Source organism: Halostagnicola bangensis (genome assembly GCF_054653435.1).
This window is the reverse complement of sequence record NZ_BAAIGG010000003.1, coordinates 57672-115342: the sequence shown is the minus strand read 5'-3', so window position 1 is coordinate 115342 and position 57671 is coordinate 57672. Positions and strand designations below refer to the sequence as shown.

The window sequence follows — 57671 nt, the reverse complement described above, 5'->3', positions numbered from 1 at the left end:
TACTCCTCTCTCGAGCGGGTGCTTGTTCGTTTCAGTCGTCGTCCAGCGTGAACGTCTCGGCACCGAAAAAGGGTCGAAGATGTCCGATTTAGTCTTCGATCGTGATCCGCGGATCGATCACTGTGTAGAAGATATCGACGATAAGGTTGCCGAAGATGATCCAGATCGCGACGATGATGAAGAGGAATTGGATTACTGGCGTATCCCGCGAGAGGACGGAGTCGAACAGGAGCGTTCCGATACCCGGCCAGTTGAAGACGGTTTCGATGAGGACGAGTCCGCTGATCGCGGTCGCCGTCTGTGCCGGCAAAAGCGTGATAACCGGGAGCGAGGAGTGCTTCATGAGGTGTTTGAATCGAGTTTTACTCGGCAGTCCCGCGATGCGCTGGAAATACGTGTACTCCTGTCCTTTGACGTCGATGACGCTCCCGCGCATGATCAGCGCCGGATAGTACAGGAACGTCAGCACGATCGTCGTGAACGGAAGCACGTAGTGACTCCAGAAGTCGGTCGTGAGGTAGATCTCGTAGTGCGACTCGACCTCGGCGTACGTCTCGTACCCCGCCATACCGCCGACGGGGAACCACCCTAACGCCGAGGAGAATATGAGCAAGAGTAGGATGCCGATGAAGAAGTTCGGGGTCGTTCCGGCGAGCGTCGGCGGGAGGATCCCGTATCGCTCGAAGGCCGTTCCCGACTTCGTTCCCAGCAATGCGCCGTAGATCGAACCGATGGTGAACGCGACGATGATCGCGGGGATAACCAGGATCAGCGAGTTCATCAGCGGGGCGCGAACGTAGCTCAAGACCGGCTCGTTCGAGACGTGGGAGGTACCGGGGTCTCCCGTTACCATATTTGCCATGTAATGGTAGTATTGCATGTACAGCGGCTCGTTCAGCCCCCACGATTCTCGAATCTCTTCTAATTCGCTGGACGACGCACCGCCGCCGGCCAACGTCGTCGCGTAGTCCCCCGGCATGAGCCGGAACGCGATGAACAGGAAGGACACGACACCGAATATCAAAAGCACCGTCACGAAGAGTCGACGGATGTAGTACTGGATCTTACTCATGACTCCGACACCCCCGTTTTGTTGATTCCGATCGGAGAATTATCGACGGGTTGCTCGTCGTACAGGTGACAGGCGACCTGATGGTTGGTCTCTTCTTCGTGGACTTCGAACGCCGGTTGCTGATCGCAAACGTCCATTTGCTCCGGACAGCGATCCTTGAACCGACACCCGCTCGGCAGGTTTTGTGGATCGCCCGGCGTTCCGTCGAGTTCGGTCCAGCTTCGATCGTGGAACGGATCGGGAATCGGTATCGCGTTGATCAGCGCCTGCGTATACGGGTGCTTCGGATCGGAAAGGATCTTCCGCGTCGGCGCGCTTTCGACGATCCGCCCAAGGTACATGACGTTTACCTTGTCACAGACGTACGACACCGTCGATAAGTCGTGAGAGACGTAAAACATCGCGACGTCGTACTTCTCGGTGAGATCGCTCAAGAGCTTCAGGATCGACGCCTGGGTTGAAACGTCGAGCATCGACACCGGCTCGTCGGCGAGCACGACATCCGGCTCGAGAATCAACGCTCGAGCGATCGAGACGCGTTGTTTTTCGCCCCCGGACAGCTGCGATTCGCGGCGATCGATGTACTCTTCGGCCGGCGTGAGCCGAACCGTCTCGAGCATATCGAGCAGTTCCTCCTCGTCGGTCTCGATGCCGTGTATCTTGAACGGTTCTTTGAGCGTTTCTCGAACGGTAAAATGGGGATTCATCGTGTTAAACGGATCCTGAAAGATTACCTGTATGTTCCGACGAAGTTCCTTCCAGTCCGCTTTGCTGAACTCCGATATCGGCTGTCCTCTGTACAGGATTTCGCCCGCCGTCGGCTCGTGTTCCCCCATAAGCGTCAACAGGAGCGTCGACTTCCCGCATCCGCTCTCTCCGATGATACCGTGGACCTGGTTCTCCGCTAACTCAAGGTCGACGCCGTCGACGGCACGAACCGGCTCTTGAGCGCCCCCTCCGAAGAACGTTTGGCGCAGAGTTTCCGCGATATTCGTCGACTGTTCGAAGTGCTTTTCGACGTTTCGAAGTTCCAGTATCGGCTCGGTCTCGTTGTTAGTCGTCATCTTCGTATCCCTCGTTTTCGATAGCGTTCGCCTGTGGTCTCCCGGTCGTGTTCAGATGCTCGCTCGCTAGCGATTCCATCTCATCGCTTCGGAAACACGAAACACCGTGGCTGTCGTTCCCGTTTAATGATTCGATCGGCGGGAGCGATTCTTGGCATTCGTGTTCGGCCCACGGACACCTGCTCGCGAACGTACAGTAGTCGACCTCCTCGCGTAATGCCGGCGGGCTCCCCTCGATAACCTCGAGTTCGCGGTCGGGGTGTCGAGCGTCGGGGAACGACTGTTGTAAGAGTATCGTGTAGGGATGTCTCGGCGTGGAGAATATCTCCTTCGTGGTTCCTTTCTCCGCAATCTGGCCCCCGTGCATCACCGCCATCGAATCGCAGGTTTCGAAGACGACCGCGATGTCGTGTGTGATGAGAAGCAACGCGAGGTCCCGCTCGTTTCGCAGTCCGTCGATGTGCTTGAGGAACTGATCCTGCATGATCACGTCCAGCGCCGTCGTTGGCTCGTCGGCGATGATCAGAGACGGATTCAACAGCAGCGACATCGCGATTATCGCGCGCTGTTTCATCCCGCCTGAGAACTGGTGTGGGTAGTCGGTGACTCTCGACCCCGGAAGACCGACGATATCGAACAGTTCCTTGAGCCGATCCACCGACTTTTCGGCCGACCAGTCGGTGTGGACGTTCGCGATTTCGATCGCTTGGTCGCTCAGCTTTGCGAGCGGGTTGAGGCTGTTCATCGCCGCCTGTGGAATCACTGAGATCTCTTTCCAGCGGATTTCCTCGTTGTACTCTTTTTCGGAGAGATCTTGGATTTCCCGGCCCTTGTATCGAATCGTTCCCGCGGAGATCTCCCCGTTCGAATCGAGCCCCTTAATGACCGATTTTGCGAGCGTACTCTTTCCACAGCCGCTTTCGCCCACGAGTCCGAAGTACTCGTTCGCACCGATCTCGAACGACGCATTGGTTACGGCGTGGACGTCTTCGCTATCCATCCGATACGTGATGTCTACGTTTTCGACTTCGAGTAGTGGTTCTGTCATTGTCTTAGGAAACCTGGTTAACTTGCTCTTCGTTTACTCGCTCGTAGCTCCGTCCGAGAAGGAAAATTGCGAGCACCGTAAAGGAAATCATCGCTCCCGGCGGAATCGACCACCACCACGCCTCGGTCATGCTCCCGGATGAGTACGCGTTTCGGAGCATCACACCCCACGATGGAACGTACGGATCCATGAAGCCCAGGAACGCGAGACCGGCACTGATTAGAATGGTTATCCCGGTTCCGAGAGCCAAGAAAAGCACCACCATCCCCATCATATTCGGCAGAATGTGGCGCGTGATAACGTATCGATCGCTCGCGCCCAGCATCTTTGCGGCCTTGATGTGTTCGCGCTCTTTGATCTGTAATACCTGCGATCGGAACACGCGAGCGTTCCCCCGCCACAGTAATAACCCGATGATGAGGACTGAACTCCAGAACCCCATTCCGAAGTAGGCGACGAGCACGATCGCGGTCGGGATGATCGGAATACCGTACGCGAAGTCAGTTAATCGCATGAGTAAGCTATCGACTCGTCCACCGTAGTATCCCGACACCATCCCAACGGTGAGCCCGATACCGACGATAATCAGCCCGCCGACCAGGCCCGTGAGCAGGGTCGAGCTTGCACCGAAAAGTAATCGGGAGAAAACGTCCTCTCCGGACGTAGTCGTACCGAGCGGGTGTGCCATCGACGGTGATTCTAGTCTGGCGATTTCTCCGTCCGGAGTGCGATGGACCGTCGTGTGTTCGTACGGCATCAAGAATTGATCGAATACGCTGATGAATACGAGCATCGCCAGAAAGACGATACAGGCTATCGTTATCCGATCTGAAAGGTACTTTGAAAGTCCATCCCTGAAGCTTTCTACAAAGTCGTTCTCCAGTAATGAATTGAGGCGGGCTTCTACGTCAGTGGATTCACTCATGTTGAGCCAATTGTTAAAATGTCACACAGCGAAACTACATAAACGTTTCCCTCAAACGTCGATATCATTATCTATATGAAAATTGATACTGACCCCGTTTTGGCCCCCGTGCTAGTACCGAACCCAATTGACCCGTCCGCTTCTTCGTGTTGCCGTGTTTCGGGGGTTTGTTGAAGGATCTACAAAATTTGTGCCAAACAAGTTACTCGAGACACGAGTATTCGTCGGGATGATCGGCCGGTTCGTCACCCTGCGGCCAGCGCGGGTCCGTGTCGATGTCGTCTGGATACACTAACCGGTCATCATCGTCCCAGGTCCAACCCGCTTCTTCAAGGATTTCTCGCGCTCGTTCGGTGTCTCCGCTCGGCGACTGAGCGATCTGGGTTAGCCCTTCCGCGTCATCGGGGTAGAACGGATGTTGCTCTCCCCACGGGGCCGAGTGCAAGTGTATCTCACCGTTGCCTCTCGACAGGAGCTCCCTGAGATACTCCCGGTCGATGGCTTCCGAGAGCGCGAGACGGAACTCTCTGAACTGTGTCACCGGGAAGCTGTGTTGTGGTGTCAGCTCCCAATCGCCGAACCCTGGCACCCCGTCGATCTCGATGGAATCGTCGTCTTCGATATTTGCCACGAGGTCGCTCCCGAGACTGAATATTGCGTCGAGGTCGCCGTCTTCTAACTCTCGAACGGCACCGGTCTGATCTTCGAACGATCGCATGACCAGTTCGCCCTCGGTATCGATCCAGTGGTCGTCGTACGGCTCGAGGTGCAAGATTTCGTCTCGCTGCCAGTTGACCACCTGGTACGCGCCGGAGCCGACGATCGGGTCCAGGTCGACGTTGTCCGGGTTCTCTTCTGCTCCGCCGTCCAGCCAGACGTCTTTTGGCACGATACCCCACGTCGTCGCCGTTCCGCGAAGGAAGGGGGCGTGCGGTTCGACGAAGTTGAACTCGACGGTGTGATCGTCGATGATGTCGATCGATTCGTAGGGGACTTCGCTGGCTTCCTGGAAGTGAGCCGTGTTCTCGTTGACGAACTCGAATGTCCACTGGACGTCCTCGGCGGTGATGGGATCGCCGTTGTGGAACGTGGCATCCTCGCGGAGATCGAACGTGAACGTAGTCGCGTCGTCCTCGATCTCCCAATCCGTCGCGAGGAAGGGCTGGAGCTCGTTGTTCTTGTCGAAGTACACCAGCGGCGAGTAGACGACGGTCCCCCAGACCGTCGTCGGTGTGTTCACCATGTAAGTGGACGACTGCATCGCCGTACTCGTCAGGTTCGTCTGGATCGTGTCGCCGTCTGCAGGGCTCATCTCCATGAAGAGGTCCGTATTTCGATCGGCAACCCCCTGGTCGCCGGTATCGTCGGGAATGTCCACCCCGTCCGGCCGGTATGCAGATTGAACGTACATCGAGAAGAGATTGATCGTGCCGATATCCTCCGAAAAGGTGCTCACTGCATCTTGGATCATCGATTCGCGCTCGTCAGGATCCGAGATGGTGACTTGCTCGTTGACGAGATCTGTGTATTCGCAGCTTGCGTACTGGCTTACGTTTCCTAACCCGTTTGCGCCCGCCCGCTGGGCCTGGAACTGTCGAAGGACATTGTGCGGCTCGAGAAACTGCGGCATGTCCGGGGTGACGTCGAGGTGGAGGTGCCGGGACCGATCGTCGCTGTAGATCTCGTCCCACATGGTGTTTATCTCTTTCGTCGAGACATTTGCCGGGACCCCTAGCTCGTCCTCGAGCACCTCGGCGAGGTGAAGGTGGGCTTGTTCGATCGAGGATTCACCCGTAACGCCTGTCATCGAATCGATTTGCAACGTAGGCACCGGTTCACCCGGTTCGTGTTCTTCGGTACTTCCCCCCAAGCACCCTGCCAGAGCCGCCCCAGCCGCCGCCGAAAGCGCCCCCAGGTATGTTCGTCTATCGGTACTCCACTCGTGAGTCGTGTCTTTGTCACTCATTATAATCCACTTGCCCTCCGCGTAGGACCCTTGTCATTTGTGCGTGTGTGGCACACCCATGTGTTATTCGTCACTATATATATAAGTTGCTCATTGCGTGATGAAACGTGACAAACGTGTTCCGTAAGAGTTGCCGTCACAGCACCGGGTCAAGCCGGAGAAATCGCTGTTCTATCGCGAGGAATGGGTCGAATCGTACTCTCGTTGATCGCCGTTCTTGTGATAGGTCGTCCAAATCGGTGGGAATCCGTCCGTCCGGAGTTCAAATCCCCGTTCGTCGCAGTAATCGTGTTCGTGAGTGCGTTTCGATTGCTAGTACTCGACGACACCTCTCATTCTGTCCATCACTGCTAGTATTCGGCGACACCTCTCATTTCGCCAATCACTGCTAGTATTCGGTGACACTCTCGTTCCGCCTATCACTGATTTGGTACTGTCAAATTGATGTGGCCCGTTCAGTCCCACGGACGGTAACGTACATTAACCGGTTGAATCCTTTCTAAAAGCGGATTTGCTACACTCGGTCAGCGGCGGGGTGCGTGATTTCTCGATCCGCGTTACCATACTACGTGATATTTCATCAGGCCACTAGAGAAGACGTAGAATGCGCCATAACGTTCGTTATAATTGCAGTTCTTCAACTCGAACTCCGCTTTCACTTCGTCTTCAAAGACACCGCTCGACGATATAATTACAACCGTATGTGTGTATAAAATGGTTCCTCTCAGGACGCTTCTTTTTGACGCTGACAAAATCGGATTGTACTAACGCCGATGGAACGGTCCGTTCTCGGGAGTACTCGGACCGACGACCGGTCCCAACGTCCCTCCGCTTCGGGGAGCATCTCCGTTTACCAGTTCCGTCACCCGGTAGCGGATTCGATTACGGTGCTCTTCCGGTGTGTCGTTTCGCGATCCAATTGCGCTCCCGGAAAGTGAGCGATCCCGGTTGTTCGTCTCTTCTGGATGTGGTGATCACGGGCGACAATACTTCCACCGGCGCTCTTGAACGAACGCCTTCCTCCTCGAGCTATCGTCGGCACCGTTCTTCCTCTTCTATCATGGTGGTTGTTCACACTTCAGTTTGAGAGGTTCAAAGAACGTGCGGTCTTTATTATTGTCTCGAGCATTGTGGATACGCGTGTAAACGCCATTGTGATACCGTGTCGCCTTCCGTCGAGAGACAGAGTACCGGCTTCGAGGCGGGCCGCCGATGTTCGGACCGGCAATTCGATGTTCGAACCGCCGATCGTCCGTTTCCGCGACCGAGTTGCGGGAGCGACGAAGTCTCGTGGCGCGAACGAGGTTCAGTTCCCCTTCACACTTATAGTCTTGCACTGATAATGATGGAGTATGATTCACGCTACAGGTCCGCTGTTGAGTTTGGATGTCAGTGAACGAACGGCAACAGAAACGAATATCGACTCGCTGCTCGAGACGCACGTCGGCGGCCGCGCCGCGGCGACTGCGCTCGCCCACGAGCGGATCCCCTTCGACGCAGATCCGTTCGGTCCGAAAAACAGGGCGTATCTGTCGACCGGTCCGCTCCAACAGTCGCAGATGTCTTTTACGGGTCGGATGAATATGACCGGCCTCTCGCCGTTGACCGACGGACTGGTTTCGAGCAACGCGGGCGGGTATCTCTCCCGCAACTTCGTCAGTACGGGCATCAGTGTCCTCGAGGTGACGGGCGAGAGCGACGAACTACTCGCGATTCACGTGACCGACGACAGCGTCACGTTCGAAGAAGTGCCGGAACTCGAGGGGGCGACCGTTCCCGAGGTTTCGGAGTACGTCGAAACCAACCACGACCTCGGACCCGAACACTGTATTACAATTGGACCGGCCGGCGAGAACCTCGTTCGATTCGCCTCGGTGATGACGTTCGACTCCCGGACGTTCGGCCGCGGCGGGCTCGGCGCGATACTCGGCTCGAAAAACGTCAAGTGCGTCACCTTTTCGGGAGATGTCGAGCCGCCGATCGAGATTCCGGACCCGCCGGAGACGGACGTCCATCGCGAGGCCGCACAGTCGGACGATCCGATGCGCCGACAGGGAACCGCTGGCGGAACGGAGTTTATCAACGACAACTTCTCGCTCCCGACGCGGTACTTCGAGGAGTACGAATTCGAGCACGCGGCGGATATCGGCGGGAACGCCGTCGAAGAGAAAAAGTACAAGAAGGGGGCGTGCTCGGCGTGTGCGTACGCCTGTAAACTCCCGACGCGCGACGAAGAGACCGGCCTCGAGACGGAGGGGCCGGAGTTCGAAACGATCTACGCGTTCGGTTCGAGTCAGGGCGTCGACGACATCGTCGACGTCATGAAGGGGAACGAACTATGCGATTCACTTGGGATGGACACCGTCTCCGCTGGCGTGACGGTCGCTGCGTATCTGGCGAGCGAAGACGAGTTCGGAAACGCCGCCCTGGCACAGGAGGTAACGGAGAAGATCGCTTATCGCGAGGGCATCGGAGACTCCCTTGCGGAAGGCGTTGCGCGCTGTCACGATGAACTGGGCGTCGAAGACTTCACGGTCAAGGGGATGGAGTTCGCCGCCCACGACGGCCGCGTCCTTCACGGACAGGGGCTCTCTTATGCCGTCGCGAACCGCGGTGCCGATCACATGTACGCCGGTATGTTGTCGCTCGAGTACAGCGGCCAGATCGACCCGGAGGGGACGCTCGGAAAAGCGGAGACGCTCGTTCGAGAGGAAAACTCGGCCGCGTTCCGGGATACCGGGATCGTTTGTGCCTTCGGAAGCGAGTACGTCACCGAAGAGCGTCTCGAGACGCTGTTCGACGCGCCCTACGAGGAACTCCTCGAGATCGGGGCCCGAACCGTCGAACTCGAGCGCCACTTCAACAACCGTCGCGGCATCGATCGCTCGGACGACGAACTCCCCTACGAAATCCCGGATCTCGAGGCGGCGATCGCGGAGTACTACGACGCTCGCGGGCTGAACGACGACGGCACCGTCCCCGACTCGACGGTCGAAACCGCCGCCTCCAGCGCCGTCCCGACGAACTGATCGTCGAGGACGGGCGCGAATCCGATTTTCGGCGTTTCGTTCGCAGAAAGATCTAATAGCGTCATCTTCGAAGTCGACGTATGAACGTGGAAGTTCGGGCCTTCGGACCGGTTCGCGAGGCCATTGGCACGAAATCCTACGACTGTACGCTCGAGTCGGACGCGACCGTCGGCGACCTGTTAGCGACGTTACGTTCGGAGTTCGACGGCGCGCGAGCCGTCCTCGACGGTCGATCCGAGAGCGGTGAGCTATCCGCGATCGTCACCGTCAACAAACAAAGCGTCCGGACGCTCGAGGGGGACGACACGGCGTTGTCCGACGGTGATGTCGTGCGTCTCTCGCCGCCTATTCACGGCGGGTGAAAATCGGTATTCGACAGTCGCACGGCGACCCCGCTCCGTTATGAGCTCGAGTCCGTCTCGACGTGCGATCGCGCCGCCCGGACGGCGGTAACGCCGTCACCAACCGCGGCGACGACTTCCAGCGGGCTATCCCTTCGCACGTCCCCGGCCGCGTAAATGCCTTCGACGGACGTCTCCATACCCGGGCCGACGATCACGCTGCCGTCGTCGTCGAGCTCGACGGTCTCATCGAGGAACGACGTGTTCGGAACTGCGCCGACGTTGACGTTCAATCCGCCCACCGGCTCGGTTCGCGTCTCGTCGGTTTCGTGATCTCGCAGTCGGATCGAGCTGACGACGCCGTCTTCGCCCCGTATCTCCGTCACCGACGTCCCGGTCAGAACCTCAAGCTGTTCGTTCGCTCGAGCGTCCGCCGCGAGTGACTCGTCGGCGGTCAGCGCTTCCGCCGCTTCGACCAAAAGCACCTCCGAGGCGTGGTTCGTCAGGAACAGCGCGTCGATAACGGCGTGATTTCGGCCGCCGACGACGGCGATTCGCTTGTCGGCGTAGAGCGGCCCGTCGCAGGTCGCACAGTCGAACACGCCTCGTCCCCAGTAGTCCGATTCCCCGGCGACCTCGAGTCGCTCCGGACTGCTTCCGGTCGCGATGACGACCGCCGCGGCCTGAAACTGTCCGTGTTCCGTGTGAAGTTCGTGGGGCCGTCCGGGATCGATGCGTTCGACGGCGTCCATCTCGACATCGGGTTCGTATGATTCGGCGGTGTTGACGAGCCGAGATCGAAGCTCCGTTCCGGCTATCCCGTCCGGGAATCCCGGGTAGGACCGAATCTCGTGTCGATTTACGAGCTCCCCGCCGATCGATTCGTCCTCGAAGAACAACACCTCGTATCCTCTGCGTCCCGCGTAAGCGCCCGCGCTGAGCCCGGCCGGTCCGGTGCCGATAATCGCGATATCGTAAACCATTGTCTAGCGGTAGTTGCTATCTACCCGGTAAAAAACGTTCCCCCTGGCTTCGGGGGTCAACCGAGTTTTGTGAGCGTCGAGTTATGATCGCCGATTGTCCTCTTGTGATCCCCCATTCCCGTATTGTAATCGCCGTGCTGTCGCGCCATCGCCTCGGCCACAGCCTGTCCACTTTTCTCTGACACAATTTCTTAAGTGTGTGGTCCGCAATGTGGAACTCGAGAAGGCCAATGACAGAAGATACCACTCGAGGAGGCGACAGCGAACCAACCAAGTACGCCGATACGAACCGAGCGACGCGGTGTGACGGCGGCCGCACCGCGGCGACGGAATCACGCGACGTGTGGGAATCGCCGGTCGAAGGAGTTGCGACCGGAATTAGCAAGGAGACCGACGTTCCGATCCCGATGCGCGACGGTTTGGAGTTGGCCGGCAACGTGTACCGGCCCGAAGAGCCCGGTGAGGAGTTCGGCGAGGTCCCCGGCGAGTACCCGGTGATCATGGAGTTTACCGGCTGGGGGAAAGACATCTACTGGGGACAAGCCCAAGAGCTGTTCGGCGAGCGATGGCCGGGAACGGGAGTCGGCTACGAACCGTGGAGCCCGCCGGTCGCACATTCGTGTACGTTCGAATCGGAGAATCCCAACTTCTGGGTCCCGCACGGATACGTCAACATCGTCGTCGACGGCCGAGGGTTCGGCCGCTCGCCGGGGGAGTTTACGGGATTCGAAGCGTGGGGTCGAGACATGTACGACGCGATCGAGTGGGCGGCGCGCCAACCGTGGAGCAACGGAAAGGTCGGCATGAGCGGCGTTTCGATCCTCTCGATCCTCCAGTACTACGCGGCCGAGGCGAACCCACCCCACCTCGAGGCGATCTGTCCCTGGCAAGGCGCCCCGGACGATCTGTACAGACACGGAGGTATCGGGCCCGTGACGTCGCCGACGTCGACCGATGACTTTCCCGTTCCGAACGATCCCGCCTGGCCCGCGCCGGACGAGACGAACCCGCCGACGCCCGATCCCAGATCCGAGGACGAGCTATTTGCAGAAATCACCCAACCCGCCCTCATCTGCGGCTCCTGGTCGAGTCATGGCCTCTTTAGCCGGGGCGATTTCAGGGCGTTTCGAAACATCGATTCCGAGCACAAGTGGCTCTACAATCACGGCCGGGAGAAGTGGGCAACGTTCTACGAAACGGAGGCCCAGGCCTTCCGAAAGCGGTTCTTCGATCACTTCTTGAAGGGAAACGATTCGAGAATTTTAGACGAGAAGCCGGTCAGGGCTGAAGTTCGCGACTCGCTTCGGAGTTGGTCCGTTCGGACGGCGGACGACTTCCCGCTGCCCGAGACGCAATATCGGACGCTGCATCTCGATGCGACCGACCGATCGCTGACCGACCGAGGAACTCCCAACCGGGCGAGCGCGGTCAGCTACGACGCGACGACGACCGACAGTGTCGCGTTCGAGCACACGTTCGAGGAAGAGACCGCGCTGGTCGGGTATCAGGGGTTGAAGCTGTGGGTTGCTCCCGAAGACGCCGCGGACGCCGACCTCTTCGTTACCGTCCGGAAGCTCGATCGGGACGGCGACGAAGTAAAATTCCACGGGTACTCCGCGCCGCTGGCGCATCCGGTCGCGCTCGGCTTCCTTCGACTGTCACACCGGACCCTGAACGCGGCGAAATCGACTCGGTGGGAACCGTTCCTCGAGCGAGACGCGGATCCCGAGCCGGTCGATCCGGGCGACCCCGTGGCGTGTCAGATCCCGATCCGGCCGTCGGGAACCCGTTACCGGGAGGGGGAGACGTTGCAAGTCGAAGTTTCCGGAACGCTGTTCGGACATGAGGATATGACGGAGACCTACCCCGCCAGGAAGCGAGGGGAAACGGCGCTCGGACTCGAAACGATCAACGAAGGGGAGCACACGATTCACACCGGTGGAGAGTACGATTCCCGGCTCGTGATACCCGAGGTGCCGCCGGAGCCACCAACTCGATGACGGGGAAAGCGACGAGAAAGCCGAGACGCGAATCGCGTGAGGGTGTGTAGCGCAAACACTAATAACGGTCCCCCCGAATTTCTGGATGATGCTGAATTACAGTAGCGTCCACGCAATTTTCCTACCCGCGGGTACCCACGCACTATCGGAATCCGACGTGTGGTCAGCGCGCGAGAACGGCGGAGGGAGGAACCGATGACCCAGACCGCGGCAATCGTCGGCGGCGGCCACACTCGCTGGGGCGACCGACAGGCGACGTGGAAGGACCTCGCCCAGGAGGCCGGGAAAGCGGCCTTCGACGACGTTCCCGGTATCACGCCGGACGACGTCGAGGGGCTGTTCGTCGGCGCGGTCCAGCCCGAACGGTTCGCCTTCCAATCGCACGTCGCACCGCTCGTCGCGGAACTGCTCGGCGTCGACGTCGACTCGATGATCGCCCGAACGGAACTCGCCTGCGCGAGCGGACAGGCCGCGCTCCGGTACGCCTGGCTCGCTATCGCCGCCGGGCAACTGGACGTCGCGCTCGTCGTCGGCGTCGAAAAGATGAACCTCCCGGACGACCGCACAGAGGAGATGCAATCGAGCATGACGAACGTCGTCGACAGGGAGTTCGACGGCGTCAACGGACTCAACGCGCCGTCGTACTTTTCGCTCATCGCCCAGCGACACATGCACGAGTACGGCACGACTCGAGAACAGCTCGCGGCGGTAAGCGAGAAAAACAAAACCCACGCGGCGAACAATCCCTACGCGCAGTTTCAGAAGGCGGTCGATGTCGATGACGTGCTCGAGTCCTATCCGATCGCACCGCCGCTCAATCTGCTCGACTGCAGCGGGATCACGGACGGCGCGGCGGCGCTCTTGCTCGTGAGTGAACAGAAGGCCCGCGAACTCACGGATACGGCCGCGTACGTGACGGGAAGCGGACAATCGTGCATGGCGAGTAATTCGATCAACAACCTCCCGTCGCTGTCGGCGTGGCCGCAGGCGACCGTCGCAGCCGAAAAGGCGTACGAACAGGCGGGTATCGAGGACCCCGTAGACGAACTCGACGTCGCCGAGATACACGATTGTTTCTCCATCAGCGAGATCATCGAGTACGAGGATCTCGGATGGGTCGAAAAAGGCGAGGGTGGGCGCTTTATCGAGGAGGGTCGAAGCGCCCTCGACGGCGACATCGCCGTCAACCCTCGCGGCGGCCTCCTCGGCTGTGGCCACCCGCTCGGTGCGACCGGCATTTCGCAGGCGTTGGAAATCTACCGCCAGTTCACCGGCGATGTCCCGTCCGAAAGGCAGGTCCCGGACAGTCCAGAGACTGGCCTCATTCACAATCTCAGCGGCAGCGCGTCGGTTCACAGCGTCATGACGCTCGCGAGGGATCCACAATGACCGACGATCCGACGCCGCCGCGGGACACCGTTAGCGTCCCGGAGCGGATCGACTTTCCGCGATTGCTCGATTTCTACAACCTCCAGTCCGAGGAGGAGACGCGCATTCACGAGTTCTACGACCGACTTCAAGAGGGGTCCTTGTCGACGACACGGTGTGAAGACTGCGACGCGCTCCACTTCCCGCCGCGCGTCGTCTGCCCGGAGTGTACCAGTGATGACCTCTCTTACGAGTCGCTCCCACACGACGGAACGCTGTTCGCGTTCTCCGTCGTCCGCGGAAGTGCGCCGATCGGCATGACGGACGATGTCCCGTTCGTTATGGGTATCGTCGATCTCGAGGGCGTCGACGTTCGGCTCTCGGCTCGTATCGACGGAGCCGCATACGACGACCTTTCGATCGGCGATCGGGTGACGCTAAAAATCGTGGATATCGACGGTCCGCGCGACGAGGACCGCGTGTTTTATCGGTTCGAACCCGTCGGACACGAACCGGAGTAACGACGGTCGATACGTCGTCGCGATTCGTGTGATCGATGTCGGCGCGGCCGTTCTCCTTTTTCCGACGTTTCGACTGGGAGGCGTGATTGTCGGACGGGCATCGAGCCTATGGATGGCATTGTGTGAAACGACGCGGACTGCGTACCAGTCGCAACGGCTCGAGAAGCCGAAGTCGGCGTCGACCAACGCGTTCGCGAGCGGACGCCCAACCGTATCGACGGTCGCAACGGCTCGAGAAGCCGAAGTCGGCGTCGACCTCGAACACCCTTACTGATCTTGCAAGAAATCGGGCCACTCCTCGGGCGGCTTCTCGAGGTAGTCGGGTCGTTCGTTGAGATTCCCGCCGCCCTCGATTTCGAGAACCGTCCCGGTGATGTAATCGGAGAGGTCGGACACGAGGAACAGGACGCCGTCCGCGATGTCGTCGGACGTGACGCCGCGACCGAGCGGGCCGCTCGGACCGCCGCCGGGACAGATCGCGTTCACCCGAACGTCCGGCCCGAGGTCTCGAGACGTGTGCTTCGAGAGGCCGATGAGGCCCCACTTCGAAGCGGTATAACTTGGATTGCCGTGGACGGTGACGTTTCGACCTGCCATCGAGGAGATGTTGACGATGCGCCCTTGCCCGTGTTTTTGCATCTCCGACGCGACGGCCTTCGTGCAGTTGAACGGACCCGAGAGGTTCAGGCCAACACCGTCGGCCCACGTGTCGAAATCGAGTTCGGTAAAGTGGTCGGTCGTGCTCCCGCCGGCGTTATTGACGAGGATCTCCACGCTTCCGAACCGGTCGACCGTGGCCTCGACGAGCGCCTCTGCGGACGCCGGATCGGTCACGTCGCAGTCGACGACCTCCACCTCGATATCGTAGTTTCGAAGTTCTTCGGCCGTCTCCTCAGCTTTCTCGACCTGGACGTCGGCGATCACGATGTTGCTTCGGGCCTCGCCGAGGCGTTTGGCGATTCCGCGTCCGAACCCCTGTGCTCCACCGGTGACGATTGCAGTCTCATCTGTCAGATCGATATTGATCATGTGTTCCGCTCACTTGCGACAAGGATAAGCATACCGAATTCTCTCGGGCGTTGGCACCGTTCTCCGCTGGGTCGTTGCACTACGCGTCTTCTTTCGCTGGCTCGAGAACGGTGTATTCCGACGGGTCGCGGCTGTTCGACGGCGGAGAGTACCGCGGGCTAGCGCTGTTCGCTCGGCCGTTGTGCGTGCGTCATTGGAGTCAGTTGCGAACTTCGATAAGGTTCGTCTTGTACTCGTCCGTCGGGAGGTCGTCGACATCGACGACCGTGGGATCGACACGGACTTTGAGCTGACCGCGAACGGTGTCGACGACGTCGTTGATGAGGTCCGATTCGGGCCGTGTGGTGTTCGGCTCGGACGCGATTTCGATCGAAATCGGATCCTCGAAGTGGACTTTGTTTTCGTCGGGGACGATTATTCGAACTCGAGGTGCGACGCCTTCAACCTCGGAAATGACGTCACGAACCGCCGACGGGAAGACGTTCATGCCCTTGTAAATGAGCATGTCGTCGGTTCGGCCGATGCACTGAATCTTCGGCGACGTTCGACCGCAATCGCAGTCGGTCCCCGTCACGCGGGCGTAATCACCCGACCGGAATCGAACCAGCGGCGTCGCTTCCCGGCGCAGGTGGGTGTACACGAGTTCGCCTTCGTTCCCACTTTCGAAGGGTTTGGTCTCGCCCGTTTCCGGATCGATCAGTTCGACGTGCGCGTGGCCTTGACCGTGGAAGTGCATCCCCGATTCTTCCTCGCACTCGGCCCACATACAACCGATGACGTCTCCCAGTCCCATCGCCTCGCGGACCAGGTTCGCGTCCCAGATGTCGTAGAACTCGGATCGGATCTCCGGGTTAGAAATTCCGGGCCCACCGCCGCCGATAACCTTCGTCATGGGCAGATCCTCCGGCGAAACGCCGCACACTTCCTCCGCCTGTTCGGAGAGGTATTGGACGTGTGAGGTGGTCGTCCACAAGACGTCCGGATGGATATCGGTCGCGACGGAAAGCAGTCGGTCGGTGCTTTCCCCGCCCGCGGGGACGACGTTCGCACCCAGTTTCGTTAGCGACTCGAAATACGGCGTTCCGCCGGTGATCATCGTTTGTCCCGCCCCGAACAACACCGTGTCCGACGGCCGGACCCCCACCGTGTAAAATGCGCGCTCTTGGACCGTGTTCCAGTCGCGTCGATCTTTCGACGTGAGCCCGAAGTAAGTGGGTTTGCCCGTCGTTCCGGACGACGAAATGACGCGGTTGAGCGCCGAGGTAGGAGCGGTTTGGTGTTCGCCAAGGGGTTTGGCCGGCGTTTGGCTCGCTTGACAGTCTCGCTCGTCCTGTTTCGTCATGAACGGAAGCTCGGCGAACTCCTCGAGCGTACCGATAGCCGTAGGATCGACGTCCCACTCCTCGAAGAGACGGCGGTAGTATGCTGATTGTTCCATGAGATATTCAAGCTGACTGGGAAGGAGACGCTCGTGTTCAGCGAGTACTTCTTCCCATGGCTGAATCTCAATCGGGTCGTAAACATCAACCATGATTTGGTAAGTCACTGCCTAGCTAATTCAGTCTATCGGTTCGTCTCTTCGAAACTAGTCGGATACAAACTCCAAGAATTGGTCAGCGTCGTCGGTTACCGCCTGCCTGTCGGACTGAAGTCGAAATGACGACCCTTCGTCGGATCTCGCCCATCGAAAGTCCTCGAAGCCGGCTGAACCGAACTGACCTAAGATTTCGATGGGAGAAGAACGAGAGGAAGTGAGCGCATTATTTTGACCCTCACAAAAGAATATATACCTTCATTCTATATTATTATCCATGTCGGATGAAAGCCGCCGAATCCAATCGGTCGATCGGTCGTTTCAGATACTTCGCCAAATCAACGAAACCGGCTGTAGTAGTGTCTCGGAAATTTCCGAAGACGTCGGCCTCTCACCGGGGACCGTCCACACGCATCTGGCAACCCTCAAATCGAATGGGTTCGTCAAGCAAGAGGGAGAAAAATACAAGTTAGGAATGGAGTTCATCCCCTTCAGCGAGCGGGTGCGAGGCCAGACCGACCTCTTCCGAGCCGGCAAGATGGAGATTGAGAAGTTAGCTCACGAGTACGACGCCGTGGCGCACCTGATAACGGAATATCAGGGCAAGACGCTTATTCTGTACGAAACCTTCGGGAAGGACGCCATCGGGAAAGAGATACACACCAAGAAACGAGACGAACCGCAAGTTCACACCCACTGTACGGCTGGCGGGAAAGCGATACTCGCCCACCTGCCCGAGTCGGGGGTCGAACAAATCATCGAACAGCAGGGGTTACCGGCGTACACGTCCCACACGATAACCGACGAGGACGAACTGTACGAGGAACTCGACCAGATTCGCGATCAGCGGTACGCGGTTAACAACCAGGAGGTCGTGTACGGAAACCAGGGTATTGGCGCGCCGATCATCGACGAGCACGAAACCGTCATCGGCGCGATAAGCATCTCCGGCCCGGCCAACAATTGGCAGGGAGAACAACTCGAGAACGAACTCGCCAAGGCGGTCATTCGATCGGCGAACAACATCGAAATCAACATTCATACCGGAACTGGCCTGCTGTAGTATTTGAGGATGTCAAACTGGTGGCGACTCTTCCCTCCGAACTATACATGTGTATGGCTGTAAATTCGCGCGCTTTTGTTCGCGACTGAGATAATTACGGGGTCCCTCCCGAAAGACGCGACAGATGTAGTGAGTTAGATCGATTGAGAGCACAAACAACTGGTGATTCCGACAGAATAGCTTGATCCGATAAAAGTAGATTGATGATTACCCACGGAATCTGTATCCCGGTTGTCTTTTTCCGGTGCAATAAATCAACGCAGGGAAAGCGGATAGCAGTCGATCGCTCCAGTCATTTGACGCTCTCAAATCAATTTGAACGATTCGGAGAACCCTGCTCTGCCGGATCGCTAGACGGTCATCGATCCGCGGATCACGATCGAGGATCAGTAGGACCGTCCAAATGATTTCGGCTGTCTGATGGACGGTCTCCAACGGCGGTCCGAGTTATCTCCGAGTGGTTGATCAGTCAGTCGGTCGCTCCGATCTCACCGGTCGCTCGTTCAACCGCGGATCTGAACGCCGCCGAATCGATATGATAGATCGTGTTGCCACTGTCGTCGCGCGATCGTTCGACGGAAAACGCGTCGTCGCCGTCGATTTGGACGGTCCATTCGTCGGTGTATTCAACGTTGATACCGAGAAACAGAATCTCGCAGTCGTGGACCAACTCGAGAGTCGGAACAACCTCGTGAACGTAGACGCTGTCGTCGAACCGGGGTGGCTCGTACGACGGAAGATCCATCGACGCTCTTGCGCGTTCGTTTGCCCGCCACCAGTCGGGTTTCTTTCGATCACCGCTCATGCGTGAGCGTTCAGTCTCGAGATGGAAGTACATGTCGACGTTTCAGTTTCACTTCAGTGTACCACCTAAACCGGTCATACCGGCGCGTGCCATGTCACCGAAACCATTAATAATGCAACGGTGGATCGACTGTGCATGGCGGAACACTCGATCGTCGAAGCGAGCGAATTAGCCGACGGTGATCACCTCGTGGTCGAACTTGAAGGTCGCGAGATAGGCGTCTTCAACATTGACGGCGACTACTACGCGCACACGAACTGGTGTGCACACCAAAGCGGACCGGTTTGTGAGGGGCAAACCGCCGGATTTCTCGATGCGGAGTTCAACAGGGAGTCACTGGAAACGGACATCGAGTGGACGCGCGAAGACGAAATCATCGCCTGTCCGTGGCACGGGTGGGAGTTCGATCTGGTGACCGGCGAGTGCCACTCGAAACCGGGAGTACAGTTGATCTCACACGACGTATTCGTTGAGGACGGCGAAATCGTCGTCTGCGTCTGATCGTTTAACGCGATCAGATCGGCAACCCGAACGCGTCGATGGCGTTTTCTCCGAAGACACCGCGTTGTTCTTCCTCCGAGAGGTGACTGAAGAAGCCACGAATCGTCTCCGGGTTGTCGATATCGAAGTGGGGGAAATCGGTCGAAAACAGGATGTTTCCCGACCCGACGATGTCGATGATGTCGGCCATGTGCGATCGCTTCGAGAACTCGCCGAGCGGTTGGGTCCCGAAGTAAAACTGATCTCTAATGTACTCTTCGGGCATCTTCTCGAGCAATGGTGCCTGGCTCCGCCAGGTACTGTACTCGCGGTTCAGCCGCGACATCATGTACGGTACCCAGCCGATGCCCGACTCGAGGAAGATGAAGTTTAGATCCGGGAACTTCGCCGGCGTCCCCTCCAAGATGAGACTCGTCATCACCCACATCATCGAGTACGGATGGCTGAGCGTGTGTAGTTCCGGCATCGTCGACATCGAACCGATGATCCCCGGCATCTCCCACATCTGTCCGGTCGCCGTGGTGTGGAACGCGATCGCCAGGTCGTTGTCCTCCGCGGCGGCCCAGATCGGATCGTACCGGGAGTCGCCGAGCCCACGCTCCTGTCCGCCGGGGTGGACGAGGACTGCGACCATCTGTCGCTCGTCTGCGAGCCGTTCGATCTCCTCGACGGCCGCTTCCGGCTCCCGCGTCTGGATCGATATACTACCGAAGTAGTCGTCGTTCGAATCGAGGAACTCCTCGAGCAAGACGTCGTTGGTCGCCGGCATCTCCTGGAGGATCTGGTCCGTGTCGGGGTAGACATCCCACATTGGGGTCATATTGATGACCGGGTAGTCGACTCCCAGTTCGGCGCGGAGCGTTTCGTCGATGTCCGACGGCTCCAGTACGGGATCGAACCCTTCGAAGTTAAATACGCTCATCTTGCCGGGGATTTCGCTGTGAGCTCCCGACCGGGGGAACCCGTAGCCACCGGACCCCTTGTCGGGATCTAACAGGTGACTGTACGGCATCTCCATTCGTTCGGCGACCATCTTCGCGATCTCGGGGATGTGCCCCTCGACATGGACGTCCGAATCGATCACGGTGAACTCTTGGAGTGGTTGCTTGTCACTCACTCGCGTAGGTGAACCCATAGGAGCTAGCATTCGGTGCTAAATAATAATAGTTTGCACGTACGCGTTTTCCCTAGCTACTGTGAGAGGGCTCGCGACGATCCAGTGCCGCAAGCCCGAGCGTATCTTGAGCGGTTCGTGTTTTATTTCACGCCCGAGAGAGGGAGTTGGCTAAACATGGCCGAAATAGAACTGGGCGTGCTCAAACGTCAGTGTCTCGACCGACGGATCTACCACGCAGCGACTCCAGGCGGAGGTCGCTGCGTAGCAGGATCACCGCAACGGATCTTTTCGGTCTATCGAGTGGCAATTCACGACTACTGATGCCTGGGTCAAATTTCGCCAGCTCTATCCAGTCGAGTCCGAAGTGAGTTTCCAACTCCGGAGTTGAAGTGACACTGGGCGTTGATGGTAACTGTCGCAAATGAGAGAGCCGTTTCGGATTGAATCAGCCGCTGTGGCGGGTTGAGCCGATCGACATCTATTAGGTGTGTGAACAATTAATATGGCAATTATAGCCATGTACGATTACATCATCGTCGGCGGTGGTAGTGCCGGCTGTGTCCTTGCGAACCGGCTTACGCAGGATCGGACTGTCGACGTGCTTTTGCTCGAGGCGGGGGAACCGCAAGAAGACCGCGATACTGTGAAAGATCCCACTCAGGTGTCGGAGTTATTGGGGTCGGACATCGACTGGAAGTTTTCGATCGAATCACAACCCGGTCTGAACGGGCGAGCCATCGACTGGCCGCGAGGCAAAGCGCTCGGCGGCTCGAGCGTGATCAACGGAATGGCCTACGTTCGGGGTCACCCGTGGGATTTCGACAATTGGGCGGACCAGGGCAATGACGGCTGGAGTTACGAGGATCTCCTGCCGTATTTCAAGCGGTCCGAGGATTTCACGGGAGAGGCAGATGAGTTTCACGGAACCGGCGGCCCGTTGAGCGTCGACCAGCGAGGGAGTTCCGACACCTTCTCCGAACTGCTCGTCGATGCGGCGATCGAAGCCGGGATGGAGCCGAACGAGGACTTCAACGGTCGAAAACAGGCGGGCGTCGGCTACTATCACTCCACGGTCGACGACGGGGAGCGCCACAGCGCTGCTGCGGCGTTTATCGAACCGGTCCTCGATCGGCCGAACTTGACCGTCGAAACGTCGGCTCACGTTACCCGTCTGCTGTTCGACGGTGATCGCGTCACCGGAGCGGTCTACGAACAAGACGACGCCCAAACCGAAGTGGAAGTCGACGACGGCGGCGAAGTGATCCTTTCAGCAGGCGCGATCCAATCTCCGCAGTTGCTCATGCTCTCGGGCATTGGCTCGGCCGATCACCTCGAAGAGCACGGCATCGACGTGCGACGGGATCTTCCCGGTGTCGGCCGAAACATGCAGGATCACCTTCGCGTCTCGATCGCCTACGAAAGCCCCGAACCGATCGTCCCGCCGGAGGAAGCGGACCCGGAAACTCGCTTCGATCGAACCTTGGTCGGCGCGTTCGAGCGATCTGACCCGGCGCTTCCCGCACCCGACATTCAGTACGGCCTCGCGGTCGGGATTTCGCCGGAGGATCCCAAAGGGGGCTTTTCGATTACGGCCTTGCCGCTTCGTCCGGAGAGTCGCGGACGGCTTACGCTCCAGTCTCGTGATCCGTACGAGCAGCCGAAACTCGATCCGAACTACTTGGCGACCGAGAAGGACGTCGAGGATATCGTGACGTGCATCCGACGGGCACGAGACATTGCACAGACGGACGTTCTCTCCGAGTACAGGGAAGTGGAGGTTCGGCCGGGCCCGGACGTACAGTCGGACGAGGAGATCGCGGAATTCGTCAGGGACACCGTCATGACGGGGTATCATCCGACCTGTACGTGCAAGATGGGCTCCGGAGACGATGCGGTCGTCGACGATCAGCTTCGTGTACACGGGGTGGCGGGGCTTCGCGTCATCGACGCCTCGATCATGCCGAAGATCACGAGCGGGAACACGAACGCGCCGACGATCGCGATCGCCGAGAAAGGCGCGGATCTGCTCGAAAACGCCCGGTAACGATCGTCTTCGAAGCCGCGACCGTCGTGTTTCGATCATCGTCCCTATATTTTATGCCGGGGCGGTTCGTATTCGCCAGTGGTTATGCAAGCAGCCCAATATTACGGGAATAGGGATATCAGAGTCGAGAACGTGGACGAACCGTCCCCCGACGAGGGCGAGGTACTGATCGACGTGGACGCCTGCGGAATCTGTGGCTCCGACGTCGGTGAATACCTTCACGGGCCGCGATCCGACGATAGGGTCCCGTACACGATGGGTCACGAGGTAGGCGGAACGATCGCGGAGACCGGCGACGACGTCGATATCGAAGTCGGTACCGAGATCGTGCTAAACCCGCTCGTCGCCTGCGAAAACTGCCCGCGTTGTGCCGAGTCGAAGTACAACCTCTGTGAAAACCTCGAGGTTATCGGCGCACAACGATCCGGAGCCTACGCGGAGCGGGTGACGGCCCCGGCCGGCAACGTGGTTTCCCTTCCGGACGGTGTTTCGCCGGAGATGGCCGCGGTTTCTGAGCCGGTGACGGTCGCGTTTCACGCCCTGATGCAATCCCCGCTCCGACCGGGTCAGTCCGTCGCGGTCGTCGGGCTCGGCCCCATCGGGCTGGGCCTGGTACAGCTCGCCAAGGCCGCCGGTGCCGGTCCGGTTTACGCGTCGGGACACCGGGAGGCCCGGCGAGAGCTCGCTCGCGAGTGCGGCGCGGACGTCGTCATTGATCCGAGAGAAACGGATCCGATCGAACGGATCAGGGACGAGACAGATGGTGGCGTCGACGTCGCGTTCGAAGTGGCCGGCAAGGAATCCGCGCTCAACGACGCGATCAAGGCGACCAAACCGAGCGGACACACCACCCTCGTCGGCGTGTTCAAGGGTCCGGTGGAGTTCGAGCCGATGGACCTCGTCAACAACGAGCGATCCGTTAACGCTTCGGCCGCCTATCACACGGGGCCGCTCGCCGACCGAGACTTCGGCGCGGTGCTCCAGAAAATCGCGACCGGCGCGGTGGACCCCGAACTCCTCGTTACGTCTCGGATCGCCCTCGAGGATATCTCCGACGACGGGTTCGAGGCGCTCGTCGACGGCGACAGCGAGGAGGTAAAGGTTCTCGTTCGACCGTAATCGGTCGAATCGGAACGACACGTTGACCGGCGCTTCGCGTGTTAGCGGGTGTAATTTCACGCTAAAACGGTGATACGATGGTTCGACTGTCTCTCGGATGGTGTTTTCGGATCCGCCTATTCGTCCATCGTCATGTCGATGCAGACGTTTTTCGTCTGCAGGTACGAATCGAGCGACTCGAGGCCCATCTCGCGGCCGATTCCACTTTTCTTCATCCCGCCGAACGGTGTCGCCGCCGATCCGCCGAACCACTGATTCACGTATATCGACCCGGCTTCGATCTCGCGTGCCGTCTGGAGCGCCCGCTTGAGGTCGTTCGAGAAGACGCCGCCCGTGAGTCCGAGCTCGACGTCGTTCGCGATCTCGACGGCTTCTTTGCGGTCCGAGAACGGAATAACCGTAAGTACCGGCCCGAAGATCTCCTCTTGGGCGATCTGCATCTCGTTGCTGACGTCCGAGAAGACGGTCGGCTCGACGAAGTACCCGTCCCGATCGAGCGCTTTGCCGCCGGTCTCGAGCGTCGCGCCTTCCTCGAGGCCGATGTCGATGTAGTTGAGCACCTTATCGTGGTGTGCGGCGTGGTTGAGGGGACCCATATCGGGATCTTCCATGCCCGGGCCGAGCGTATAGGCCTCCGCCCGTTCGACGATCCGCTCGACGAACTCGTCGTAGATCGACTCGTGGACGATGGCCCGGTCTGCGGCGGCACAGATCTGTCCCGTGTTGCTGAAGATACCGATCGCGATCGAAAACACGGCCTCGTCGAGATCGGCGTCGGGCATCACGATCGCCGGGTTCTTGCCGCCGAGTTCGAGCGTGACCGGCGTGATGTCCTCCGCTGCCGATTCCATCACCGCCTGTCCCGTGGGGACGCTTCCGGTGAACGAGATCGTGTCGACGCCTTCGTGCGAGGAGAGGGCGGCGCCGGGCTCGGTCGCGCCGGTGACCACGTTGATAACGCCGTCGGGGACGCCGGCCTCTTTACAGATTTCCGCGAGGTGGAGCGACGAAAGCGGCGTCGTCGGTGCGGGTTTGATAACAACCGCGTTTCCCGCGACGAGCGCCGGTGCGGTTCCCTGCGCACTCAAGTTAAGCGGGGCGTTCCACGGGATGATCTGAGCGCTTACTCCATATGGCTCTCGAATCGTAAAATCCAGCGTGTCCTCACCGACCGGGATGCTTTTGCCTTCGAGCTTGTCCGCCGCGCCCGCGTAGTACTCGAAACACCCGGCCGCCCCCTCGACGGCACCCCGGGACGCCGTCAACGGCTTCCCCTGATCGAGCGTTTCGACTTCCACGAGCGTCTCCGCGTGCTCGCGGATGCCGTCTGCGATTCGCTGGACGATATCGCCCCGTTCGCCGGGCTTTTTCGCTTGCCACTCATCGAGCGAATTCCGCGCGGCGGCGACCGCCTCGTCGACGTCGTCGGCGGTCCCCGCCGCGAACTCCGCGATCGGTTCCTCAGTCGCGGGGTCTTCCGTCGTGAGATAGTCGTTGCTCGAGGCCGCCACCGTCTCGCCATCGATGAATAACTCGTACGTCTCCTTTATTCCGTTTGACATAGTATATCAACAGCGGGGCTGCGTCGGTGTTCCGGGTAAACCGCTGTAGAAAGTTACAACAAGCTCATACTAAATAATTTTACCGATGCCGGATCGTCGCCGAGGAGTTCAGCGGACAGCAACGACCAGAACGAGTAAGAACTATACCCGTTTCCGAGGAGGATAAGATACATGCTCGACGGTACGACGACGATTTCGCGAGTCGAATTTCCGATGGAGTTTCCGCCCGGACGCGCCGCCGCGTACGTTCTCGAGGGCGACGAGGTGATCCTGTTCGATACCGGCCCCGCCTCGAAATCGACACCGACGGCGGAGTCGATTCCGTTCGCCGAACGGTGTGAGTACTCCCCCGAAGAGATCTCTCACATCTTCCTAACGCACCCGCACCCGGATCACGTCGGTCGGCTCCGCGAGGTCCTCGAGCGAAGTAGCGCGGACGTGTACGCGCCCCTTTCCGCTCGCGATCGTCTCAGCCGCCCTCTCGACGTGGTGAGCGATCGAATCCAAGACGTGATCGCAGAGAGCGGATTCGATCGATCCACGCGGACGGGGTTGTTCGACGAGGAGATGCGATTACAGCGGTGGATGCGGGCGAACTTCCCGCTCGACGCCGTCGATCACTGGCTCGTCGACGACCAGCGCGTCACGGTCGGCGACCGGACTATCGACGTGATCTGGACGCCCGGCCACCACGCCGACCACCACTGCTTCGCGACGACGGTCGACGGCGAGTCGGTCCTCTTCTCCGGCGACATGGGTATCGAACCGTTCCGAGCGCTCCTCCTCAACAACCGTCTGGACCGGGAGTACCACAGCGCCGTCGCGAGCTATCGGCGCTCGCTCGACCGCCTCGAGGAGCGCACCATCGACCGAATCTTCCCCGGACACGGCCCCGTCCACGACGCCCCGCTCGAGTCGTTTCGGAACGATCGCGCGAGCCTCGATCGCCGGATCAAGGGTGTTTCCGACGCGCTCGTCGACGGGCCGATGACGGCCGCCGACGTCACCGAGGACGTTCTGGAGGAGGCTCACGCGATGCACTTTTTCCCCGAGATTCTCAGTACGCTCACGTACCTGGTCAACCGCGGACGGGCGTCTCGCGAGCGCGACGGGGACCTCGTCTACTACGCTCGCTGAACTCGTTCGAGTACCCCCGGAAAATTAGGTGTAGCGGTAGATTAGGTCGCGCTGAATCTCGTTGACGCCCTCGTAGATGATCGGGAGCCGCGCGTCGCGGAAGAGTCGGGAGATCCGACGTTCGTCCAGCACGCTCCGTCCGCCGTGGAGTCGCATTCCGGTCTCGGTGCATTCGACGGCCGTTTCGGTCGCCTTTGTCTTCGCCATCGCCGCCCAGTCGGTCGCGTTCGCGTTTTCAGCCACCTGCTTGGCGGCGCGCCAGGTCAGTGCCCGCGCGCTCTCGAACTCCGTTCGGGCGTCTGCGAGGTCGTGTTGGACGGACTGAAAGTCGCCAATCGGTCGTCCGAACTCCTCGCGTTGTTCGACGAACTCCCAGGTCTCCTCAAGGGAGGCGGCGGCGATTCCGAGGCCGTGTCCGCTTGTGGAGATCCGGCCGTGATTGAAGAACTCGGAAACCATCCGGAGCCCCTCGCCCTCCTCGCCGACGAGGTTCTCGGCCGGGACCCTGCAGTCGTCGAACTCGATGTGGGCCTGCTGGGACGCCCGCATTCCGATCTTTTCGGGGATATGTTCCGCGGCGTATCCCGGCGCGTCCGTCGGAACGATAAGCAACGAATGGTTGCCGTGTCTGTCGTCCGGATCGGAGCCCGTCTTCGCGTAGACGAGGAGCCAGTCGGCGTCGATCCCGTTTCCGATCCAGTACTTCTCGCCAGTTATCACCCACTCGTCTCCGTCCCGCTCCGCGGCGGTCGTCATCCCGGCCAGATCGCTCCCCGTTTCCGGCTCCGAAATTGCCATCCCGGTGCGCTCCTCGCCCGCCGCGACCGGCGGCAAGCGCGTTCGCTTCTGGCGTTCCGTTCCGTACCGCTCGAGGATGTTCGTCCCGAAACTCCGACTCCGAATCGCCATTCCAATGCCGGCGTCGGCGCGGAAGAACTCCTCCGCGACCGCCAGGTTCTCGAGGAGCGATGTGTCGCGGCCGCCGTACTCCTCGTCGATCTCTATTCCGACGAGATTCGCCTCGACCGCCGCGTCGACGACCGCTGTCGGGTACGTCCCGTCGTCGAAATGCCGCTCGGCGTTCGGCTCGATGTACTCGTGTGCGAACGCTCGAGCCTCTCGCTTAATCGGCCGAGCGGACGCAGGAACCGATGATTCGTCCAGTAACTCCATGTTGGATAACTGAAGGACGGCGACAAATCTCTTTCGCCGGAAGAAGGGGCCCGATGCAGATCGCTACTCGGCGATGTCGTGCCGTTCGCGAAGCGCCGTTCGACGGAGCTTTCCGGTCGAGGTCCGCGGGAGTTCCTCAACGAACTCGAGTTCACGCGGATATTCGTACTTCGCCAGACGATCCTTAACGTGTTGTTTCAACGCCGAGCGGCGGTCCTCGCCGGGACCGTGGCCGTCGTTCAACACGACGAACGCCTTCGGAATCTCGCCGCGCGTTTCGTGGGGAACGCCGATCACGCCCGCTTGCTCTACGGCTTCGTGCGTGACGAGCGCTTCCTCGATCTCGTCGGGGCCGAATCGATAGCCGGAGCTAATAATAAGGTCGTTGTCACGAGCGTGGAACTGGAAGTAGCCGTCCTCGTCGAACGAGACGATATCCTCCGAGAGGAGCCAGCCGTCCTGGATCTTCTCGGCTGTCTTCTCGGGCCTCTCGAGGTACTCCACGAACAGCATCGGGTCTCCCTCGTACCGGACCGCCAGCTCGCCGGTTTCGCCGGGCTCCTCGATCGGTTCCATCGTGTCTCGGTCGAGTACCGCGACCTCGTGGCCGATCGACGGGATCCCGAAGTACCCGGTGCGATGCGTGTAGTCGAACCCGGGATCGTCGCAGATGAGCCCGCCGAATTCGGTTGCGCCATACCCCTCGATGAACGCCGCGTTCTCGAAGGTGCTGGTCGCCCAGTCGATGATGCTCTCTCCCGCGGATTCGCCGCCGGTCGAAAACGCCTGCAAGCTCCCCAGATCGTACTTCTCGTCCGCGCCGTCTACCTGCATCATCATGCGAACCGCGGTCGGCGGGAGGTTCAGGTGCGTAATGTCGAACCGCTCGACGAGTTCGAACTCCGCTTCGGCATCGAACGATCCGCCTGGGGAGCCGACGACCGGGATTCCGTAGAACAGCGGCGGAAAGACCATCTGATTCAGGGACATGATCCAGGACCACTCGGAGATCGTCCGTGCGACCTGGTCCTCGCCCGTCTCGTGTCGTTGAAGGCTGACAAACTGCGGAAGGAGACCGAGGAGATGTCTGTGTGCGTGAACTGCGCCCTTTGGCTTGCCCGTCGTTCCGCTCGTGTAGATGATGCAGGCTTCGTCCTCCGGGTCCGTCTCTCGCGTCTCGAAACCGTTCGGGTGGCCCTCGATGGCGTCCCAGAAGTTGATTTCGCCTGCCCCGTCGAACGGCTCGTTCGTCACGACGAGCTCGAGCGCGTCGAGGTCGTCGCGGATCTCGCGGAACGTCTCGATTGCGCCTCGGCCGACCACGAACGCGACGGACTCGGAGTCCGCGAGCCGGTATCGAAGCCCGTCGGAACCGAGGAGGACGCTGAGCGGGACGGTGCTCGCGCCGAGCTTGAACGCGGCGAGGTGCGCGACGAGCGATTGCAGACACTGCGTTCCGTTAACGGCGACCCGATCTCCGGGTCCGACCTCCCGACTCTCGAGAAACGATGCGAATCGGTTCGCGTACTGCTGGAGCTCGCGAAACGTGTACGCGCTCCGGCGCTCTCCCTCCTCTTCGATATGGAGGGCAACGTCGTTCCCCTTCGTCGCGGCCCACCTGTCGCAGACGTAGTGGGCGATGTTGAACGTCTCGGGAATCTCCCACTCGAACCACGCGTTGGCTTCTTCTATTGTCTCGAATCCCTGCTCATGAAAGTAGTAGTTCTCCAATCGATCGATATCGTCCATTCTACTGGTAGAGTAAAGACTACACACATTAAATGTTATTTAATCCATCTTATAGAATTTCGCGACGGGAACGACGATTCGCCGACCGACATCCAACTCCGCCGCGGCTAGTCGAAGTTCGGATCTCGGTCGTGCGTAAACGCCTCGACGCCCTCGAGCATGTCGTCGGTCGTGGCCAGCAGGCCGAACGCCTGACTCTCCATCGCGATCGCCGTATTCAGGCTCGCGTTCTGGCCCTCGTTGATGACCTGTTTCGCCGCTTTGAGCGCCGTTTTCGGGCCGTTCGAGATGTTCGAGACGAACCCGTCGACGGTCTCTTCGAACTCGTCGGCCGGCACCGCCCGGTTCAGGATACCCCAGTCGGCCGCGCGCTCGGCGCAGATCTGCTCGCCCTGGAAGACGAGTTCCTTCGTGCGCGCCTCGCCGACGAGGCGGACGAGCCGCTGGGTTCCGCCGCCGCCCGGGATGAGGCCCAGATTGATCTCCGGGCTCCCCAGTTTCGACTCCTCGGTCGCGATGCGGATGTCACAGGCGAGGGTGATCTCGAAGCCGCCGCCCAGACAGAGTCCGTCGACCTTCGCGATGGTCGGCCGTTCGAACTCGTAGATGGTTTCGACGGCCTCGTCGACGCCCATCAGATCGGTCGGGTCGGCGGTCGTAAAGCCGGTGATATCTGCACCGGCGCTGAACGCCCGCTCGCCCGCTCCCTCGAAGGTGACACAGGAGACCTCGTCCGTGTCGACCGTCTCGAGCAGTCGCTGAATCTCGTCAAGCATGTCCGTGGAGAGCGCGTTGAGCCGTTCCTCGCGGTCGAACGTGACCTTGAGGACGCCGTTGTCGTCGAGCGTGTGCGTGATGTAGTGGTAGGGGCCGCCGTCGGCGTAGTCGTAAAACCCCTCGCCGGCGTCTTCACCGGTGCGGCCGTCCTCGACGCACTCGACGAGGTAGTCGGCGGGCTCGTAGCGCGCCGCGCCGGTCTCCTCGTAGAGCGACTCGACTTTCTCGAGCACCCGGTCGAGCCCGAGCTTGTCGCCGGTTCGGCAGGTTCCCTCCGGGAGGCCGCCGCCGAGGCGCATCGCGATGTCGATGTCTTCGGGCTCTGCGACTCCCTGACCGACGAGACGCGCTGCCTCGTTTATCATCCGCGCCTCGATCCGGAGCGTGTCGAACCCCTCGCCGTCGCCGGGCTCGTAGTCGACTCCGCGTTCGTCGTAGTCGTAGAACCCTTCTCCGGTCTTCCGACCGAGGTCGTCGTTTTCGACGCGCGTCTCGACGCAATCGGGAAGGGGTTTGTCCCACTGCTCGCGACTGTGTGCGAGCACGTCCAACCCGCCGAAATCCGCGAGTTCGAACGGTCCCATCGGGTACCCCCGCCGAAACACCATCGCCGCATCCGCCTGCCGGACTCCCGCCGCGCCCTCGTCGAACATCCACGCGGCCTCTTCCATGAAGGGGACGAGGACGTTGTTTACGATGAATTCGGGGACGTCCTTTCGGACGAGCACGGGCGTCTTGTCGATCGATTCAACGAACTCGTACGCTGTGTCGACGACACCGTCGTCGGTCCGTTCGCCCGAGACGACTTCGACCAGATCCATCTTCACCGGCGGGTTGAAAAAGTGCATTCCGCAGAACCGCTCGGGTCGATCGACGGCTCGTGCGATATCGCCGACTTTGAGACTCGAGGTGTTCGTCGCGAGGATGATGTCGTCTCCGGCGGCGTCTGCAACGTCGGCAAACAGATTCCGCTTCAGCTCGAGATCCTCAGGAATGGCCTCGATGACGATGTCCGCGTCGGCGACGGCCTCGGCGAGATCGGTCGTCGTGTCCACGCGCTCGAGGACGGCATCCGGATCGTCCTCGAGTTGCCCCTTTTCGGCGAGTTTCTCGACGCTCCACTCGAGCTGTTCGTAGCCGTCTTCGACGTACGACTCCTCGATATCGCGAAGCGAGACGTCGTAGCCGGCGATCGCCGCGAGTTCGGCGATTCCGTGACCCATACTGCCAGCTCCGAGCACTGCGACGCGGTCTATCTCCTGTAACATCGTGCTACTAATTACGATAATAGGTATTCAAGGTGTTGATTAGATACAATCGGCTCTCTTCGAAAACGGACCGATCGCGCCACGGCGGAATCTCCTTCGGTTGACGGTCTCTACGCCGGATCGAACCTCACTCGCCACAGAGACGCACGAAATCGAGAGTGCTCTGCTCTCGAGTTTGACCGCTGTTCATGCGTCCTTGATGAGATCCGCGCCTTTTTCGGCGATCGCGATCGTCGGCGCGTTCGTGTTGCCGCTCGTGACCTTGGGCATTACCGACGCGTCGACGACGCGGAGGCCGTCGATGCCGTGAAGACGGAGATCGTCGTCGACGACGGCCTGCTCGTCAGTTCCCATCTTACACGTACAGGTCGGGTGGTATCCCGAGACGGCGTTGTTTCGAATGTACTCTGCGATTCCTTCGTCGCTTTGGACGTCCTCGCCGGGTTTTACCTCCTTCTCTCGGTACTCCGAGAGGACGTCCGTCTCTCCGATGCGTCGCGCTTGACGGATGCCTCTGACGAAATCGTCGACATCTTTTTCGTCGACCATGTATTTCGGATCAAGTTCCGGATCGTCGTACGGGTCGTCGGATTGAAGTTTCACGCGCCCGCTGGCGACCGGACGAAGCGGGAGGACCATGATCGAAAATCCAGCCTGCGGGTCGGCTTCCGATCCCGGCGAGAGTCCGTACTGGAGGTCGGGTGCGGGGAGAGACGGATCCGACCGCTCGAACGCGCCGACCATGACGGTGTCGTACCGGGTTCCACGTTCCTCACCGTCCTCAACTTCGACCGGTTCCGGTGCGGACTCGATCGGTTCCGTACTCTCATAGACGACCGGGACCCGGAGGTGATCCTGCAGGTTGCGGCCGACGCCGGGGAGATCGCGTTTCACGTCGATGCCGTGGTCCTCGAGATGGTCGGCCGGGCCGATCCCTGAGAGCATGAGCAGCTGCGGCGTCTGAATCGCTCCCGCCGAAAGGATCACTTCGCCGGTGTCGTCGACCTCCACTTCGTGTTCCTCGCCGTTCTGTTCGTATATTGCACCCGTCGCCCGATCCCCGTCGAACGTGAGTTCGGTGACGTGAGCGCTCGTCTCGACGGTCAGGTTCGGTCGGTCGAGAACCGGCTTGATGAACGCCGCAGCGGCGCTGTGTCGGTGACCATCTTTCGTCGTGGAGTGGTAGTAACCGATTCCCTCTTGTTGGGCACCGTTGAAGTCCATGTTGAGCTCCAACCCGGCTTCCATTCCGGCCTCAACGAGCGTCTTCGAGAAGTCACTGGGCGTCCCGCGCGACACGCTCATCGGCCCGTCGGTTCCGTGGTACTCCTCGTCCCCGTCGGCGTTCAGGGTTTCGGACTTCTTGAAGTACGGTAACAAGTCATCGTAACTCCAGCCGTCGTTGCCCATCTCTGCCCAATTGTCGTAGTCGTAGGGGTGTCCGCGGACGTACGCCATCCCGTTGATGACGCTCGAGCCGCCGAGCGCTTTCCCCCGCGGCCAGTCGATGGTTCGACCGTTCATCCCCGGCTGGGGTTCCGTGTCGAACTTCCAATCGAGTTCGGATCCCAGGACATCCCACACTCGGGTGGGATCTTTTACCATATCCCTGTCTTCGGCCGGTTCGCCTGCTTCCAGTAGCAATACCTCGGTGTCTTCGGATTCGGTCAATCGGCGGGCGAGTACACAGCCTGCACTCCCACCACCGACGATCACGTAGTCGTACATGGTAGACATTATCTCCCTTCTCCAATTAGTAACTAATAATTTGCGTTTATTCGAGTTGATCAGTGTTCGTCTCGACCGAATTATCTCCACCTCAGCTTTCGAGTACGGACCGCAAAGAGTGACGATGTCTCGTTCAAGCGACAGCGGTAGTCAGTCGAAAGAATCGATCCTCTTGGGGCATCGTGCGGTGGCGGAGGAGGTCGTTTCCGATTTCACACGACTGTCTATCGGCGACGAGTGACAGGACGCTGCGAGCAGAGAGACTTCGAGACCCTCGATCCGACGACTGGCGAAGTCCTCGCCTCGGTTCCACGGGGCCGCGCGGAAGACGTCGATCGCGCCATCACGGTCGGATCACAGGCAACGTCCCCGATCTGGCCGTCTCCAGGGATACGACCACTCACTAGCTACTGAGATCACACGTATCAACACACCAGCAACAGCCACAGCAAAAAGATCAAGTTATCGCGGTTAGTATCGTTGATTGATTCGAGTCATCAATGGCCCATCATCAACCTCGCGAAGACTCCATTAGCACCGTTTCCCGTTCCCTGTACCGTCAGGGGTTGACAGACGGTTTGCCCGTTATCCCGCCCACGGACGAGCGGGTTGAAAAGATGCTGCGCGGCACCGACAAGCCGCGTGATCACGTTCTCGGTCGACTCGGCAACGACGATAGCCCGATCACCGTCGAGCAGTTAGCGTCGAACGCGGTGATGGCCGGCTGTCTGCCGACGTCCATGCCGATCCTCGAGGCGGGGATACGAGCGCTCTCCGATCCGAGCTCGAACTCCATCCAGTTTTCCGTCAGCACGGGCGGCTGGGCGTACCAGTGGGTTCTGAACGGTTCCGTTCTCGACGATTTCGGTGTGGCGGCCGGAAGCGGTCCGTTCGGACGAAATACCCGCATGAGCCGTGCGACCGCGCGGGCACTTGGAATCGCCTACAGAAACACGACGAAGATCTATCCCGGCGAAAAAGACATGGGCGTGATGGCGAACCCGCTCAAGTTCAGCTTGTTCCTCGCCGAGAACGAAACGACCAGTCCGTGGGAACCGTACCATGTCACGCACGGCTTCGACGAGGGAGAGAGCACGATCACGCTCGGTGGCCCGAACAGCTTCATCCAGTGGGAATCCGGGGCGGACAGTCCCGAAGCGATTCTTGGCGGGATGATCGAAAACACGCCGCCGTCGATGGTCGGCGGGGAACAACAAGGCGGGGACTTCGACCAAACGATTTTGTACGTGCTCAGCTCGGAGGATCTCGAGATACTGGCCGAGGCCGGTCTCACCAAACGGGAGGTCAAAGAGTACATCTCCGAGAACTCCTACATCCCTATCGAGGAATTTCAGAAGGGCGTTCTCTGGGACGACGCGCTGGACGACTACCACGGCAAGGTCGACAGCAGGCAGGTACCACAAATCAGCGGCCCCGAATACGTAAAGATCGTCGCGGGCGGGCGTAGCGAGAGCCAGTCAAACGTGGTCATCGGGCCGTCCATCGGCGGCCCGGTCACGAAGAAGATCGAATTCCCGGACGAGTGGGGTAGCTTGGTAACGGAATACGCCGTCGAGGGGTAACGGGTCGATCGTTTCCCGTTTTATCGTCCTCAAAAAACCATTGTTACTTGTCACCAAAAACTATATGCCCTGTGCGAGTGTTACTCTCCCATATGGGTCTCATAACGCCCTCTTCGACGGGTAATGACGCTGAACAGAAGCCACTCGTTCCTCGAGTCACTTCCCTGGAAGGCAAACACATCGGGCTGTACGACAACGGGAAGCCGGCGGCCGAACCGTTGCTGACCGCCGTCCAGGAGAAACTCGCACAGCGGTATCCCGATGCGACGTTCGAATGGTATCACGTTGAACACCTGAACCAGATCAAGAGCGACGACGAACAGGAGAGCGTCGTCGACTGGGCCGAGAACGTCGACATCGGTATCGGTGCGATCGGCGATTGTGGCTCTTGTACCAAGTTCCTCGCGTGGGGAATCGAACTTATCGAGGATGCCGGAACGCCCGGCGTTGGCCTGATCGACGAAGGGTTCGAACTCGACTACCAGTCGAACGCCGTCGAGCGCGGCCGTCCGCTTCGGTACAAGAAGACGCCCGTCCGATGCGAGACGACGGATCTCGACCGAGTTCGCGAAGAAGTGAGCAACGAAGTCGTGGACGGAATCGAGGAAGAACTCACTCGATCGCTAAACGACAAAGAGCGCGCAGAGCAAGTAGCGCAGTGACCACCGCAACCAGGAGAGACCATGTCTAATCAAACACAGAAAGAGCAGTCGCTAGAGGAGATCAACCGATCACTGTATAAAGAAGGGCTAACGGACGGCCTTCCTATCATCCCGCCAACGGACGAACGAGTGGAAGAAATGCTGCGCGGGACCGATAACCCGCGGGACCACGTTCTCGGGGAAATCGGAAACAACGAAAACCCGCTTACCGTCGAGCAGTTGGCGTCGAACGCGGTGATGGCCGGCTGTCTGCCGACGTACATGCCGGTACTGGAAGCCGGGGTTCGGGCGCTCGCCGATCCGGATTCGAACTCCATTCAGTTCTCAGTCAGCACCGGTTCGTGGGCTTACCAATGGATCGTCAACGGCCCCGTTCAAGACGCTCTCGATATCGAGAGCGGGTCCGGAGCGTTCGGTCCGAGCTTCCACGCCAACCAGACTATCGCGCGCGCCCTCGGGATCGCCTACCGAAACACCGCGAAGATCTATCCCGGCGAAAAGGATATGGGCGTGATGGGCAACCCCGCCAAATTCAGCTTCCTCGCCGGCGAGAACGAAGACACCAGCCCGTGGGAGCCCTACCACGTCACGAACGGGTTCGACGAGGAGGACAGTACGATCTCGCTCTCCGGCCCGAACAGCTGGGTCCAGTGGTTCCCACACGAGAACAGCGCTCAGGACGTCCTTCGTGGGATGATCGACAACACGCCGGAGTCGATGCGCGCTCGTAGCGACGAAGATTTGAACGCCACGATCACCCACTTCGTCAATCCCTACAATGCCGAAGAACTCGAGAAAGAGGACCTGAGCAAGGAAGAGATCAAGGAGTACATTGTCGAGAACTCCTACCGGAAGACCGACGGGACGTCCAACTCGATGCTCGATACGGATAAGGTCGTTCCGCGACAGGTCAGGCAGTATGCCGACACCGACTCCATCAACATCGTCGCCACGGGCGGAGCCGGCCGCGTCAACGCCATCGCGGGGACTTCCATCGGCGGCCCGGTCACGAAGAAGATCGAGTTCCCGGACGAGTGGGACTCGCTGGTGGAGGAGTACTCGGTCGAACGCGAATGGGTCCCCACCGAGGGGTTCTACGACTAACCCGCAACGATTCACCCGTCAGGGTAGTCGGTGCTCCCCCTCCGGCGGCGGTGTGAAGGGATACTGGCCTGAGATCCAGGCGAAACGCTCGTGTCCTTCAACCAGACCCCTTTCGCTTCGGGGCGGTATCCGTTTCCGCCGCTTTTTCTTCTCTCTTCGAATCGGAAAGCGACGGGTATAGCCCGCGCCCCAGTCGCTTTCAGCGCCTTCGTTGCCATACAACCGACCCGAAAAACAGGAGCCTGGTCCGAAGATTCGATCGTTCGCACACGGTGCCGTCGGTGTGACTATCGACCTTTGAGGCTACGGACAGACGAGGATCTTGCGTTCCTCATTGTCCTCGCTCAGGAGCGTTTCGAATCCCTCGTCGACGACGTCCTCGAGGCCGATACGCGAGGTGACGTACTTGTCGGCTTCGAGTTCGCCGGTCTCGAGCTGGCGAAGCACGGCGTTGTACTCCTTGGTGACCCGCGGCCCCAGTTGGTGAGATGTCGATCCCGAGATCGACCGCTGGGAGCTAACGAGACTCTGCGGTGAGATCTCGACGTCATCGCTGAACACGCCGATGACGGTCGTGTGGCCGTTCGCGCGCGTCGACTCGATGGCCTGATTGAGCGTCGCCTGGTGACCGACGGCTTCGAACGCGACGTCGACGCCGGTTCCGGTCTCTTCGCGAACGCGTTCGACCGGATCCTCTTCGGTCGGGTCGATGACCACATCTGCGCCGAACTCCCTCGCGACCTCCTGGCGTGACCCCTGGGGCTCCGAGACGTAGATCGGTCCCGCGCCCGTCGACTTCGCGAACTGGATTACGCCTAATCCGATCGGCCCGGCACCGACGACCATCGCGCTGTCGCCGATTCCTAACGGGGATTCACGGACGGCGTGCAGGCCGACGCTGACGGGTTGAGCGATAGCCGCGTCTTCGGGCGAGACGCCCTCCGGCAGGACAATTGCGTTGTCGGCGCTTTCTACCACTTTCTCCGCGTATCCGCCCGGCTGGGCCGAGGTCGCATTCAGGTTCCGACAGAGGTTGTAGAGCCCGTCCTCACAACACCAACACTCCATACAGGGTGTGTGTGGACTGAGAACGACGTCCGTCCCGACTTCGATATCAACATCATCGCCGGTTTCGATAACCGTTCCGCCGACTTCGTGGCCGAGCGTCACAGGTAGTTCGGCGTCTCCGTGGAGTCCTTCCGTGTAAAAGTGAAGGTCGGATCCACAGATTCCACACGCTGAGACATCCACCAATATCTCGCCCGATTCGGGGGTCGGCTCGTCGACGTCTTCGACAGTCATATCTTCTGTACCGTAGAAGAGTGCAGCTCTCATGTACTATGAATCACATCATTTATTATTAAATGTGTTGATCAGGGCAACCCGTGCGTCAATCTTGCGCCGTTATACCGGCGGACGCCGTGGATTGTTCGGCATAATCGGACCGACAGTGTGATTTAAGAGGGTCAAATGCGCTGTCACTCTCCCGTACCAACGCAACCCGGTTCTTGCGAACGTCGAACGCTCACCATCCCGAGAATCGAATACACGGACGTGATACGGTGATTTTCGGGGGAACGACCTAGTCCAAGTAACCGAACATCCGCGATTAGCACGGGCGGGTGTCGATTATCACGCGTCCTCGTTCGTCGCAGTCACGAGCCGTCCGTCGACGCGTATTATCGTGCTCTACGCGAACAGCGGATCCTCCGCGATCCCCTCACCGTAGTATCACGCGTGATGAAATAATCGTCTACCGTACTGGTAAATTACTCGCAGGAATTCACGCGACTGTCTATCTCGAGTCGCTATTTGATATTGTCAATCCACTTTACGAGATTTCAAAGATAAGTTATGGGTGATTCGACTGAATATTATTTCCGTTCTCGATGATGCCAATGATGACTCACTTCCCCAGACAAGATTTTACGATAGTATGGATGTAAATATGGTCCTTGTTACTTTGAAACAATGGGACTATATACCAAGATGGTATGTTACACAACCACATAACGTATTTGATGGACTCAAATACACTGCGATATCCACTCACTCTCCTATAGAACTGTTTTGGTCGAAACCGCCGTTGAATCCTCAGAACCCGATATATCCGGACCGATTTTCGGCGGCCGCTCGCGGGAGAATCGGCTCAACGAGCATCGAGGACGGTATTCCTCGAGACGGACGCAGTGAATACACAGACCCGTGACCGACGGTTAGTCGTTCGCCGCGGCCTCGAGTGTATCAGCGTCGGCAACTCGCTCCTGGTCCTCGAGGTACTCGTCGACGTCGAGTGCGGCTTTCGAGCCCATGCCCGCAGCCGTCACGGCCTGTTGGTAGTGGTAGTCGACGACGTCGCCGGCCCCGAAGATGCCGGACACGTCGGTTTCGGTCTGGCCGGCCCCGTCGCCGCCTTTTGTCTGCAGGTAGCCGTCTGTATCCATCTCCACGCCGGTGCCCTCGAGGTAGTCGGTGTTGGGGGTGTGGCCGATGGCGAAAAAGACCGCGCCGACGTCGAACTCGAACTGGTCGGTTTCGGGGTCCTCGAGTCGGTCGGTGGGGTGGCCGGCGTCGTTTTGGGCGAGGGTGACGTGGTCGACGCCTTCTTCGGGCGAGCCGTGGATCTCGAGGAGTTCGGTGTTTTTCATGATCTCGATGTCGCCGTCTTCGACCTGCTCGTGGACGCGGTCGATCCAGTACTGCTCGGCGCGGAACTCCTCGCGTCGGTGGGCGATGTAGACGGTGTCGGCGAACTTGGTAAGAAAGGAGGCTTCCTCCATGGCGGCGTCGCCGCCGCCGACGACGAGCATGTCCTCGTCGCGGAAGAAGGCTCCGTCGCAGGTTGCACACGTCGAGAGGCCGTAGCCCATGAGTTCGTCCTCGCCGGGAATACCAAGCGTCCGCGCGCTCGCACCCGAAGCGGCGATTACGGCGTCGGCCGTGTAGACGTCGCCGTTGGTCAACTCGACCCGGAACGGCCTGCTCGAGGTATCCACGTTGGCGATGATGCCATTTTTCAGCTCGGCACCGAACTGCTTGGCCTGCTCTTTCATGTTGTTGACCAGCTCGGGGCCACCGATGCCGTCAGGGAAGCCGGGGTAGTTCGCGACGTCGGTCGTCAGCGTCAACTGGCCGCCGGGTTCGTCGCCCTCGATCACCAGCGGGTCGTTGTCGCCGCGGCCGGCGTAGATCGCGGCCGTCAGCCCGGCGATACCCGTTCCGGCGATGATGAGTTTCCGGTGTTCGACGCTGTCGTGGGGTTGTCCGCCATCCGTGACCGCGGTTGTCTCTGATTTGGCGTCTCCAGTAGCGGATCGGCGATCAGTCGTGTCGCGGGCTGGGCGCTTATCACTGATCCGTCTTGAATCGCTGTTGGCGTGGCGCTGATTGCTCATAGACACCTATTCGCGAACGATACCTATATCGTTTTTCGTTTTGCAAACCCGCGTCCTTCTCGAAACACGCCGAAAACGAATTCGACGGTACGCCCGACGCGACCTTCCGTCAGACCGAAGTAGGCGTGTAACGTCACTCGATCGGGGAAAACTTCTTATAATATTGCCCAAAATTGGTGGTATGACAGTACTCGCAGCAGTAGGCGAAGAACATTCATCAGCCCAAACCGTCTCGATCGGCTACGATCTTGCGGTAAAGTACGACGAGGAGTTGGTCGTTCTCCATGTAATTCCCGAAGAGGACTTCGAAGAACACAAAGCGGAAATCGAGCGGAAGTCACACGGCTTTCAGGATTTCTCGCTGAGCCAAGAAGAAGAAAGTGCAGCTCGGTTCAGCCAGCGCGTTGTCGAGGAGGTTCTGGGCGAGTACGAGTACGAGAGGGTGAAGATGGCTGGGCGGGTGGGTGACCCGTCCACAGCCATCCTCACGGAAGCCGAATCGATCGACCCTCGATATCTGGTCATCGGCGGCCGGCAACGCACGCCGATCGGTAAGGCGGTTTTTGGAAGCGTCACGCAAGATATCCTCCTCCAGTCGGAGTGGCCGGTTGTAACGACCATGCGCGAGTAACACGTAGCCCAAACAGCCCCGGATCGTGCGGGGCTCTCTTCCATTCCTCCCCATGATCACCACTCGCTGGTTGTAACAATGTCTCTTTATTTGCTATTATGTCTTTTTCAGAGAGTACTACCAAGTATCTCCCGGCTACGGTGGTTGTCACTTGCTTCTATCAATAGTGGATTCGCTACCCGATCGCTTATCACAAGAGTGCACCATCGAATTCAACGAAAGTTATCGAAATATTTGTTTCTGCGACGGATCGATCGAAATCCACACGTCGGTGCTTACTCCGGGAAATCTATCGGTACACAGTACTCGAGAGAGATCACCACTATTTCCGGTAGGCCCCGAGCTATCGCCGTCGTGGTACGTTCGTCGTACTCGATGAGTTTTGCATCGTGTAAAACCGGGAGGTGGGTGTGGAGGAGAGAAGTCTTGATTTCCCTGAGTACGCCATCGGAGGTCGTTTCAGTGCGGCGTTTTTCTTCCCACGACCCAATTTGTCGTGTAAGTTCAGTTACCTTGGCTTGCTTTACGCCGTGTAAGTGATGAAGGACACAACGTCGCCGGCGGTGAGAAAGCGCGCGGAAAATCACATCGGGATTCGGTTCCGTCTCAACCCGCTCGAAACCTGATGCGCAATCCTCCCCTTTCTCAGAGTAGTTGTAAAATGACATGTGCTGGCATACCATCCGCATAACAATAAATTTATGTGTGCACTCAGTTGTTCAGGTTCGGGACGAATCGAGGCGTCCCATTTTCAGATCTATGTTGTGAAAATATTGCACCGAACGTTTGTGCGGTGAGATGATCCTGGATCTAAAATAACATTACAAAGCGACGAAGCTGGTTCAGAGCGAGTAGTCTCGCGGTTCGTGCTGGATAGAAATCCACTTGGTCTCCGTGATCTCGTGGAGGAACGCGTCGCTGTTGTATGAACCCATTCCGGACGCGCCGATACCGCTGAACGGCACGTGCGCTTCGTCGTTGATGGGTTGGTCGTTGATGTGAACGTTCCCGGTTTCCATTCGCTCTGCGATATCCTTTGCGACCGCGAGATCGTCGGCGTGGACGGCTCCGGAGAGACCGTACTCGGTATCGTTCGCTATCTCGACCGCCTCGTCGACGTCTGAGAACGGAATCACCGGTGCGATCGGGCCGAAGTGCTCGTTGCACGCGGCGGACATTTCGTTCGTTACGTCCGACAGTACGGTCGGGGCAACAACCAGCGAGTCGTCTACACCGTCGATGTTGACGATTTCCCCGCCCGTCTCGAGCGTCGCACCGGCCTCGATCGTGCTCTCGACGTACTCGAGCATTTCGTCCCGCTGCGATTCGTCGATAATGGGACCGACATCTGTATCGGGTTCATGTGCGCTTCCGGTGATAAGTTCCTCCGCACGTTCGGTAAGGCGCTCGACGTACTCGTCGTAAATATCCTCGTGGACGATGTGGCGATTGATGGAGATGCAGACCTGACCCTGGTGTACGAACGATGCGAAGGTCGCGGCGTCGAGCGCGTTGTCGAGATCGGCGTCGCGAGTGACGATGAACGCGTTGTTGCCGCCGAGTTCCATCGCCGGAACGGCGAGGTTCTCGCCGGCGAGTCCTGCGACGTGCTGTCCGACCTCCGTCGAGCCGGTGAACGAAACGACGTCGCTCTCGGGGTGACTGGCGATCGAATCGCCGATTTCGGGGCCCCGCCCCGTCACAATGTTGAGGACGCCGTCCGGAAGGTCGGTTTCTTCGAAGAGCTTTCCGAACAGCAGTCCGCCCGTGATCGGGGAGTTCGTCGAGGGTTTCAGGACGACGCTGTTGCCCGCCGCGATCGCGGGTGCTACGGCGCGCATCGAGAGGTTCAACGGGAAATTCCACGGCGAAATCACCGTAACGACGCCTTTCGGTCCGCGCTTGAGGAGGTTTTCCTTCCCGGGGATGTTCGAATCGGCGTGTTCACCCTTCATCCGACGTGGGAGCGTCGCCGCCTCGCCAGCGTGATCGTTCGCGATGTGAATCGACGTATGGCCCATGACGTGGGTGCCACCGACCTCTTCGGTGAGTAGTTCGACGATTTCGTCGCTGTGTTCGTCGACGGTCTCCATGAGCTGCTGGATAACCGCCTGGCGTTGTGCAGGCGGTTGTTCGCCCCATTTCTCTTGGGCGGCAACCGCGGATTCGTACGCCGCGTCAACGTCCGCTTCAGTCGCGGATGGAACTTCCGCGACTACTTCGCGAGTAGATGGGTCCTCGACGGAGAGGCTCTCTCCCTCTTCGCTCGAGACCCAGTCGCCATCGATATAAAGCGCATTCCAGTCGTCGTCGATCATTAGGTCGTTCGTCATTGCGTTTTACTGAATGGTATAATGATGTAAAATTGGGCAGAATGAGGAGATTATTACTGGTTTATTGATAAAACTCAACTACTGTGACACGTTATCGTTGAGAGTGTACGCCGCTCGTAATCGTGATGTACTGCGATCGAATAGCGAACGGCAGTTGGCCACGCCTGTCAAAAGTTATTTTACTGTGCAACGTTACTAATAGCCAAGGTAATTAGCCCTATGTCAAACACTATCGATCCTCCCGAAGAAATCAAGGCGCCGAAGGGTCCTCCAAAGGACATCAATACTCGAACCGCCCGCCGCGAGGAGGGGCCAGCTCGGAAGACGTTCGAGGCGGATATCTGCGTCTTGGGTGCCGGTATGTCCGGCGTCTCTGCTGCACTTGAAGCCGCTCGAGCCGGCAATGACGTTGTGCTCGTCGATGCCGCCTCGTCGATCGGTGGCCAGGCTGTCAATTCGATCATCGGAACGATAATCGGACTCTATGATCACGGCGAGAATCCCCGACAGCTCACTCACGGTATCGCCGACGACATGGTTGCTGACCTCACCGCCGAGGGCGCGATGGTCGAACGTGTTGGAGGCTATTTCGAGACCGTCATCTACCAGTACGACGAGGTTCGGCTCGCCCGGTGGATGGAAAGTGCCGTTGCTGAGGCGGGAATCGAGACGCTGTTAGGAACGGTATTGACCGATGTCGCCTTCGAAGACGGTCGGGTTCAGCACCTCGATTGTGTCAACCGCTTCGGCCCGGTCCGGATCGAGGCGGACGGGTACGTCGATGCCTCCGGAGACGGAAGCCTAACCTGGGAAGCGGGGTTGGAGATGCGCGAACCGACGGCTCCCGTTTACGGAACGTTGAGCTTCACGATGGAGGGGTACGACACCGAAGCTGTCTCCGAGTTAGCGGTCGAGGAAGTTCACGAACGTCTAGAGGAAGTCGGTGATGAGTACGGGCTCGTTCGCGAGGACGGCCAGCTGATCCATCACCCCAATTCGGAATTTCTCCTCGCTAATATCACCCACATGGAGACGCCAGTCGATCCGTCGGGGTACGCGGAGATGGTCTTCGAGGGCCGACGGCAGGTGGACAACGTCGTCGAGTTTCTCCGCGCGGAGTTTTCCGATATATTCGCAGACGTCCGGGTCCGTTCCTACGGCGATCCGGGGATCCGTCAGACGCGCTGGATCAAGAGCCGTGATCAGCTGACCGTCGACGAGCTCAGATCGGGCGAGCGACCCGACGACGCGGTGGCGAGAGCGGCCTGGTGGGTCGAACTCCACGACTCCGAAGAGAAGTTTCACCTCGAGCAGTTCGACTGGGGGCACGTCTACTACATCCCCCTTTCGTGTATGATTCCTGCCCAGGCGGACAATATCGTCGCGGCAGGCCGGTGCGTAGACGCTGATACGCACGCGCTTTCTGCCATTCGAGTCATGGGCCCCTGCATCGCGATGGGGGCGGCTGCTGCCCACGCTTTGGATCTCGCTGGGACGGACCCCGTCCACCAAGTTGACATTGACGCACTTCAGCAACGTCTCCGCGCCAATCTCGAGTTTTCAGCGTGAGCGCTGTCGCCCCTGGCGAAGCTGGCACGTGTTACGACTGTTCCTTGCTCACCCCTCTCAGCGTTGAAAACGAGTCGTTCGTCACGATCGCAAAGCGAGAACGTATCGAGTGAAGCGATCGCTGTCGTGTTACTCGAGCGTCGCCCCTTCGTCTCGAATTAATTCGAGGGTGTTATAGAACTCTTCCCTCACTACAGTCACGATTTGGTAGAAGGACTTCCATCTCCTTCAGTCTCGATTTAACAATGCCCAGTAACGCGAACTGTGCCCTCGTTTGCACATCGAAAAGTGGTCTCGAAGCATCTCGATGCAGATCGATCACTTCCATACATTCTGGTGACTGTCCAACCAGCGCTCGCAGATGCCTGAGACGGTTGAGATTCCACTACTACTACTACGATTTGGAAGAATCAAGCGTTAGATGGCTAAAAACCCGCTGAGAAGGATTTGAACTAGACCGTGCCGATGCTTCGATATATCCGGATCATCTAGTGGCTGTGATTCCGATAAAGAAATATCATACGGACAAATGCCTGTAATCTTGACACAGAAGTCAGTTACAAACACGAAATAATCGGATGACATAATATCGGGTAATAGTCGTATCAAGCTAGTAGTGCGATATTATCTTAAACTTCTAAATTAAAGTTGTATATGATCGGGTGTCTGGGTTATTATATCTGAACATATCTTCTGATTTGGAACTATAGATTCGGCCGCAAATATCGGACGGAACTTCACGGTCAAACAGTCCTCGAGACGCGCTTAGTCGGCGAGAGGACTGTGATGTCCACACCAGAACGGTTCCTGACGAAATACTCGTGGATTATTATCCATGATACCACCATGAAGCAACCACCAACAGTTAATTGTAGATCGGAAACTATAGCGTGTCCGTCGAAGAGCCGGCAGCTATGCCCAGGTACTCATCGACCACCTCATTGTGTTCTTGTAGTTCAGTTCGCGACCCCTGGAAGACAATTTCACCGTTGTGGAGCACGTAATGTCTGTCTGCCGCTTTCAGAACGACGTTGAGATTCTGCTCGACGAGTAGAACTGATATTCCTTCCTCTCGAATATCGGTGATGATTTCGAGGACATCGCTGACAATCTGGGGTGCCAGACCCTCGGTTGGTTCGTCGAGCAAGAGGACATCCGTTGGACTGAGGAGCACCCGAGCGATCGCAAGCATCTGTTGCTCACCACCGCTCAGTTGAACGCCGAGGTTGTGCCGTCGTTCCCGGAGCCGCGGGAACTGCTCGAAGATTTCCTCAAGCGTATAGACGCCGTCTTCCGCGGAACCAAGCGTTCCCATCTGTAGATTCTCTTCGACCGTGAGGTACGGGAAGATCTGACGGTCTTCGGGCACGAACCCGATCCCCTGGGTTGCACGCTGGTGGTCGGAATATTTCGAAACGTCGGTAGACCCTAACGTCACCGTTCCACGCGATTCCAGCGCGCCCGCGATCGATCGAAGCGTCGTCGTTTTTCCGACTCCGTTTCGGCCAATTAATGAGACAATCTCGCCTTCTTCGACGGAGAGGGAGACGTTTCGAATGATATCACCCTGACCGTAACCCGCGAATAGGCTATTGACGCGCAATAGCGGGTCGCCGTCTTGTTCCGGTTCCTCAGAGGTATCGTCGGCAGATTTCGATGAGGCGACGCTTCCGCGCCACTTCTTGTCGCCTGTTCCGAGATAAGCCTTCCTGACAGTTTCGTCTGCTCCAACCTCTTCTGGTGTTCCGTCCGCGATGATTTGGCCGGCTTGGAGTACGGTGATCCGGTCAGATATGTCCATCACGATCTCGATATCGTGTTCGATCAGCATGACAGTAATTCCGCGTTCGGTAGTTATTCGCTCGATCATCTCGGTCAATTCGAGACTCTCCTCTTTCCCCATTCCGGCTGCCGGTTCGTCGAGCAACAGTACCGTAGGATTGTTGACAATCGTGAGCGCAATCTCGAGCTTTCGTCTGTCGCCGTGACTCAAGTTTCGCGCGACGGTGTCGGTGTACTGCTCGAGTCCGATATCTGCGAGTACCGATTCTGCGCGCTGCGTGTGCTCCTCGAGAGAATTTGCCTTCACGCGGATCGACCGCTTGTGATCCGAGGCCGCCTGGGCGGCCGTCAGGACGTTCTCTTTGACGGTCATTGCCGGGAAAACATCAGATGTCTGGAATGAGCGCGCGATTCCGAGACGAACAATTTCATCAGGGTCCTGTCCTGTAATGTCAGCCCCATCAAATGTCATGCGACCGTTCGTCGGTTCATACAGCCCCGTTATGAGGTTAAATAGCGTCGATTTTCCGGCGCCGTTGGGGCCGATTACCGAGTGAACGGTCCCTTCTTCGACGGCGAGAGTGACGCCGTCAACGGCGACGAGTTTGCCGAACGATTTTGTGAGGTTTTCCGTTTCGAGGATTGTCATTGTTCTCCCTCCTTTGAAGCGGTGACGTCGGTGGTGCGATTGTCAGAGTTGGAGCCGATACCGATGCGCGTGAGTACTGGTTGTAGGCCGTCGTAGACACTGATAAATCCTCTCGGTGCGAACAGTACCACTAGCACGATCAGAAGTCCGACCAAGAGGCGCCACTGGTCGACGTACGTCGAAACGAGTTGTTCCATTCCGACGAATACCGCGGCGCCTACCATCGGTCCAAATAGCGTTCCCATTCCACCGAGTATGACGATTAGTGCTGCTTCGGCAGAAAGGAGCCAGTGTGAGACTGTCGGGGTAACGTAACTTTGTGAACCCGCGAAGAGAACCCCGCCAACCGCTGCGATCGGTGCGGAAACGACGAGTGCACGCCGTTTGAACAGTGACGTATCGTATCCGAGGAACGTCGCTCGTCGCTCGCCTTCGCGAATCGCGACCATCCCGCGCCCGAAGGGGGTGTCGAGGATGTGGACCGCGAACGCGTACGAGACGACGGTTAACGCCAGTGTAACGTAGTAGAACTCGGTCGCACTCTCGAGAGGGTAGCCGATGACCTGAAACGTGGGGACGCCCATGCCGATTTCACCGCCGGTCACAGCCTCCCAATTGCCGGCGACGAGGTAGACCAATTGTGCGATCGCGAGCGTGATGATGGCGAAGAAGATGCCGGAGAACCGGATCGCGAGGAGCCCGAAGAACCAGGCGAAGATCATCGAACAGACGATCGCCACGACGAGCGCCAAGAGAAGCGAATTCGTCACGTGGATCGCGATCAGACTGGCACTGTAGGCACCAATCCCAAAGAAGGCGGCGTGTCCGAGAGAGAGTAAACCAACGTATCCGAGCACGAGATCGAGACTGAGTGCGAGCAGGGCCATGATTAGCATCAGCGAGAGAATCCCTATGTAGTAGTCTGATATTCCAAGCAAGGTAACGACCGGGACCAGAGCGAGAACGCCGACGACGGACAGCAGTTTGGTATCCGAGAGCGGAATCGGCTTGATGTGACGATCTAACGTTACCTTCGGCAACCGCTTCATGATGTCTTTCTCCCCGTAGTAGCCGTATAGCCCCTGTGGTCGGACGAGAAGCGTTGCTATCAGGATGATGTAGATGTAATAGCCCGTCAGCTGTGGAACGTACGCTTGACCGAGTGCTTCGAGCACCCCGATAAGCAGTCCCGCGACCGCGGCTCCCTTGAAACTCCCGAGGCCGCCGAGAATGACGACGATGAAGGCAACGAAGAGAATTTGGTCACCCATTCCCGAGTTGACGCCTCGCATCGGGCCCATCAGGACACCCGCTAGGGCTGCCAATCCGGAACCGATGCCGAACACGAGTGTAAACGAACGGGAGATATCGATTCCGAGTAGTCGAACCGTCTCTTTTCGCTGGGATCCTGCTCGCATGACCAATCCGAGGTTGGTCCGTTCGAAGAAAGCCCAGAGTCCGACCGCCACGGTCGCGGAGATCACCATCACGAAGATCTGATAGCGGGGAACCGAGAGCGGTCCGAGCTGTATCGCGCCAGCCAGTAACGCTGGCGTATCCATCGACCGTTGGCTTCCCCACAACAACTCGACGCCGTCGGTGAGAATCAGTGCCAGACCGAACGTCAGGAGAATTGAGTAGGCGATATCCTTTTCGTACAGCGGTTGGATGGTCGTTCGTTCGAGGGCGAGTCCCACGAGTCCGACGATTACTGGCGCGACCAACAGTCCGATCCAGAATGACCCTGTGACGTTCACGACGCTGACCGCGAGAAATGCCCCCAACATGAATAGGGCACCGTGAGCGAAGTTCAGTATCCCGGTCACGCCGAAGATCAGCGTGAGCCCAGACGCGACCAGGACGTAGAGGAGTCCGAGCGCCACCCCGTTAAATAGCTGACTCAGGAATAAATTAACGTCCATAATTGTGTTTATAGTAATCTTTCAATGTCGTTCTCACAGTTCACAGCCGACATCCTCACAGCTATCAGCGAGGGTCTCTCCGTCTTCGGACCCAAACGGTTCCGGAACCGGGATCTCGAACTGGTCAGTCACGACTGCTTCACCGATGTGAAGGTCCGACATCGCCCGGTGATCACACTCTCGGATACGCAAGGGCCCCATTGGTGTTTCGATTTCACTCGTCTCGAGCGCTTCGACGACGGGTTCGTACTCCGTCGTTCCAGCCGATTCGACCGCCTCCTTGTACAAGTACAAGGCGTTGCGCGCGGTATGGGAAATACTGTTTGGCAATCCGTCACCTTCCATCTGGAACGTCTCGATGAACTCCTGGTTGAGTTCTGTATCGACCGTGGGGGAGTACGGAACGCCACCGACGATCCCTTCCGCATTACTCCCGGCCCCTGCGAGATCTTGAATTTCTAGGTGGGGGGCGTACAGGTCAACCGCTTCCTGCAAGTCGTTTTGTTGACCCTGATTGACGAATTCGATGAAATCGATCCCGCCACCACCAAAGTAACACCAATCGGGGTCGGCGTTCATCATTTCGGTAATCGCCGTCGAGAAGTCGCCTGCGGCCGGTGCCGTTCGAGTCGTCTCGAGAATCTCGAGATCGTCGTATTCCTCCTCTAGTACGGTTGTAAAGTGGTCTTCGATCTGTGACCCCCAGTCGTGATCGATGATGTGCAACCAGCCAGACGTACCCGACCGGTCCTGAATTTCCGGAAGGACCAGTCGCGATGCCATCGATTCGTCGGCATCGAGTGTGAACGTCGACCGGTGGCAGTCCTCCCTGCTCAACGAGTCGAATCCAGCGGGGACGAGGTATGGAATGTCGTCGCGGTTCCTGACGTAATCCGCAACCGCGTGTACATCCGGGCTACCGAACCCGCCGTAGAGCACGTCGACGCCTTCTGATTCGACGAGCCGCGTCGCTTCCTGTGCGGCCGTGGCGGCATCGTAGTCCGTACTGCCGAAATGAACTTCGACCGGTCTCCCGTCGATACCGTCGCCGTCGTTGATTCGATCGATCACAGCGGTAACCACTTCCTGTTCTGTTTCCGCGATTTCCGTCACCGGTGGTGCGAGCGCGTGCAGACTGCCGATGTGTATCGTTTCGTCGTCATCTCCACCGTTTCCACCGAGACAACCCGCTATTGTTCCGACACTCGCTACTCCACTGGCACAAATGAATCTCCGTCTGTGCATTGTACACCATTCTCACATCCATCATTATAAATGTCCCGATATAGGTAATCAGCGGATCTTGCGAGCTCCGGTCGGCGGCGGCCACCGTGATAGTCCGTCAGCCGAGCAAATGGGGAGTCAAACTATGGATGAGATGAATCGATTACGAAACCGCATTTGTTCGAATTGGAGCACGGTGAGTCGATCGACGATGAGGTCCTCGCGACAGTCCGGTTCATCCGGAATCGGACGGGACGTGTGGCGCTGGCTGACCACTGTCGGCCGACGGGAAAACTACTCCTCGCTGTCGGAATAGGATTGCCGTATCGCTAGAATGCATTCGATAGAACGGCCGTAAAATTTCTCCAGTCGGATCAGCGATCCCGCGCCATGAAAATATCGGACGTGATACCGGGGTCCTCGCTAGTTCGGTCCATTTGCAGAGTGACCCAATTCTCGATTACATATGTATGGGCGTAAAGAATTCCATAGAGCTGTGTTAACATGAGTGTGGTTCCTCCCAGATACGTCCGGTAACCGGACGAAAATCTGGATTGGTGGGTAGTCCTGTGGTAACCCATCACATGAAATTACCACCGAAACTAGCGCGTTCGTGTGTGGATCCATGTCAAATTCCAAATTCTGGGATGGGGTGTAGGTCGCTTCGTCATTCCATAGTGAGATGACCGCTTACGGAAAATGGACTCTGCGATGAGACGCTGGCCGCGAACGCAGAACCAATAACGTTAGACATCTGGTGAAACAATAGTTATAAATAAACGGACACGGCATTGTGGGATATGCCAGGTGTAAGAAAATTCGAACACGCTTCCCTGTGTGTACCGAACGTCGAAGAAACAGCTGCGTTTTACGAGGAGGTGATGGGCTTGCGACGGCGCTCGTCGGGCGATACCGTTCGACTCGAGATCGATCCCGAAACCCACTACGATCTGTATGATGATCACTACACCCTCGCCCTCGAGGATGGAAACGCTGGACTCGATCACTTCGCGGTTCGGGTAACCGAATCGGAACTCGAATCGGCCGAATCTCGTCTCGCCAACGCGGGCGTCGAATACGAGGTCAGCGAAGGTGCAGAACCCGGCCAGCAACGGGCGATTCAAACGTTGCTCCCAGGAGGGCTCTCGATTGAGCTCGAGGTCGTCGAGAAAACGGCAGACATCGATCGTCAAGATGTGCTTCCGCATTCGGGCGTCCATCATGCGCCTAAGGGGCAGGACCACATTACCCTCGCGTCCCCAGACGTAAAGGCGGACGCGGAGTTCCTGCGGGACGTTCTCGGCTTCAAAATTTCGGACGTCGCGATGGCTGGGCCGGACATGTGGGGAATGGCGTTTACTCGGTGGGGAGATCACCATCACGACGTCGCGCTGATCGTGGCGCCGACACGGGAGCAGACCGGTCTCCACCACATCGCCTGGCAGATGACCGACCTGAATCACATGAAACAGCTCGTCGACGTGCTCGGGAAAGCCGGCCACGAGGTCGATATCGACTTTACGCGGCACGTTCTCGGGAATAACGTCTCGTTGTATTTTCGCGATCCTGCTGGTCACCGGGTCGAGATCACGACCGAAGTGGCAAAGCTCGATGCGGATACACCGACGACGTTTCACGAGGAGGATCCGAACAATATCGTGACCTTCTGGGATGGGACACACCCGCCGCTCGGTGAAAAGGAAGACCATTGAATGGATTTGTCGGTAGCACAGGGCGACCAGCAATACACGGAACGACAACATACGAAGAGAAGATTAATTATGACCCAAGCAACGATCATCGGTGGCGGTATCGGCGGCCTCTCGCTCGCAGTGGGGCTCAAGCAACGCGGAATTGACTTCCACGTTTACGAAGCGACTGACGAATACAAACCCGCCGGCGCGGGAATCATCTGGCAGATCAACACGATGCAGGCACTTGACCGCCTCGGCCTCGCAGCCAACATCCAGGAACACGGCGCCAGTCACACTGCATATTCCGTCCGCGACGCGAGCGACGAACTCGTCATGGAGCACGACTGGACTGAGTTCGAGGACGAGTTCGGCTTCAGGGTGCACGGGATTTATCGGTCCAAGTTTCAGGAAATTCTCGTCTCGAAGGTCGGCGAGGAGAACATCACGATGGACAAGGAGTGCGTCGGCGTCGAACAGGGTGGTAACTCGGTCACCGTGCAGTTCGCCGACGGCACCGACATCGACGCGGGGTTCGTCGTTGGTGCCGATGGTATCAACTCGGCCGTCAGGGAATCGCTCTTCCCGGATCACTCGCTCGAGTCCCTCGACTGTGTCACGCATCGCGGACTCCCGGAGTGGCGACCGCCTGCCGAAGTCGAGGACATGCTCTGGAACGTATTCGCCGAAGACGGCCACGTAGGCTACGTCCCGCTCGAGGCCGATACCCGGAAGGGATACTGGTTCTACACGATGCACAGCGAGGAAATCGGGTCGAAAGATCCGGCCGATGTCAAAGCTGGATTGCTCGAACGTGCCGCGTCCAAACCCGACCGCGTCGGCGAAATGATCGACGCGACACCGGTCGGTTCGATAAAATCCGTCGATGCGCCGTACGTGCCGCCGATGGAAACCTGGTCGAAGGGGAACGTGACGCTGCTCGGCGATGCTGCTCACGGCATGACACCCCACGCTGCTCAGGGAGGCGGGATGGCGATCGAAGATGCGCTCGCGCTTTCGATCGCGCTCGACGAACAAGATTCGCTCGAGGACGCTCAGGAATGGTACGAATCTGTTCGTATCGAACGGGCCAGCGAGTTCGTCGAACGGTCGCGTCGAAACGGTCTGGGGGCAATCAGCGAGGGAGCAAATCACATCGAAGAAATGCGTCATGCCCCGGCAGAGGCGATGAAACAACAGGCTAGAGAGGACCTGACACTCGGATTCTAACGAACTGAAACCAGTGAAACCTCTACTGAAATTTGGTATCAGGGTTACGCCAATTGCGTTCTGTGAGTTTACGAACCGGCGGCTGGAAGGACTGTACGAAGACATATCTTCGAGTCGAATGAAAACAATTATAACCTAGAACATCCCCTACGAAGATATGCTGAAAGTCAGATTCAGAAGTCAGGAGAGCGTCTACTCTGGAACTGTCCGCGCCGATGGATACTATGCGGATGGACGGCAATTCGATCCCGAAGCCGTAGAGCTCTTGCCGCCGTGTGACCCGTCGAAGGTCCTCGCAGCGGGGATGAATTACGGGGAACACGTTGAGGCCATCACCGGGGAGGATTTTCCGAAGCCAGACTTTCCGACGCTCTTCCCTAAACTAACGAGTTCGCTCATCGTCCACGAGGAACCGATCGTGAAACACGAGACGGTAAACTTCCTCGATTACGAAGGAGAGGTCGCCGTGGTTATTGGTGCCGAGTGTTCGGACGTCTCCCAGGACGAGGCCCTCGAGTACGTCGCGGGATACACCAGCTTCAACGACGTGAGTTCTCGTGACTGGCTCGATCGCGAACACTTCATGTCTCGCGGCAAGTCCATCGACACGTTCGGACCGATCGGCCCATACCTCGAGACAGAACTCGACGAGCCGATCAGCGTCGAAACGCGCGTCAACGGCGAGGTTCGCCAGCAGTCGGACACTTCGGACCTCTTTTTCCCCATCGAAGAGCTCATCGCGACGGCCTCCGAGTTCTTCACGCTCCATCCGGGAGACGTAATCGCGACGGGGACCCCGCCAGGAACCGCCAGCGAGGACATCTCGTACGAGGACTGGGGCACCGATACGACGCCGCTCGCGCTCGACCCTGGTGATGTCGTCGAGGTGACCGCGGGGAACGCAGGGACCCTCCGCAACGAAGTTGTGGCACCCGAGTAACAGTACACAGGACACTTTCTGGTACGTTCGGAATTCGACCTGGGCCGGCGGCCGTTGCTGGCAACGGCAGTCCGGCCGTGTGCAATTTTATGTAGGTTGTTTCTGTATCCATCGTCGAACATGCGATTAGCGAACAGCGTCGCAATCATCACGGGTGGATCAACCGGTATCGGACGAGAAATCGCGGCGAAGCTGTCGAACCACGGCGCCGCGGTCGTAGTCGCTGACATAACTGAGAAAACCCGACTCAAGCGTGAAGTCGGAACGACGGCCGAAACGATCCGCGAGGACGGTGGGAAGGCGCGCTATCAGGAGGCAGACGTTTCCGACGAAGCGGACGTCCGTGACCTGCTCGAGACGACCGTCGACGAGTTCGGGCGGCTCGATATCCTCGTGAACAACGCGGGTACCGCAGCCCGAACCTCCGCGACGGAGACGAGCCTCGAGGACTGGCAGACGGTCCTCGACGTGAACCTCACCTTCCTCTGCTCAAAGTACGCACTGCCACATCTGGAGGAGAGTCCGCGCGGCCGAATCGTCAACATCTCCTCGGAACGTGGGCTCAGCGGCGGCCCGAACAGACCGGCCTACAGCTCTTCTAAGGGCGGCGTGTCGAACCTGACGCGACAACTCGCGATCGACTAAGCGATCGGGGTATCACCGTGAGCGCCGTCTGTCCGGGTCCGATCAGGACGGCCCGGCTCGAGTCGATGGCTGACGGCGGCGTGGACGAGTTCCTTGAGACCGTTGCAACGCCATACCTCGGCGAGCCGGAAGACGTTGCGAACGCCGTCCCGTTTCTCGCATCCCACGAAGCGCGGTTTATTATGGGGCACAACTTACTGGTCGACGGGGGTCACCACCAACTGTAACCTCGGTGCACCCGACAGCCCCTCCACGCCGTAAACGGCCACCATCGTGGAGACAGTCGCTACCCCTGGCCAGGACCCATCCGAGCAGTATGTGTAGAACTGATGCCTCAATCGTAGCTCCCTCTAGTGTGTACCCAGCCGCCATCGACCAGAATAGATTCGCCGGTAATGTATTCGGCAAGGTCACTCGCCAGAAACACTGCTGTGTCACCAACGTCACGGGGCGTGGCGAGTCGGCCGAGTGCCGTTTCGTTTCCGCGCTGTCTCTTCATTTCTTGTGTGTCCGTGGCGAAGCCAGTCTCGTCGGTATATCCTGGTTCGAGCGCGTTCACCCGAATCGACGGTCCGAGCGTCTCGGCTAGAGCGAAGGTCATCGACTTCACGCCACCTTTCGACGCGCAGTACACGGCGCCGCCTTCGAACCCGGTTTCTGCCCCTACGCTGGTAACGTTGATGATCGATCCGCGGCCAGTTCCTTGCATCCGTTCAGCAGCTGCCTGACAGCCATAGAACGTCCCCTTGAGGTTGACCACGACGACGCTGTCGAAATCCTCGCTCGTGGTATCCAAGAAGCTGACGTCTCGAAAGATCCCTGCGTTATTCACCATCACGTCGATCCCTCCGAATTCCTCGGCAACGTCACACGCAGCTACAAAGTCATCGTACTGGGTAACGTCGCACTCACTGAAAGTCGCGGATGCGTCCGTTTCGCGCTCGATTGTCCTGTGGGTCGGCGCCAGATCGTCTCGTCGCGGTTCGCGGTCCACGTCGGTGACGACGACATCGGCTCCGTGTCTCGCCAACGATAGGGCAATTCCTCGTCCGATACCGTTGGTAGCTCCGGTAACGACTGCAGTTGCATCTGTGAGTAACGCTGACATCACGACTGTACATGTTTTGTGACCAGTAGTAAACATTCGGGTCGGTTCTCTTAGTTCGGTTGGTCCGTCGGTTTGCCGTCTGCGAACCGTGACGAGTTACCGGGTGATCGATACGGCTGAGTCGGATCAGCTCAAGCAGGTGCAATTATGTGTCTCGGCGAGAATCCCGAACCATGGCAACTTGCGACAGCAACGAGACCAGCGAATATACGTTCGATTTCGGTGGCCACGTCCACCCGGAACGAACCGCACCGGAACCGATTCGCCAGCTAAACTCGGCCGTTGGATCGCACCACACGGACGTCGCCGAACTCGCACGCTGGTACGAGGACGCTGGGGTCGACGGTGCGGCGCTCTCCCAGCCGTTCTACATCGGCCATGGAGACGCCAACCGCACTACCGACGCAAACGATGCTCTTCTCGAGGATATCGACGGCCACTCGAATCTCTACGGGCTTGCCGCGATTCCGACCGCAGCAGGCGGCGACACCGCCGCTAGAGAGTTCGAACGCTGTCTCGAAAACGGGTACGTCGGTGGTGCTCTCGAAACGATGAGCGACGGCATCGAACTCACGGACCCCGCCGTCGAACCGATCCTCGAGGTCGCGGATCGGACGGGGGTACCGCTGCTTATTCACCCTAAACTTGACGACTCTGTGCATCCAGACGCGCTCGACGAAACGTATCGTCTCAACGCGATATTCGGGCGCGAAGTGGCACTCTGTGAGAGTCTCTGTAAAGTGATCCACGACGGCGTGCTCGAGCGGTACCCGAATCTCACGCTCGTCTATCATCACCTCGGGGGCAACATCGCGAGCATGCTCGGCCGCGTTCACGTCCAGTTGGATCCCGGTCGATGGCCGAATCAGGAGGCCATAGTCGAGTTCGACGAGTTCGAGCAAACGTTGGCTGATCGGATCCACATCGACACCTGCGGGTTCTTCGGTTACGCTGCGCCGATCCGCGCCGCGCTTGAGGTGTTTCCTCCGTCACAAATCCTCTTCGCGACCGACGCACCGTATGAACCGCGTTCGCCGAACGAGGTCCGAACCATGGCGACGACTGTAGAGGAAGTCACGCCGGAATCTGCATCTCACCGTATCCTCGGTGAGAATGCGCTTGATCTCCTGTCATGATTCGCCGAAATGCGTGTACGGAGGGGATGGTGTAAGGCCGGACTGGACCAGCAATAATTGACGAATTCACTACAATTATATGTGTGTGTTGGTTTCTCACGACATATGTGGAATAAGCTAGTCTCAGGAGACGTTCGCATCGTAGACCTCAGTATACCAATCCAAGCGGATGTCGAAAGCGAACCGTGGCCACCAGAAATCGAATATGAAAATCACGAGGACGGAGCAAAAACGCTCGCGGAGCCGTTGCAAGGGCAGGGGTTCGACGTCGACCCTGAGGACTTCCCTGATGGGCTTGGGATGGCGGCGGAATTCATCACCGCTGCCCCGCACACGTCGACTCACATGGACGCACCGTGGCACTACGGCCCCGAGGTCGACGGCGAACCTGCGAAGACCATCGATGAGGTCCCCGTCGAGTGGGGTATCGGCGAGGCCATCGTTCTCGATTTTACGTGGAAGGAACCCCGAACCGAGATCAGCAAAGCCGAACTCGAGGAGCAACTCGCGAAGTACGATCACGAACTGTCACCGGGTGATATCGTCCTACTCCACACCGGTGCTGACGAGCGCTGGGGGACGGCCGAGTACCTCACCGAGTTCCCCGGAATGAGCGCCGAAGGGACGACGTATCTCGTCGAACAAGGGGTGAAGGTGATCGGAACCGACGCCTACGGCCTCGACAAGCCGTTCGTCGAGATGGGCCGTCGCTTCGAGGAAACGGGTGACAGCGACGAACTCTGGCCGGCACACTTCGCCGGCCGAGATGTCGAGTACTGCCAGATCGAAAAGCTGACGAACCTCGATGAACTCCCGCAAGGGACCGGGATTCCGTTCTTGGCGGTTCCGACACAGATCGAAGACGGAAGCGGCGGCTGGGTGCGACCGCTCGCGTTCGTGGAGGACGCATGAAGCTCGCCACGTTTGAGGTCACCACTGACGTCGGACGGCGTCGTCGCCTCGGTGTCGTCGACGGCTCATCGCTCCTCGACGTAACCGCCGGGTACGCACGCGTTCTCGAAACCGAGGGTGTAAGGCAACCGACCGCGCGTGCGAAGTGTCTCGCACCGGCGGATCTCCTCGAGTTCCTTCGGATGGGCGAGGACGCCTTCGAGGCTGCACGAGCCGTGTACGACGCGGGATT

44 protein-coding genes and 2 pseudogenes (1 of these 46 only partly in view) are annotated in these 57671 nt (G+C 58.8%); 23 read left to right on the top strand and 23 right to left on the bottom strand.

The annotated features are described in order from the left end of the window. Positions 1–88: 88 nt before the first annotated feature. From ACYQ14_RS18555 to ACYQ14_RS18535, 5 genes are all read right to left on the bottom strand, one after another. The gene (locus ACYQ14_RS18555) at positions 89–1072 is read right to left on the bottom strand and encodes an ABC transporter permease (protein WP_459890301.1); all 984 of its coding nucleotides are present in this window, start codon (positions 1070–1072) and stop codon (positions 89–91) included. Beyond that, on the bottom strand, positions 1069–2136 hold the full coding sequence (locus tag ACYQ14_RS18550; RefSeq protein ID WP_459890299.1) for an ABC transporter ATP-binding protein: 1068 nt from the start codon (positions 2134–2136) through the stop codon (positions 1069–1071). The genes ACYQ14_RS18555 and ACYQ14_RS18550 overlap by 4 nt, the downstream gene beginning before the upstream one ends. Then, positions 2126–3184, bottom strand: a complete 1059-nt coding sequence (locus ACYQ14_RS18545) for an ABC transporter ATP-binding protein (protein WP_459890297.1) — start codon at positions 3182–3184, stop codon at positions 2126–2128. The genes ACYQ14_RS18550 and ACYQ14_RS18545 overlap by 11 nt, the downstream gene beginning before the upstream one ends. A gap of 4 nt (positions 3185–3188) precedes the next feature. After that, on the bottom strand, positions 3189–4109 hold the full coding sequence (locus ACYQ14_RS18540; protein WP_459890295.1) for an ABC transporter permease: 921 nt from the start codon (positions 4107–4109) through the stop codon (positions 3189–3191). A gap of 202 nt (positions 4110–4311) precedes the next feature. Further along, positions 4312–6075, bottom strand: a complete 1764-nt coding sequence (locus ACYQ14_RS18535; RefSeq protein ID WP_459890293.1) for an ABC transporter substrate-binding protein — start codon at positions 6073–6075, stop codon at positions 4312–4314. Positions 6076–7427: 1352 nt separating this feature from the next. On the opposite strand from ACYQ14_RS18535, the gene ACYQ14_RS18530 reads away from it, so the two are divergent. Beyond that, the gene (locus tag ACYQ14_RS18530; RefSeq protein ID WP_459890291.1) at positions 7428–9104 is read left to right on the top strand and encodes an aldehyde ferredoxin oxidoreductase C-terminal domain-containing protein; all 1677 of its coding nucleotides are present in this window, start codon (positions 7428–7430) and stop codon (positions 9102–9104) included. 80 nt (positions 9105–9184) lie between these two features. Next, the gene (locus ACYQ14_RS18525; RefSeq protein ID WP_459890289.1) at positions 9185–9466 is read left to right on the top strand and encodes a MoaD/ThiS family protein; all 282 of its coding nucleotides are present in this window, start codon (positions 9185–9187) and stop codon (positions 9464–9466) included. 38 nt (positions 9467–9504) lie between these two features. On the opposite strand, the gene ACYQ14_RS18520 is transcribed toward ACYQ14_RS18525, so the two are convergent. Beyond that, the gene (locus tag ACYQ14_RS18520) at positions 9505–10428 is read right to left on the bottom strand and encodes an NAD(P)/FAD-dependent oxidoreductase (RefSeq protein ID WP_459890287.1); all 924 of its coding nucleotides are present in this window, start codon (positions 10426–10428) and stop codon (positions 9505–9507) included. Between the two features lie 230 nt (positions 10429–10658). Here ACYQ14_RS18520 and ACYQ14_RS18515 point away from each other — a divergent pair, with 230 nt between their 5' ends. The 4 genes from ACYQ14_RS18515 to ACYQ14_RS18500 all read left to right on the top strand — a co-directional run bounded on the left by ACYQ14_RS18515 (position 10659) and on the right by ACYQ14_RS18500 (position 14591). Next, positions 10659–12428: a CocE/NonD family hydrolase gene (locus tag ACYQ14_RS18515; RefSeq protein ID WP_459890285.1), complete on the top strand. Its 1770-nt coding sequence runs from the start codon at positions 10659–10661 to the stop codon at positions 12426–12428. Positions 12429–12623: 195 nt separating this feature from the next. Next, on the top strand, positions 12624–13817 hold the full coding sequence (locus ACYQ14_RS18510) for a thiolase C-terminal domain-containing protein (protein WP_459890283.1): 1194 nt from the start codon (positions 12624–12626) through the stop codon (positions 13815–13817). Further along, a complete protein-coding gene (locus ACYQ14_RS18505; RefSeq protein ID WP_459890281.1) occupies positions 13814–14317 on the top strand; it encodes a Zn-ribbon domain-containing OB-fold protein in 504 nt (167 codons plus the stop codon). The genes ACYQ14_RS18510 and ACYQ14_RS18505 overlap by 4 nt, the downstream gene beginning before the upstream one ends. Positions 14318–14429: 112 nt before the next feature. Further along, complete coding sequence (locus ACYQ14_RS18500) at positions 14430–14591, top strand: hypothetical protein (RefSeq protein ID WP_459890279.1); 162 nt, start codon at positions 14430–14432, stop codon at positions 14589–14591. On the opposite strand, the gene ACYQ14_RS18495 is transcribed toward ACYQ14_RS18500, so the two are convergent. Beyond that, complete coding sequence (locus ACYQ14_RS18495) at positions 14585–15346, bottom strand: SDR family NAD(P)-dependent oxidoreductase (protein ID WP_459890277.1); 762 nt, start codon at positions 15344–15346, stop codon at positions 14585–14587. The two genes, ACYQ14_RS18500 and ACYQ14_RS18495, sit on opposite strands and share 7 nt — an antisense overlap. Before the next feature lie 199 nt (positions 15347–15545). Then, positions 15546–16784, bottom strand: a complete 1239-nt coding sequence (locus ACYQ14_RS18490) for a phenylacetate--CoA ligase family protein (RefSeq protein WP_459890275.1) — start codon at positions 16782–16784, stop codon at positions 15546–15548. Positions 16785–17157: 373 nt separating this feature from the next. On the opposite strand from ACYQ14_RS18490, the gene ACYQ14_RS18485 reads away from it, so the two are divergent. Then, positions 17158–17943 carry an IclR family transcriptional regulator gene (locus ACYQ14_RS18485; RefSeq protein ID WP_283838661.1) on the top strand — a complete coding sequence of 262 codons (786 nt, stop codon included), beginning with the start codon at positions 17158–17160 and terminating at the stop codon, positions 17941–17943. A 469-nt stretch (positions 17944–18412) separates the two neighbouring features. Here ACYQ14_RS18485 and ACYQ14_RS18480 read toward each other — a convergent pair whose 3' ends face one another. After that, entirely contained in the window at positions 18413–18748 is a 336-nt protein-coding gene (locus ACYQ14_RS18480) for a hypothetical protein (RefSeq protein ID WP_459890273.1), read from the bottom strand. Between the two features lie 135 nt (positions 18749–18883). On the opposite strand from ACYQ14_RS18480, the gene ACYQ14_RS18475 reads away from it, so the two are divergent. Then, entirely contained in the window at positions 18884–19249 is a 366-nt protein-coding gene (locus tag ACYQ14_RS18475) for a Rieske (2Fe-2S) protein (protein ID WP_459890271.1), read from the top strand. A gap of 13 nt (positions 19250–19262) precedes the next feature. Here ACYQ14_RS18475 and ACYQ14_RS18470 read toward each other — a convergent pair whose 3' ends face one another. Next, on the bottom strand, positions 19263–20384 hold the full coding sequence (locus ACYQ14_RS18470) for an amidohydrolase family protein (RefSeq protein WP_459890269.1): 1122 nt from the start codon (positions 20382–20384) through the stop codon (positions 19263–19265). Positions 20385–20868: 484 nt separating this feature from the next. On the opposite strand from ACYQ14_RS18470, the gene ACYQ14_RS18465 reads away from it, so the two are divergent. Then, the gene (locus ACYQ14_RS18465) at positions 20869–22410 is read left to right on the top strand and encodes a GMC family oxidoreductase (RefSeq protein ID WP_459890267.1); all 1542 of its coding nucleotides are present in this window, start codon (positions 20869–20871) and stop codon (positions 22408–22410) included. 84 nt (positions 22411–22494) lie between these two features. Then, the gene (locus tag ACYQ14_RS18460) at positions 22495–23529 is read left to right on the top strand and encodes a 2,3-butanediol dehydrogenase (RefSeq protein ID WP_459890265.1); all 1035 of its coding nucleotides are present in this window, start codon (positions 22495–22497) and stop codon (positions 23527–23529) included. A 116-nt stretch (positions 23530–23645) separates the two neighbouring features. On the opposite strand, the gene ACYQ14_RS18455 is transcribed toward ACYQ14_RS18460, so the two are convergent. Next, positions 23646–25091, bottom strand: coding sequence for an aldehyde dehydrogenase family protein (locus ACYQ14_RS18455; RefSeq protein WP_459890263.1), 1446 nt, complete (start codon positions 25089–25091; stop codon positions 23646–23648). A 171-nt stretch (positions 25092–25262) separates the two neighbouring features. On the opposite strand from ACYQ14_RS18455, the gene ACYQ14_RS18450 reads away from it, so the two are divergent. After that, the gene (locus tag ACYQ14_RS18450) at positions 25263–26228 is read left to right on the top strand and encodes an MBL fold metallo-hydrolase (RefSeq protein ID WP_459890261.1); all 966 of its coding nucleotides are present in this window, start codon (positions 25263–25265) and stop codon (positions 26226–26228) included. A 24-nt stretch (positions 26229–26252) separates the two neighbouring features. Here ACYQ14_RS18450 and ACYQ14_RS18445 read toward each other — a convergent pair whose 3' ends face one another. From ACYQ14_RS18445 to ACYQ14_RS18430, 4 genes are all read right to left on the bottom strand, one after another. Then, the gene (locus tag ACYQ14_RS18445) at positions 26253–27401 is read right to left on the bottom strand and encodes an acyl-CoA dehydrogenase family protein (RefSeq protein ID WP_459890259.1); all 1149 of its coding nucleotides are present in this window, start codon (positions 27399–27401) and stop codon (positions 26253–26255) included. A 63-nt stretch (positions 27402–27464) separates the two neighbouring features. Next, entirely contained in the window at positions 27465–29150 is a 1686-nt protein-coding gene (locus tag ACYQ14_RS18440; protein WP_459890257.1) for an acetate--CoA ligase, read from the bottom strand. Between the two features lie 107 nt (positions 29151–29257). Continuing rightward, the gene (locus ACYQ14_RS18435; protein ID WP_459890255.1) at positions 29258–31195 is read right to left on the bottom strand and encodes a 3-hydroxyacyl-CoA dehydrogenase/enoyl-CoA hydratase family protein; all 1938 of its coding nucleotides are present in this window, start codon (positions 31193–31195) and stop codon (positions 29258–29260) included. Positions 31196–31381: 186 nt separating this feature from the next. Beyond that, entirely contained in the window at positions 31382–32932 is a 1551-nt protein-coding gene (locus ACYQ14_RS18430) for a GMC family oxidoreductase (protein WP_459890253.1), read from the bottom strand. 608 nt (positions 32933–33540) lie between these two features. Between ACYQ14_RS18430 and ACYQ14_RS18425 the strand changes: the two genes are divergently transcribed. From ACYQ14_RS18425 to ACYQ14_RS18415, 3 genes are all read left to right on the top strand, one after another. Continuing rightward, positions 33541–34506: a hypothetical protein gene (locus tag ACYQ14_RS18425; RefSeq protein ID WP_459890251.1), complete on the top strand. Its 966-nt coding sequence runs from the start codon at positions 33541–33543 to the stop codon at positions 34504–34506. Between the two features lie 92 nt (positions 34507–34598). Beyond that, positions 34599–35168 carry a UGSC family (seleno)protein gene (locus ACYQ14_RS18420; RefSeq protein ID WP_283838674.1) on the top strand — a complete coding sequence of 190 codons (570 nt, stop codon included), beginning with the start codon at positions 34599–34601 and terminating at the stop codon, positions 35166–35168. A 21-nt stretch (positions 35169–35189) separates the two neighbouring features. Beyond that, positions 35190–36272: a hypothetical protein gene (locus ACYQ14_RS18415; RefSeq protein WP_459890249.1), complete on the top strand. Its 1083-nt coding sequence runs from the start codon at positions 35190–35192 to the stop codon at positions 36270–36272. Between the two features lie 303 nt (positions 36273–36575). On the opposite strand, the gene ACYQ14_RS18410 is transcribed toward ACYQ14_RS18415, so the two are convergent. Together ACYQ14_RS18410 and ACYQ14_RS18405 are read right to left on the bottom strand one after the other, a co-directional pair. Then, on the bottom strand, positions 36576–37607 hold the full coding sequence (locus ACYQ14_RS18410; RefSeq protein ID WP_459890247.1) for a zinc-binding dehydrogenase: 1032 nt from the start codon (positions 37605–37607) through the stop codon (positions 36576–36578). Positions 37608–38488: 881 nt separating this feature from the next. After that, positions 38489–39523, bottom strand: a pseudogene (locus tag ACYQ14_RS18405) (NAD(P)/FAD-dependent oxidoreductase); the annotation flags it as partial. Positions 39524–39848: 325 nt separating this feature from the next. On the opposite strand from ACYQ14_RS18405, the gene ACYQ14_RS18400 reads away from it, so the two are divergent. Beyond that, a complete protein-coding gene (locus ACYQ14_RS18400) occupies positions 39849–40298 on the top strand; it encodes a universal stress protein (RefSeq protein ID WP_459890245.1) in 450 nt (149 codons plus the stop codon). 275 nt (positions 40299–40573) lie between these two features. On the opposite strand, the gene ACYQ14_RS18395 is transcribed toward ACYQ14_RS18400, so the two are convergent. Then, positions 40574–40966 (bottom strand): DUF7344 domain-containing protein, encoded by a 393-nt coding sequence (locus tag ACYQ14_RS18395; RefSeq protein WP_459890243.1) that lies wholly within the window; start codon positions 40964–40966, stop codon positions 40574–40576. Between the two features lie 174 nt (positions 40967–41140). After that, positions 41141–42631 carry an aldehyde dehydrogenase family protein gene (locus ACYQ14_RS18390; RefSeq protein WP_459890241.1) on the bottom strand — a complete coding sequence of 497 codons (1491 nt, stop codon included), beginning with the start codon at positions 42629–42631 and terminating at the stop codon, positions 41141–41143. Positions 42632–42850: 219 nt separating this feature from the next. On the opposite strand from ACYQ14_RS18390, the gene ACYQ14_RS18385 reads away from it, so the two are divergent. Continuing rightward, positions 42851–44200, top strand: coding sequence for an FAD-dependent oxidoreductase (locus tag ACYQ14_RS18385; protein ID WP_459890239.1), 1350 nt, complete (start codon positions 42851–42853; stop codon positions 44198–44200). Between the two features lie 883 nt (positions 44201–45083). Here ACYQ14_RS18385 and ACYQ14_RS18380 read toward each other — a convergent pair. Genes ACYQ14_RS18380 through ACYQ14_RS18370 form a run of 3 tightly spaced genes read right to left on the bottom strand, consistent with a single transcriptional unit; the run spans position 45084 to position 49798 of the window. Then, positions 45084–46631: an ATP-binding cassette domain-containing protein gene (locus ACYQ14_RS18380; RefSeq protein ID WP_459890237.1), complete on the bottom strand. Its 1548-nt coding sequence runs from the start codon at positions 46629–46631 to the stop codon at positions 45084–45086. Beyond that, complete coding sequence (locus tag ACYQ14_RS18375; protein WP_459890235.1) at positions 46628–48553, bottom strand: ABC transporter permease; 1926 nt, start codon at positions 48551–48553, stop codon at positions 46628–46630. Before ACYQ14_RS18375 ends, ACYQ14_RS18380 begins: the two co-directional genes overlap by 4 nt. Before the next feature lie 33 nt (positions 48554–48586). Then, a complete protein-coding gene (locus ACYQ14_RS18370; protein ID WP_459890233.1) occupies positions 48587–49798 on the bottom strand; it encodes an ABC transporter substrate-binding protein in 1212 nt (403 codons plus the stop codon). A 779-nt stretch (positions 49799–50577) separates the two neighbouring features. Between ACYQ14_RS18370 and ACYQ14_RS18365 the strand changes: the two genes are divergently transcribed. The 4 genes and pseudogenes from ACYQ14_RS18365 (at position 50578) to ACYQ14_RS18350 (ending at position 54510) form a co-directional block, all read left to right on the top strand. Next, positions 50578–51489, top strand: a complete 912-nt coding sequence (locus ACYQ14_RS18365) for a VOC family protein (protein WP_459890232.1) — start codon at positions 50578–50580, stop codon at positions 51487–51489. Between the two features lie 69 nt (positions 51490–51558). Next, entirely contained in the window at positions 51559–52698 is a 1140-nt protein-coding gene (locus ACYQ14_RS18360; protein ID WP_459890230.1) for an FAD-dependent monooxygenase, read from the top strand. A gap of 157 nt (positions 52699–52855) precedes the next feature. Continuing rightward, positions 52856–53638, top strand: a complete 783-nt coding sequence (locus tag ACYQ14_RS18355) for a fumarylacetoacetate hydrolase family protein (RefSeq protein ID WP_459890228.1) — start codon at positions 52856–52858, stop codon at positions 53636–53638. A gap of 120 nt (positions 53639–53758) precedes the next feature. Continuing rightward, positions 53759–54510: pseudogene (locus tag ACYQ14_RS18350) on the top strand (SDR family NAD(P)-dependent oxidoreductase). A gap of 107 nt (positions 54511–54617) precedes the next feature. Here the strand turns inward: ACYQ14_RS18350 and ACYQ14_RS18345 are convergent. Then, positions 54618–55391: an SDR family NAD(P)-dependent oxidoreductase gene (locus ACYQ14_RS18345; RefSeq protein WP_459890226.1), complete on the bottom strand. Its 774-nt coding sequence runs from the start codon at positions 55389–55391 to the stop codon at positions 54618–54620. A 173-nt stretch (positions 55392–55564) separates the two neighbouring features. Here ACYQ14_RS18345 and ACYQ14_RS18340 point away from each other — a divergent pair, with 173 nt between their 5' ends. The 3 genes from ACYQ14_RS18340 to ACYQ14_RS18330 form a co-directional block, all read left to right on the top strand. Continuing rightward, complete coding sequence (locus tag ACYQ14_RS18340) at positions 55565–56527, top strand: amidohydrolase family protein (RefSeq protein ID WP_459890224.1); 963 nt, start codon at positions 55565–55567, stop codon at positions 56525–56527. 105 nt (positions 56528–56632) lie between these two features. Then, complete coding sequence (locus ACYQ14_RS18335) at positions 56633–57439, top strand: cyclase family protein (protein WP_459890222.1); 807 nt, start codon at positions 56633–56635, stop codon at positions 57437–57439. Next, positions 57436–57671, top strand: partial view of a fumarylacetoacetate hydrolase family protein gene (locus tag ACYQ14_RS18330; protein WP_459890220.1) — the 5' portion only. 730 nt of this gene lie beyond the right edge of the window; only the first 236 of its 966 coding nucleotides appear in the window; its start codon is at positions 57436–57438; its stop codon lies off the right edge, out of view. Before ACYQ14_RS18335 ends, ACYQ14_RS18330 begins: the two co-directional genes overlap by 4 nt.

What these genes read in the sequence shown, in the direction of transcription:
- ACYQ14_RS18445 (WP_459890259.1), bottom strand. Translation starts at nt 27,401, where the DNA reads ATGGAGTTACTGGACGAATCATCGGTTCCTGCGTCCGCTCGGCCGATT.
- ACYQ14_RS18400 (WP_459890245.1), top strand. Translation starts at nt 39,849, where the DNA reads ATGACAGTACTCGCAGCAGTAGGCGAAGAACATTCATCAGCCCAAACC.
- ACYQ14_RS18500 (WP_459890279.1), top strand. Translation starts at nt 14,430, where the DNA reads ATGGCATTGTGTGAAACGACGCGGACTGCGTACCAGTCGCAACGGCTC.
- ACYQ14_RS18555 (WP_459890301.1), bottom strand. Translation starts at nt 1,072, where the DNA reads ATGAGTAAGATCCAGTACTACATCCGTCGACTCTTCGTGACGGTGCTT.
- ACYQ14_RS18450 (WP_459890261.1), top strand. Translation starts at nt 25,263, where the DNA reads ATGCTCGACGGTACGACGACGATTTCGCGAGTCGAATTTCCGATGGAG.
- ACYQ14_RS18530 (WP_459890291.1), top strand. Translation starts at nt 7,428, where the DNA reads ATGATTCACGCTACAGGTCCGCTGTTGAGTTTGGATGTCAGTGAACGA.
- ACYQ14_RS18410 (WP_459890247.1), bottom strand. Translation starts at nt 37,607, where the DNA reads ATGAGAGCTGCACTCTTCTACGGTACAGAAGATATGACTGTCGAAGAC.
- ACYQ14_RS18540 (WP_459890295.1), bottom strand. Translation starts at nt 4,109, where the DNA reads ATGAGTGAATCCACTGACGTAGAAGCCCGCCTCAATTCATTACTGGAG.
- ACYQ14_RS18420 (WP_283838674.1), top strand. Translation starts at nt 34,599, where the DNA reads ATGGGTCTCATAACGCCCTCTTCGACGGGTAATGACGCTGAACAGAAG.
- ACYQ14_RS18365 (WP_459890232.1), top strand. Translation starts at nt 50,578, where the DNA reads ATGCCAGGTGTAAGAAAATTCGAACACGCTTCCCTGTGTGTACCGAAC.
- ACYQ14_RS18395 (WP_459890243.1), bottom strand. Translation starts at nt 40,966, where the DNA reads ATGTCATTTTACAACTACTCTGAGAAAGGGGAGGATTGCGCATCAGGT.
- ACYQ14_RS18430 (WP_459890253.1), bottom strand. Translation starts at nt 32,932, where the DNA reads ATGTCTACCATGTACGACTACGTGATCGTCGGTGGTGGGAGTGCAGGC.
- ACYQ14_RS18550 (WP_459890299.1), bottom strand. Translation starts at nt 2,136, where the DNA reads ATGACGACTAACAACGAGACCGAGCCGATACTGGAACTTCGAAACGTC.
- ACYQ14_RS18435 (WP_459890255.1), bottom strand. Translation starts at nt 31,195, where the DNA reads ATGTTACAGGAGATAGACCGCGTCGCAGTGCTCGGAGCTGGCAGTATG.
- ACYQ14_RS18475 (WP_459890271.1), top strand. Translation starts at nt 18,884, where the DNA reads ATGGCGGAACACTCGATCGTCGAAGCGAGCGAATTAGCCGACGGTGAT.
- ACYQ14_RS18510 (WP_459890283.1), top strand. Translation starts at nt 12,624, where the DNA reads ATGACCCAGACCGCGGCAATCGTCGGCGGCGGCCACACTCGCTGGGGC.
- ACYQ14_RS18505 (WP_459890281.1), top strand. Translation starts at nt 13,814, where the DNA reads ATGACCGACGATCCGACGCCGCCGCGGGACACCGTTAGCGTCCCGGAG.
- ACYQ14_RS18345 (WP_459890226.1), bottom strand. Translation starts at nt 55,391, where the DNA reads ATGTCAGCGTTACTCACAGATGCAACTGCAGTCGTTACCGGAGCTACC.
- ACYQ14_RS18515 (WP_459890285.1), top strand. Translation starts at nt 10,659, where the DNA reads ATGACAGAAGATACCACTCGAGGAGGCGACAGCGAACCAACCAAGTAC.
- ACYQ14_RS18455 (WP_459890263.1), bottom strand. Translation starts at nt 25,091, where the DNA reads ATGTCAAACGGAATAAAGGAGACGTACGAGTTATTCATCGATGGCGAG.
- ACYQ14_RS18495 (WP_459890277.1), bottom strand. Translation starts at nt 15,346, where the DNA reads ATGATCAATATCGATCTGACAGATGAGACTGCAATCGTCACCGGTGGA.
- ACYQ14_RS18465 (WP_459890267.1), top strand. Translation starts at nt 20,869, where the DNA reads ATGGCAATTATAGCCATGTACGATTACATCATCGTCGGCGGTGGTAGT.
- ACYQ14_RS18525 (WP_459890289.1), top strand. Translation starts at nt 9,185, where the DNA reads ATGAACGTGGAAGTTCGGGCCTTCGGACCGGTTCGCGAGGCCATTGGC.
- ACYQ14_RS18545 (WP_459890297.1), bottom strand. Translation starts at nt 3,184, where the DNA reads ATGACAGAACCACTACTCGAAGTCGAAAACGTAGACATCACGTATCGG.
- ACYQ14_RS18355 (WP_459890228.1), top strand. Translation starts at nt 52,856, where the DNA reads ATGCTGAAAGTCAGATTCAGAAGTCAGGAGAGCGTCTACTCTGGAACT.
- ACYQ14_RS18485 (WP_283838661.1), top strand. Translation starts at nt 17,158, where the DNA reads ATGTCGGATGAAAGCCGCCGAATCCAATCGGTCGATCGGTCGTTTCAG.
- ACYQ14_RS18375 (WP_459890235.1), bottom strand. Translation starts at nt 48,553, where the DNA reads ATGGACGTTAATTTATTCCTGAGTCAGCTATTTAACGGGGTGGCGCTC.
- ACYQ14_RS18415 (WP_459890249.1), top strand. Translation starts at nt 35,190, where the DNA reads ATGTCTAATCAAACACAGAAAGAGCAGTCGCTAGAGGAGATCAACCGA.
- ACYQ14_RS18440 (WP_459890257.1), bottom strand. Translation starts at nt 29,150, where the DNA reads ATGGACGATATCGATCGATTGGAGAACTACTACTTTCATGAGCAGGGA.
- ACYQ14_RS18480 (WP_459890273.1), bottom strand. Translation starts at nt 18,748, where the DNA reads ATGAGCGGTGATCGAAAGAAACCCGACTGGTGGCGGGCAAACGAACGC.
- ACYQ14_RS18425 (WP_459890251.1), top strand. Translation starts at nt 33,541, where the DNA reads ATGCTGCGCGGCACCGACAAGCCGCGTGATCACGTTCTCGGTCGACTC.
- ACYQ14_RS18390 (WP_459890241.1), bottom strand. Translation starts at nt 42,631, where the DNA reads ATGACGAACGACCTAATGATCGACGACGACTGGAATGCGCTTTATATC.
- ACYQ14_RS18470 (WP_459890269.1), bottom strand. Translation starts at nt 20,384, where the DNA reads ATGGGTTCACCTACGCGAGTGAGTGACAAGCAACCACTCCAAGAGTTC.
- ACYQ14_RS18490 (WP_459890275.1), bottom strand. Translation starts at nt 16,784, where the DNA reads ATGGAACAATCAGCATACTACCGCCGTCTCTTCGAGGAGTGGGACGTC.
- ACYQ14_RS18335 (WP_459890222.1), top strand. Translation starts at nt 56,633, where the DNA reads ATGTGGAATAAGCTAGTCTCAGGAGACGTTCGCATCGTAGACCTCAGT.
- ACYQ14_RS18385 (WP_459890239.1), top strand. Translation starts at nt 42,851, where the DNA reads ATGTCAAACACTATCGATCCTCCCGAAGAAATCAAGGCGCCGAAGGGT.
- ACYQ14_RS18535 (WP_459890293.1), bottom strand. Translation starts at nt 6,075, where the DNA reads ATGAGTGACAAAGACACGACTCACGAGTGGAGTACCGATAGACGAACA.
- ACYQ14_RS18370 (WP_459890233.1), bottom strand. Translation starts at nt 49,798, where the DNA reads ATGCACAGACGGAGATTCATTTGTGCCAGTGGAGTAGCGAGTGTCGGA.
- ACYQ14_RS18380 (WP_459890237.1), bottom strand. Translation starts at nt 46,631, where the DNA reads ATGACAATCCTCGAAACGGAAAACCTCACAAAATCGTTCGGCAAACTC.
- ACYQ14_RS18520 (WP_459890287.1), bottom strand. Translation starts at nt 10,428, where the DNA reads ATGGTTTACGATATCGCGATTATCGGCACCGGACCGGCCGGGCTCAGC.
- ACYQ14_RS18360 (WP_459890230.1), top strand. Translation starts at nt 51,559, where the DNA reads ATGACCCAAGCAACGATCATCGGTGGCGGTATCGGCGGCCTCTCGCTC.
- ACYQ14_RS18460 (WP_459890265.1), top strand. Translation starts at nt 22,495, where the DNA reads ATGCAAGCAGCCCAATATTACGGGAATAGGGATATCAGAGTCGAGAAC.
- ACYQ14_RS18340 (WP_459890224.1), top strand. Translation starts at nt 55,565, where the DNA reads ATGGCAACTTGCGACAGCAACGAGACCAGCGAATATACGTTCGATTTC.